Source organism: Clostridium sardiniense (assembly GCF_016907995.1).
Taxonomy (GTDB): domain Bacteria; phylum Bacillota; class Clostridia; order Clostridiales; family Clostridiaceae; genus Clostridium; species Clostridium sardiniense.
This window is the reverse complement of sequence record NZ_JAFBDA010000006.1, coordinates 1-57,671: the sequence shown is the minus strand read 5'-3', so window position 1 is coordinate 57,671 and position 57,671 is coordinate 1. Positions and strand designations below refer to the sequence as shown.

General features: G+C 28.3%; 54 protein-coding genes and 1 pseudogene (1 of these 55 running past the window's edge). 10 read left to right on the top strand and 45 right to left on the bottom strand.

The window, feature by feature from the left end; genetic code table 11:
* The 5 genes from JOC62_RS06825 to JOC62_RS06805 form a co-directional block, all read right to left on the bottom strand.
* Nucleotides 1-78: the 5' end (the start) of a discoidin domain-containing protein gene (locus tag JOC62_RS06825; RefSeq protein ID WP_204594482.1), read on the bottom strand. The gene continues 4,713 nt to the left of window position 1, outside the view; 78 of the gene's 4,791 nt are visible here — the first part of the coding sequence; its start codon is at nt 76-78; the stop codon falls past the left edge of the window.
* Between the two features lie 503 nt (nt 79-581).
* Nucleotides 582-1,154 (bottom strand): hypothetical protein, encoded by a 573-nt coding sequence (locus JOC62_RS06820; protein ID WP_204594481.1) that lies wholly within the window; start codon nt 1,152-1,154, stop codon nt 582-584.
* Nucleotides 1,155-1,270: 116 nt separating this feature from the next.
* Nucleotides 1,271-2,434: a class I SAM-dependent methyltransferase gene (locus tag JOC62_RS06815; protein WP_204594480.1), complete on the bottom strand. Its 1,164-nt coding sequence runs from the start codon at nt 2,432-2,434 to the stop codon at nt 1,271-1,273.
* A gap of 198 nt (nt 2,435-2,632) precedes the next feature.
* Nucleotides 2,633-3,058, bottom strand: coding sequence for a hypothetical protein (locus JOC62_RS06810; protein WP_204594479.1), 426 nt, complete (start codon nt 3,056-3,058; stop codon nt 2,633-2,635).
* Between the two features lie 440 nt (nt 3,059-3,498).
* Nucleotides 3,499-4,137, bottom strand: a complete 639-nt coding sequence (locus tag JOC62_RS06805) for an Rv1352/Rv1906c domain-containing protein (RefSeq protein ID WP_204594478.1) — start codon at nt 4,135-4,137, stop codon at nt 3,499-3,501.
* 482 nt (nt 4,138-4,619) lie between these two features.
* Between JOC62_RS06805 and JOC62_RS06800 the strand changes: the two genes are divergently transcribed.
* Entirely contained in the window at nt 4,620-5,759 is a 1,140-nt protein-coding gene (locus JOC62_RS06800; protein ID WP_204594477.1) for an NAD/NADP octopine/nopaline dehydrogenase family protein, read from the top strand.
* 97 nt (nt 5,760-5,856) lie between these two features.
* Here JOC62_RS06800 and tlp read toward each other — a convergent pair whose 3' ends face one another.
* The 12 genes from tlp to JOC62_RS06740 all read right to left on the bottom strand — a co-directional run bounded on the left by tlp (nt 5,857) and on the right by JOC62_RS06740 (nt 24,057).
* Nucleotides 5,857-6,084, bottom strand: coding sequence for a small acid-soluble spore protein Tlp (gene tlp, locus JOC62_RS06795; protein ID WP_204594476.1), 228 nt, complete (start codon nt 6,082-6,084; stop codon nt 5,857-5,859).
* Nucleotides 6,085-6,253: 169 nt separating this feature from the next.
* Nucleotides 6,254-7,690 carry a glycosyltransferase family 39 protein gene (locus JOC62_RS06790; protein ID WP_204594475.1) on the bottom strand — a complete coding sequence of 479 codons (1,437 nt, stop codon included), beginning with the start codon at nt 7,688-7,690 and terminating at the stop codon, nt 6,254-6,256.
* 198 nt (nt 7,691-7,888) lie between these two features.
* Nucleotides 7,889-9,139 (bottom strand): phosphoribosylamine--glycine ligase, encoded by a 1,251-nt coding sequence (gene purD / locus JOC62_RS06785; protein ID WP_204594474.1) that lies wholly within the window; start codon nt 9,137-9,139, stop codon nt 7,889-7,891.
* Between the two features lie 166 nt (nt 9,140-9,305).
* The gene (purH, locus tag JOC62_RS06780) at nt 9,306-10,808 is read right to left on the bottom strand and encodes a bifunctional phosphoribosylaminoimidazolecarboxamide formyltransferase/IMP cyclohydrolase (protein ID WP_204594473.1); all 1,503 of its coding nucleotides are present in this window, start codon (nt 10,806-10,808) and stop codon (nt 9,306-9,308) included.
* A gap of 13 nt (nt 10,809-10,821) precedes the next feature.
* Nucleotides 10,822-11,436 (bottom strand): phosphoribosylglycinamide formyltransferase, encoded by a 615-nt coding sequence (gene purN / locus JOC62_RS06775; RefSeq protein WP_204594472.1) that lies wholly within the window; start codon nt 11,434-11,436, stop codon nt 10,822-10,824.
* Nucleotides 11,424-12,425 carry a phosphoribosylformylglycinamidine cyclo-ligase gene (purM, locus tag JOC62_RS06770; RefSeq protein WP_204594471.1) on the bottom strand — a complete coding sequence of 334 codons (1,002 nt, stop codon included), beginning with the start codon at nt 12,423-12,425 and terminating at the stop codon, nt 11,424-11,426. Before purM ends, purN begins: the two co-directional genes overlap by 13 nt.
* 10 nt (nt 12,426-12,435) lie before the next feature.
* Nucleotides 12,436-13,875 (bottom strand): amidophosphoribosyltransferase, encoded by a 1,440-nt coding sequence (gene purF / locus JOC62_RS06765; RefSeq protein WP_204594470.1) that lies wholly within the window; start codon nt 13,873-13,875, stop codon nt 12,436-12,438.
* Between the two features lie 31 nt (nt 13,876-13,906).
* Complete coding sequence (gene purC / locus JOC62_RS06760; RefSeq protein WP_204594469.1) at nt 13,907-14,617, bottom strand: phosphoribosylaminoimidazolesuccinocarboxamide synthase; 711 nt, start codon at nt 14,615-14,617, stop codon at nt 13,907-13,909.
* Complete coding sequence (purE, locus tag JOC62_RS06755; protein ID WP_204594468.1) at nt 14,617-15,096, bottom strand: 5-(carboxyamino)imidazole ribonucleotide mutase; 480 nt, start codon at nt 15,094-15,096, stop codon at nt 14,617-14,619. The genes purC and purE overlap by 1 nt, the downstream gene beginning before the upstream one ends.
* Nucleotides 15,097-15,108: 12 nt before the next feature.
* Nucleotides 15,109-18,858: a phosphoribosylformylglycinamidine synthase gene (locus tag JOC62_RS06750; RefSeq protein ID WP_204594467.1), complete on the bottom strand. Its 3,750-nt coding sequence runs from the start codon at nt 18,856-18,858 to the stop codon at nt 15,109-15,111.
* Nucleotides 18,859-19,353: 495 nt separating this feature from the next.
* Nucleotides 19,354-21,966: a hypothetical protein gene (locus JOC62_RS06745; RefSeq protein WP_204594466.1), complete on the bottom strand. Its 2,613-nt coding sequence runs from the start codon at nt 21,964-21,966 to the stop codon at nt 19,354-19,356.
* A 27-nt stretch (nt 21,967-21,993) separates the two neighbouring features.
* Entirely contained in the window at nt 21,994-24,057 is a 2,064-nt protein-coding gene (locus JOC62_RS06740) for an MMPL family transporter (RefSeq protein ID WP_204594465.1), read from the bottom strand.
* 365 nt (nt 24,058-24,422) lie between these two features.
* Here JOC62_RS06740 and JOC62_RS06735 point away from each other — a divergent pair, with 365 nt between their 5' ends.
* Genes JOC62_RS06735 through JOC62_RS06725 form a run of 3 tightly spaced genes read left to right on the top strand, consistent with a single transcriptional unit; the run spans nt 24,423 to nt 26,453 of the window.
* On the top strand, nt 24,423-25,322 hold the full coding sequence (locus JOC62_RS06735; protein ID WP_204594464.1) for a DUF5685 family protein: 900 nt from the start codon (nt 24,423-24,425) through the stop codon (nt 25,320-25,322).
* A 1-nt stretch (nt 25,323) separates the two neighbouring features.
* Complete coding sequence (locus JOC62_RS06730; RefSeq protein ID WP_204594463.1) at nt 25,324-25,929, top strand: J domain-containing protein; 606 nt, start codon at nt 25,324-25,326, stop codon at nt 25,927-25,929.
* Between the two features lie 23 nt (nt 25,930-25,952).
* The gene (locus JOC62_RS06725; protein WP_204594462.1) at nt 25,953-26,453 is read left to right on the top strand and encodes a hypothetical protein; all 501 of its coding nucleotides are present in this window, start codon (nt 25,953-25,955) and stop codon (nt 26,451-26,453) included.
* A gap of 95 nt (nt 26,454-26,548) precedes the next feature.
* Here the strand turns inward: JOC62_RS06725 and JOC62_RS06720 are convergent, their stop codons facing one another.
* The 3 genes from JOC62_RS06720 to JOC62_RS06710 form a co-directional block, all read right to left on the bottom strand.
* Complete coding sequence (locus JOC62_RS06720) at nt 26,549-27,376, bottom strand: pyridoxamine kinase (protein ID WP_204594461.1); 828 nt, start codon at nt 27,374-27,376, stop codon at nt 26,549-26,551.
* Between the two features lie 30 nt (nt 27,377-27,406).
* Nucleotides 27,407-27,934 carry an ECF transporter S component gene (locus tag JOC62_RS06715; RefSeq protein ID WP_204594460.1) on the bottom strand — a complete coding sequence of 176 codons (528 nt, stop codon included), beginning with the start codon at nt 27,932-27,934 and terminating at the stop codon, nt 27,407-27,409.
* 168 nt (nt 27,935-28,102) lie between these two features.
* Nucleotides 28,103-29,473, bottom strand: coding sequence for a peptide MFS transporter (locus tag JOC62_RS06710; RefSeq protein ID WP_204594459.1), 1,371 nt, complete (start codon nt 29,471-29,473; stop codon nt 28,103-28,105).
* A 649-nt stretch (nt 29,474-30,122) separates the two neighbouring features.
* On the opposite strand from JOC62_RS06710, the gene JOC62_RS06705 reads away from it, so the two are divergent.
* Nucleotides 30,123-30,488, top strand: coding sequence for a single-stranded DNA-binding protein (locus JOC62_RS06705; RefSeq protein ID WP_204594458.1), 366 nt, complete (start codon nt 30,123-30,125; stop codon nt 30,486-30,488).
* A 115-nt stretch (nt 30,489-30,603) separates the two neighbouring features.
* Here JOC62_RS06705 and JOC62_RS06700 read toward each other — a convergent pair whose 3' ends face one another.
* On the bottom strand, nt 30,604-31,284 hold the full coding sequence (locus tag JOC62_RS06700; RefSeq protein ID WP_204594457.1) for a Crp/Fnr family transcriptional regulator: 681 nt from the start codon (nt 31,282-31,284) through the stop codon (nt 30,604-30,606).
* Between the two features lie 135 nt (nt 31,285-31,419).
* On the opposite strand from JOC62_RS06700, the gene JOC62_RS06695 reads away from it, so the two are divergent.
* Entirely contained in the window at nt 31,420-31,785 is a 366-nt protein-coding gene (locus JOC62_RS06695; protein WP_204594456.1) for a C-GCAxxG-C-C family (seleno)protein, read from the top strand.
* Between the two features lie 41 nt (nt 31,786-31,826).
* On the opposite strand, the gene JOC62_RS06690 is transcribed toward JOC62_RS06695, so the two are convergent.
* The 11 genes from JOC62_RS06690 to JOC62_RS06640 form a co-directional block, all read right to left on the bottom strand.
* Nucleotides 31,827-32,609: a nuclease-related domain-containing protein gene (locus tag JOC62_RS06690; RefSeq protein ID WP_204594455.1), complete on the bottom strand. Its 783-nt coding sequence runs from the start codon at nt 32,607-32,609 to the stop codon at nt 31,827-31,829.
* Between the two features lie 83 nt (nt 32,610-32,692).
* A complete protein-coding gene (locus JOC62_RS06685) occupies nt 32,693-34,291 on the bottom strand; it encodes a ClC family H(+)/Cl(-) exchange transporter (protein WP_204594596.1) in 1,599 nt (532 codons plus the stop codon).
* A gap of 249 nt (nt 34,292-34,540) precedes the next feature.
* On the bottom strand, nt 34,541-35,170 hold the full coding sequence (locus JOC62_RS06680; RefSeq protein WP_204594454.1) for a DUF3793 family protein: 630 nt from the start codon (nt 35,168-35,170) through the stop codon (nt 34,541-34,543).
* 16 nt (nt 35,171-35,186) lie between these two features.
* A complete protein-coding gene (locus JOC62_RS06675; protein ID WP_204594453.1) occupies nt 35,187-35,612 on the bottom strand; it encodes a flavodoxin in 426 nt (141 codons plus the stop codon).
* A 181-nt stretch (nt 35,613-35,793) separates the two neighbouring features.
* Nucleotides 35,794-36,216 (bottom strand): flavodoxin, encoded by a 423-nt coding sequence (locus tag JOC62_RS06670; RefSeq protein WP_204594452.1) that lies wholly within the window; start codon nt 36,214-36,216, stop codon nt 35,794-35,796.
* A gap of 141 nt (nt 36,217-36,357) precedes the next feature.
* A complete protein-coding gene (locus JOC62_RS06665) occupies nt 36,358-37,020 on the bottom strand; it encodes an amino acid ABC transporter ATP-binding protein (protein WP_204594451.1) in 663 nt (220 codons plus the stop codon).
* 11 nt (nt 37,021-37,031) lie between these two features.
* A complete protein-coding gene (locus JOC62_RS06660) occupies nt 37,032-37,670 on the bottom strand; it encodes an amino acid ABC transporter permease (protein WP_204594595.1) in 639 nt (212 codons plus the stop codon).
* Nucleotides 37,660-38,481: an amino acid ABC transporter substrate-binding protein gene (locus tag JOC62_RS06655; protein WP_204594450.1), complete on the bottom strand. Its 822-nt coding sequence runs from the start codon at nt 38,479-38,481 to the stop codon at nt 37,660-37,662. Before JOC62_RS06655 ends, JOC62_RS06660 begins: the two co-directional genes overlap by 11 nt.
* Nucleotides 38,482-38,581: 100 nt before the next feature.
* The gene (locus JOC62_RS06650) at nt 38,582-38,941 is read right to left on the bottom strand and encodes a hypothetical protein (RefSeq protein WP_204594449.1); all 360 of its coding nucleotides are present in this window, start codon (nt 38,939-38,941) and stop codon (nt 38,582-38,584) included.
* A 169-nt stretch (nt 38,942-39,110) separates the two neighbouring features.
* Nucleotides 39,111-40,055 (bottom strand): SPFH domain-containing protein, encoded by a 945-nt coding sequence (locus JOC62_RS06645; protein ID WP_204594448.1) that lies wholly within the window; start codon nt 40,053-40,055, stop codon nt 39,111-39,113.
* Nucleotides 40,056-40,057: 2 nt separating this feature from the next.
* Complete coding sequence (locus JOC62_RS06640; protein WP_204594447.1) at nt 40,058-40,492, bottom strand: NfeD family protein; 435 nt, start codon at nt 40,490-40,492, stop codon at nt 40,058-40,060.
* A gap of 276 nt (nt 40,493-40,768) precedes the next feature.
* On the opposite strand from JOC62_RS06640, the gene JOC62_RS06635 reads away from it, so the two are divergent.
* Nucleotides 40,769-42,676 carry an NAD(+) synthase gene (locus JOC62_RS06635; RefSeq protein ID WP_204594446.1) on the top strand — a complete coding sequence of 636 codons (1,908 nt, stop codon included), beginning with the start codon at nt 40,769-40,771 and terminating at the stop codon, nt 42,674-42,676.
* 38 nt (nt 42,677-42,714) lie between these two features.
* Here the strand turns inward: JOC62_RS06635 and JOC62_RS06630 are convergent, their stop codons facing one another.
* On the bottom strand, nt 42,715-43,092 hold the full coding sequence (locus JOC62_RS06630; RefSeq protein WP_204594445.1) for a PH domain-containing protein: 378 nt from the start codon (nt 43,090-43,092) through the stop codon (nt 42,715-42,717).
* Between the two features lie 89 nt (nt 43,093-43,181).
* A complete protein-coding gene (locus tag JOC62_RS06625) occupies nt 43,182-43,847 on the bottom strand; it encodes a deoxynucleoside kinase (protein WP_204594444.1) in 666 nt (221 codons plus the stop codon).
* Between the two features lie 333 nt (nt 43,848-44,180).
* On the opposite strand from JOC62_RS06625, the gene JOC62_RS06620 reads away from it, so the two are divergent.
* Entirely contained in the window at nt 44,181-45,752 is a 1,572-nt protein-coding gene (locus tag JOC62_RS06620; protein WP_204594443.1) for a DEAD/DEAH box helicase, read from the top strand.
* A gap of 201 nt (nt 45,753-45,953) precedes the next feature.
* Here the strand turns inward: JOC62_RS06620 and JOC62_RS19310 are convergent, their stop codons facing one another.
* The 7 genes from JOC62_RS19310 to JOC62_RS06590 form a co-directional block, all read right to left on the bottom strand.
* Nucleotides 45,954-46,085 (bottom strand): hypothetical protein, encoded by a 132-nt coding sequence (locus JOC62_RS19310; protein WP_279381509.1) that lies wholly within the window; start codon nt 46,083-46,085, stop codon nt 45,954-45,956.
* Between the two features lie 92 nt (nt 46,086-46,177).
* Nucleotides 46,178-47,032 carry an NAD(P)/FAD-dependent oxidoreductase gene (locus tag JOC62_RS06615; protein WP_204594442.1) on the bottom strand — a complete coding sequence of 285 codons (855 nt, stop codon included), beginning with the start codon at nt 47,030-47,032 and terminating at the stop codon, nt 46,178-46,180.
* A gap of 10 nt (nt 47,033-47,042) precedes the next feature.
* Nucleotides 47,043-47,357, bottom strand: a complete 315-nt coding sequence (gene trxA, locus JOC62_RS06610; protein WP_204594441.1) for a thioredoxin — start codon at nt 47,355-47,357, stop codon at nt 47,043-47,045.
* 234 nt (nt 47,358-47,591) lie between these two features.
* Nucleotides 47,592-49,304, bottom strand: coding sequence for an ABC transporter ATP-binding protein (locus JOC62_RS06605; RefSeq protein WP_204594440.1), 1,713 nt, complete (start codon nt 49,302-49,304; stop codon nt 47,592-47,594).
* 9 nt (nt 49,305-49,313) lie between these two features.
* The gene (locus tag JOC62_RS06600; RefSeq protein WP_204594439.1) at nt 49,314-49,985 is read right to left on the bottom strand and encodes an ABC transporter ATP-binding protein; all 672 of its coding nucleotides are present in this window, start codon (nt 49,983-49,985) and stop codon (nt 49,314-49,316) included.
* Nucleotides 49,978-50,742, bottom strand: coding sequence for an ABC transporter permease (locus JOC62_RS06595; protein ID WP_204594438.1), 765 nt, complete (start codon nt 50,740-50,742; stop codon nt 49,978-49,980). Before JOC62_RS06595 ends, JOC62_RS06600 begins: the two co-directional genes overlap by 8 nt.
* A complete protein-coding gene (locus JOC62_RS06590) occupies nt 50,717-51,700 on the bottom strand; it encodes an ABC transporter substrate-binding protein (protein WP_204594437.1) in 984 nt (327 codons plus the stop codon). Before JOC62_RS06590 ends, JOC62_RS06595 begins: the two co-directional genes overlap by 26 nt.
* 245 nt (nt 51,701-51,945) lie before the next feature.
* Between JOC62_RS06590 and JOC62_RS06585 the strand changes: the two genes are divergently transcribed.
* A complete protein-coding gene (locus JOC62_RS06585; protein ID WP_204594436.1) occupies nt 51,946-54,561 on the top strand; it encodes a calcium-translocating P-type ATPase, PMCA-type in 2,616 nt (871 codons plus the stop codon).
* A 61-nt stretch (nt 54,562-54,622) separates the two neighbouring features.
* Here JOC62_RS06585 and JOC62_RS06580 read toward each other — a convergent pair whose 3' ends face one another.
* Both JOC62_RS06580 and JOC62_RS06575 read right to left on the bottom strand, forming a co-directional pair.
* Nucleotides 54,623-55,453, bottom strand: a complete 831-nt coding sequence (locus JOC62_RS06580; protein WP_204594435.1) for a CvfB family protein — start codon at nt 55,451-55,453, stop codon at nt 54,623-54,625.
* Nucleotides 55,454-55,466: 13 nt separating this feature from the next.
* On the bottom strand, nt 55,467-55,967 hold the full coding sequence (locus JOC62_RS06575; protein ID WP_204594434.1) for a gamma carbonic anhydrase family protein: 501 nt from the start codon (nt 55,965-55,967) through the stop codon (nt 55,467-55,469).
* A gap of 116 nt (nt 55,968-56,083) precedes the next feature.
* On the opposite strand from JOC62_RS06575, the gene JOC62_RS06570 reads away from it, so the two are divergent.
* On the top strand, nt 56,084-57,091 hold the full coding sequence (locus tag JOC62_RS06570; protein ID WP_204594433.1) for a CehA/McbA family metallohydrolase domain-containing protein: 1,008 nt from the start codon (nt 56,084-56,086) through the stop codon (nt 57,089-57,091).
* A 39-nt stretch (nt 57,092-57,130) separates the two neighbouring features.
* Here the strand turns inward: JOC62_RS06570 and JOC62_RS06565 are convergent, their stop codons facing one another.
* Complete coding sequence (locus JOC62_RS06565; protein WP_204594432.1) at nt 57,131-57,454, bottom strand: hypothetical protein; 324 nt, start codon at nt 57,452-57,454, stop codon at nt 57,131-57,133.
* Nucleotides 57,455-57,572: 118 nt separating this feature from the next.
* Nucleotides 57,573-57,671: pseudogene (locus tag JOC62_RS06560) on the bottom strand (winged helix-turn-helix transcriptional regulator); the annotation flags it as partial.

The window sequence follows — 57,671 nt, the reverse complement described above, 5'->3', positions numbered from 1 at the left end:
TATTTTTGGCTTAACAGTAATAAAGTTCGCAGCCATTGCAACTGTTAATACAATACTAATCAGTCTTTTTCTTTTCATATAGTTTCCCCCCTATTTCTAATTTAAAATTTAGTATTATTTCTATCCTCCCTTGTGCTTTTAGATTTGTTTGCATTATTATTTATGAAGATGTCATAAGAAATATAAAAAAAAGCTCTCTTACAAACCTTGTAAGAAAGCTAATGCCCTATTGGTAGCACGCAATACAAATTAATATATTCATATATTTATATTTTATGACTTCTACTATATTATAAATTTATTTATAATATTTGTAAACTTTTTACATGTATATATCACTACTATTTCCACTATATTACTGACCATTAGACTATAATATGCGAAAGTACTTTTTATAAATTTTCAAATGTTTCAAACCTATCTCTTACTTTTAAAAGGCCGTCTATTTTAATTAATAATAGTATCATATTTTTTTGTAACAGATTTCTTTTAAATAAAGGTGTATTTATTTGCAAAAAAAGAGCTGCACACTAATTATTTAGTGCGACAGCCTTTTTATTTTAAAATATAATATTCTTTTATTATCCTAAAGTATTTAATACATATTCTTTATAAGTGTTAAAGCTCGCCTTTTCTATAGTAGCACCTTTATTAATCTTTCCGCTAACAAAGTTATACTCTGCTGATCCATAATTAAATGCAGGGCTCGCAACTGTAATACTTGTTTCTGAAGTTCTGTAAGTAACCTTATATTCTAGTACTTCTTTACAGAAATCTAATATTTCTAAATAGTCCTTAATATATCCATCTTCAACCATTCTAACAACAAATGAGAATAAGTGATATCCTCCAAGTAATTGTTGCATTTGTCCATTCTTCATATTAAACACTTTACCTGTTCTATAGAAATACTTCATATTTTCAAAAGTTAAAGTTTGATATTCACTATTTATTTCTAATCTTGAATCTTTTATATCTTCTAAATCTTTCATCATATCTTCCCAAGGTGTTGCTTTTATTATTTCATTATCAGTTATTACCTGAGTAAATCTTTCAATTGCATTATCCATATGCTTATTTATGCTTATTAATTTATCATTTATAGATACAGTGTATTCACCGTTTTCATATACTAAAGTTATTTTATCCTTCATTAAATTCTCCCTCACTTTATTTATTAATAATAATTATGATATCATAATTATTATTACTTATTCAATACCTTTAAAATATCCATATAAATTTATTACATTTTTTCTTAAATTAATCATTAAATAAACTTATCTTCCTTTAATAAATTATATAATGTTGGATTAAAGTTAAACTGATTCATTAAATCCTTAACTTCATTTAAAGCTTTTTCTTTCTTGCCTTTAGATATATTAGATTTTGATGCTCTAATTAATATATTCTTAGGGGAATGTGCTATATCTATAAATTCTAAAAGTTGTGTTTTATACCCTACACATTCTAAAAGATTAGCTCTAACTGAATCTGTCATAAGTGCTGCAACTCTCTCTTGTACTATTCCATACTTAGTAAGTATTGATAGTGATTCAGCCTTCATTTGATGATTAAATTCATGTTGGCAACAAGGAACAGAGAATATCATTTTACTATTCCACTTTATTGCATTATATAAAGCATAATCAGTAGCTGTATCACAGGCATGTAATGTAATTACCATATCAACTTTATTATTATATTTAAATCCATTAATATCTCCAAGTTCAAAATGTAAATTTTCATAATTGTATCTTTTAGCTATCTCATTACACTTCTTTATTACATCTTCTTTAAGATCTAATCCTATCATTTTTACATTAATGTTCTTAATCTTGACAAAGTAATAGTATAAAACAAATGTTAGATAAGATTTACCACAGCCAAAATCTAGGATTGTAAGTTCTTTATAATCATTTTTCTTAATTTCATCATCAATTATTTCTACAAATCTGTTTATCTGTTTATACTTATCATATTTTGAATTAACTACTTTACCTTCCTTTGTAAAAACTCCTAAATCTATAAGAGGCTCTATAATCATTCCCTCTTTAAGTATGTAATTTTTTTCTTTATTATGTCCTTTTTTAGCTAGCTTTGCATTATCACTTTTTTTCTTACTTAAAAATACTTTTCCCTTTTTAGAAATTTTCAAATCAAATGTGCACTCATTTGCCCAGGCAGATAATTGCTTATAATTTCCGCCTACAAATTCTAATAATTTTTCTTCTAATGCATCTATATTAATATTTTCATGAAATACTTGCTTATCAGTATATTTCTCTACTTGATAATATTGTTTTTCATTATTTTCTTTTAATACAAATGATATTTTATTATATTGAACATCCTTGTTCATTTTATTGCTAACAACTACCTTTATTATATCTTCTTTTGTAATTTCACTAATTACTCTCTTTAAATCTTCCATATCTCCACACCTTATTATTTATTTAAAAAATTAATATTCTACACAATAATACAATACTAGTATTACATATATCAAATTAATATATTTCTATTTTATCACAAAGATAAAATTATATTTATTTTTATATACTAAAAAAGCCTTAACATCTCTGTTAAGGGCTTTCTCTACAGATATTATATTTAATATCTTGTATATGTATTAAGCTTTATAAACATTTCTTAAAGCGTCGCATAATTCAATAAAGCTTGGTTCGTCTTGTATAGATACATAAACTTCTTCTATATTCTTGTTGCCTATTAAATCTTCTACTAATAATGTTCTTGTTTCACTATCTGCTGTTAATGTTTTGAATATTCTTTCTTGGCTTACAGTGAAAGTACGGAATAATTTATTCATGCATTCAAATACCTTAATTGCTGGTATTTCAAGCTTCTTACTTACTAATTCAGATATAGTAACATATTCAGATAATCTAAACATTTCCTTATCTCTTGGATTATCGATTGATTTTCTTACATCATCATAATCTTCTCCAAATTTACTTATCTTCTTTACAACATTAAGCTCTTCCATTAATGCAGTAAGGTCTTTAGCAAATAAATCAGTATTTATTTCATTATTCATATTTGTTCCCTCTTTTCATTTATCATGACGTTGATATTATTTATTAAATAAGTCCAAATTAAAATTTCTATGTAGATACTTATAACTTATTTTATTTAATTTTACAACAAATTTTTATCATATAAAAGACTTTTATTAAATCATAATAACAAATGTTTTAAAACTTTTTACAATATAAGTAAAATGGTATTTTATCCGGTATTATCTTTAATGTTAATCTATTTATAGATATTATATTTTTAACTCTTCATATATTCTTCAACGTAAATATTACTATATTTTTATGAACTAATTTATAACATAAAATAAATTTTAGATCTCTTTTATTTATAAAATTCTTAAAATTATTATGTAAAATATGATATTAATCTTTCTAATAATATAAAGCAGTTATCTATTATACTAGTATAATAGATAACTGCTTTTAAATTTATAATAAATTATTTAACAGTAATTTCTGCATCATCTAATATTATATATTCACCATCTTTTAATGTTACCTTTTCAGTATCCTTAAATTCTTTCTTTGATATTACACTCTTATCACTATGGCTGCTATCTTTAGTAATTTCTATAGATCCATCATCAGATCCATTATTTTTTATAGCTTTAACATCATATGTTCCAGCTTTTATATCTTTTCCAACCTTATACATACCATCTTTATAAACTTTATCTTCTGGAGTATTTGATGGTGCTTTATCCACTGGATAAATATCTCCATTCTTTACTTCAAGATATTGTCCGTTTTGTAAAATTACATAAATATTTCCCATCATACTTTCATCAAATATCTCATCTTCTTTTTTGCTATCTTTTGTTACTGCAACTGAGGTTTCTGCTTGCTTATTTAATTTATCTCTCATTATTAAATATTCACCAGCTGGTAGATCCTTACCTACTTCATAAAAACCACTCTTATATACTTCCTTATATTCTGGAGTATTATTTTCTTTTGCCTGCTCTGTTTGGCTATTATTATTTTGATTGTTTGCTGTTTCTTTTTTATCGCCACCACAACCAACTAATAATGCTGACCCAATTAATCCTATTACTAATACTAACATCGCTTTTTTCATAATATATTCCTCCTATTTTAAACGTTAAAATTTATTACAATATTTAAAATCAGTATACTATTAAATTTAATTTTTAAACTTTTACTCTTTTATTACTTTCTCTAATTAACTTACTTAAGTAATTAAATTACTAAAATAAATTCAAAACCTATTATAAATTGCTAAAATAAATTTCTAATATCTTAAACTTAGATAAAAACAACTAAAATTTCTAAACTTTCTGTTTCATATTAACTATTTACTAATTATATATATACTTATCTATTCTTTTTTCATTCTTCTCTTTCATAATAGTCTTTCCTTAAAAAAAAATATTATATTAAAATACTAAAGTTTAATATTTATAAGTAAATATGATATAATATCTAATCATATTGTTAATTTTTTTTAAACTTTTAGTTTATATTGTGTTAACAAACTGTATTAATTAAAATTTCATATACTTAATAAAATTTATAATTTAAGACTAGGGGGATTAGAATATGAATATTGGAATAATAGGTGCAGGTAATATAGGTACTTATCTTGCTGCATATGCATCAACAAAAGAAAACTGTAAAATTTGGATACATACATCCAAGCCTGAATCATTTAAAGAAACTTTAGTTTTAATTGAGGAAGAAAAAAATTTATCTCATAATGTAAAATTGCACTGTATTACTTCTAGTTTAGAAGAAGTTGTTTGTAATTCTGACTACATTTTAATAACTCACCCATCTTTCATGATGGAAAAAACACTAAAGGAAGTAAGTAAATACGTGAGTCAAGGAACTGTAATAGGGGCTATACCTGGATTTGGTGGAAAAGAATTCTTTATAGACGAACTGTTAGAAAAGGGTTGTATATTCTTTGGAAGTCAAAGAGTGCCTTCTATAACAAGATTAGAATCTTACGGTGAATGTATTCACTTAAAGCAAAAAAATAAATTTATGAAACTTAGCGTAATACCACATAAGTATTCAGATAGTGTTTGCAAGACAATGACTAATTTAATAGACATTAATTGTTATCCATTAGACAACTATTTATCAATAACATTGTCTCCTTCAAACCCTACTATGCATCCATCAAGGCTTTATGAACTTTTTAAAGATTATAAATCTGGCGTAACTTACGACAGAAATCCGTACTTTTATGAAGAATGGGGAAATTTAGCTTCTGATACTTTATTAAAACTTGATGATGAATTAGGAACAATAGTAGATTCATTAAATGAATTTAATGATTTTAATAGAGATGATTTTGAAAAGATAAAATTAAGATATAAAATATCAATTCCTGAAGAATTAACTAATGAAATTAGAACTGCACCTGGATTTAAAGGAATTAGAACTCCAATGGCAAATGCTTCTTCTGAAAATTATATACCTGATTTAAGCTCCAGATACTTTATAGAAGATATTCAATTTGGATTATGTATAATAAAAGCTTTTGCTGAGATTTGTGTAGTGGATACACCTACTGTAGATAATGTAATCTATTGGGCTCAAAATTTATTAAATAAAGAATATTTAATAGATTCTAAGCTTATTGGCAAAAATGTAGACGAGCTTATGATTCCTCAAAATAAAGGAATTATAACGAAATCTGATTTAGTTAAATACTATAAAAACTTTAAATAATTTATCTTATCGTATATACTACCTATTATGAAATTCTATAATAGGTAGTATTTTTTAACCATATTATTTATATACTTATGTAATCTAGATCATTAATTTATTTGTAGTTAATTTCTGCATTAATTGCTTCGTCTTTAATTTCTTGTCTTAAACCTTTAAGCGCTTGTTCTCTTCTATCATTTTTTTCACTTAATTCTCTTTTTGTATTTTCATCATCTGTCTTTTCAATCATTTCTTCAGCACGATGAATATTTCTTATAGTATCACTTATGTTACATTGTATTTTATCTACATTGTCTCTTCTATCATCTGGCTTATTTTTCATATTTTAATTCCTCCTTTATTTAAACTTAGCTATTATAAAATTAAAGTTTATAGTTTTGTAGACAACCAAAACTTCTTTTATATTTTCTGTATAAATAAAGTTCTTATACATTCCATCTTTTATTAAAATTTGTATATATAAGAATATTAAAATACGAAAAAGAAACATCTTAATGATGCTTCTTTTTTAATCTCATATCTATATATGAAAATATCTCTATAGATAATATAACCATAGTTGGTATTATAAAATATCTATATCTTGTCTGAACTTCAACTATTAAATGTGCGAGTATATATCCAATCAAAAGTATCATAAAAAGATGATAATAACTAAACTTAACCTTCCTTATTATGCTTAATAGTACTGATAAAAATGCCAAAACAATTATTCCAACAAACTGTATCTTTTCTATTTTTAAAAGTGAGTTTCCAAGTTCTTCTGATGCCCCTTCATAATTTAATGAAAACGCAATGCTTCCCCAATCATTCTTTGCCCACATATAACTAAATTTTTGTTTAAATAAGTTAAGCATACTGTCTTTATCTTTAAGTCTATCTAATATAAGTTCCTTCTCGTAATTATCTCTCTCTTCTCCTAATGGATACCTATTTACTAAATCTCCATCTTCTGAATTCCAAAGTCCACCATGGTTTGGATTTAATCCAACTACAAATTTCCAATAAGGCTCTCTATTAGACAATGAATAATCAGTATATCCAAGTTCTTTAAATCCTATAGACACCATAGTACTAGTTAATAAATAGACAATTACTATTATTAACGGTCTTCCTATATTATTAATCATAAATATCTTAGGTGTTTTTATATTTTCAAAATCCTTAAACAGTAAAAATAATACTATTGCAATAATAACAATTATTCCTTCTGGCCTTATAATATTTCCTATTGATATTATTATTCCTGAAAGTATTAGACTTAAAATCTTCTTTTCTTTACTTATTAATATGTAGAGACCAAAATAAATTAACAGTGTTGATAGATGCTGATTAGTTAAAACTGAAGTCATAGTTATACTTGTAATATAAAAACAATATATTAAAGCAGGTATTCTAGCAGTCTTAGAATCTCTTAGTGATTTACAAATTAAATAAATTACAAGTGGAATACATGCTGATATTATGGCACTTGTAATTTTTAAAACAATAATAGAATCACCAAATAATTTAATTATATTAAATTGAAAAAATGTAAATCCTAATTGGTATACCCAAGTATTAAAATAATCACTATTTTTTATAATTTCCGTCTGTCCATTCAACATATTCTGAGCACCCTTATACATTTCAGTGAAATCTGATACTGGCTCACTATTAATATTTAAAATCCATACCATTCTTATAATTAAAGCTACTATAAATAATCCTATCAAAAAATACTTTTTATCTTTAATCCTATATAGCAAATATCCTATAATTAATGCTGAAACTATATATATTATCACTGATATATGTGCTGACATATTTGATAGTATATGTGACTTTATTAAATCCTTTATACTTAAAAAAGTCATTAAAAATAATATTATACTTGTTATTAGTGTTACAACTAACCAAGAAGACCTTTTTATAAACTTTACAAACATTTTTAAACCCTTCATCCCTTATAAAATTTTTAAGTATTATTTTCCTAATAATACTTAATACCCAAATACCTTAAATGATTATATCATAAATATAAAATTAAAAACTATATATTAATATTACTTTAATAGCTAATAAGAGCCTTTAGCTAAAAACTAAAGACTCCTTATAATTTATATATATTTTTTATATTTTGTAATTTACTTAGCTTTTCCAATATCTTTTCTAAAATATGCACCTTCAAAGTTAACTTTTTCAATATTCTTATAAACATTTTCTCTAGCTTCTTCTATAGTTTTTCCTCTTCCGATAACAGATAAAACTCTTCCACCACTAGTTATAAGATTATCCTCTTTAAATTTTGCACCTGCTATAAATACATCTTCTTTAATATCATCAGAGATACTTATTTTATATCCTGTTTCTGGAACTCCTGGATACCCCCTAGAAGACATTACAACATTTAAGCAAACTTCATCCTTCCACTTAACTGCCATTTCATTTAATCTTTCATCTATAGAAGCTTCTATTAAATCTAAAAGATCTGTTTCCATAAGTGATAACACTGATTGCGTTTCAGGATCTCCCATTCTAACATTATATTCAAGTAATTTAGCTCCATCTTCTGTAATCATAATTCCAAAGAAAATAATTCCTTTAAAATCAAATCCTTCTTCTCTAATTCCAATTAAAGTCTTATCCATTATATTTACTCTAAAATCCTCTAAAACTTCTTCTGTGACATATGGGTTTGGACACACGACTCCCATTCCCCCTGTATTTGGCCCTTTGTTATCATCAAATATTTGCTTATGATCCTTTGCTGAAAGAAATGGTATTATAGTATGTCCATCTGTAATAGATAAAATTGACGCTTCAACACCCTTTAAGAATTCTTCAATTACGACTTTCTTACCTGCTCCCTTAAATATATCAGATACCATAAATAAATCTATAGTTTCTAATCCTTCTTCTAAAGATTCACATATTACAACACCTTTACCTGCTGCAAGTCCATCTGCTTTTATAACTACTGGATATTTACAAGTTTTAAGATATTCCTTAGCTTTATTCTCTTCATAAAAAACTTCATACTCAGCAGTTTTAACTCCATATTTTTTCATGAAATCTTTAGAAAAGCTCTTACTTCCTTCAAGTTCTGCTCCATCTTTTGCTGGTCCAAATATTCTAAGTTCCTCTTCTTTAAATCTATTAACTATTCCTTTTATAAGTGGCTCTTCAGGTCCTACTATTGTTAAGTCTATATTATTCCCCTTTGCAAATTTTATTAATTCTTCAATATCAGTTATATTTATATTAGTGCACTTTTTTTCCTTTGCTGTTCCACCATTTCCTGGTGCCACATATATTTTATTAACTCTTTTACTCTTAGCTAATTTCCACGCTAAAGCATGTTCTCTTCCACCTGATCCAATTAAAAGTATATCCATTTATCTCAAAACTCCTTTTAAAACTATTAAAACTTATATATCAATATATAAATAACTAAAATTTCTATATTAAAACAATAAGGAATATATCGAAAAGTCACTTTAGAGGCTTACCCTTTAAGTTACAAGATATATTCCTTATGCTTTTATTTATTTCCTAAGTATCCTAGTGCTTAAAATGTCTAAGTCCTGTAAATACCATAGCTATTCCATGTTCATTACAAGCATCTATTGATTCTTGATCTCTCATAGATCCACCTGGCTGAATTATTGCTTTAATTCCAGCCTCAGCTGCTTTATCAACAACATCTCTAAATGGGAAGAAAGCATCTGACGCAAGTATTGTAGCTCCTGTCCCTCTTTTTAGCGCATCTTCAGTTGGCCATATTCTATTAACTTGACCCCCACCAATTCCAAGTGCTACTCCATCATTTGCTACAACTATAGCATTTGACTTTACATATTTAACTACCTTCATACCAAATAGTAAATCTTGCATTTCCTTTTCTGTAGGAGCTTTTTCTGTTACAACTTTTATATCATCAATTAGCTTTTTATCTTCTTCTTGAACTAATATTCCACCGTCTACTGTAACCATATATTTCTCATCCTTAGGAGCATTATGACATTTAAGAACTCTTAAATTCTTCTTAGTCTTTAATACTTCTAATGCATCCTCATCATAATCTGGTGCTGCAACTACTTCTAAGAATATCTTAACCATTTCTTCTGCTGTTTTCTTATCAACTTTTCTATTGAATGCAACAATTCCACCAAATATTGAAGTCGGATCTACCTCATAAGCTTTCATATATGCTTCATAAGCATCTTTGCCTGATGCAACTCCACATGGTGTATTATGCTTTAATGCACAACAAACTGGTTCTTCAAATTCATTGACGCATTTCCATGCAATATCCATATCCTTAAAGTTGTTATATGATAATTCTTTACCATTTAATACATCAAAAGTATTCATCGCCCCATCTACCATAGTTGATTCATAGAAAGCTGCACTTTGATGTGAGTTTTCTCCATATCTTAATCCTTGTTTCTTTCTGTATGAAACTGAAAGATATTCTGGATATTCTTCATCATCTAATAGGTAGTTTGAAATTGCAGCATCGTAAGCACTCATTAAATTAAATACTTTACCAGCTAATTTCTTTCTAAACTTAATTGATACCTCTCCTGACTCTTCGATTTCATTTATTACATTTTTATAATCATTTTTATCTGATATAACTACAACATCATTAAAGTTCTTAGCTGCAGCTCTAAGCATTGTTGGTCCACCAATATCAATAAATTCTACCTTTTCATCAAAACTTAAATCTTCACGAACCTTTTGGAAGAATGGATATAAATTAACTACAACATAATCAATTGTATTAATTTCTCTTGAATTTAATGTATTCATATGTTCAGTGTTATCTCTAATAGCAAGTATACCTGCATGGATAATTGGATGAAGAGTCTTAACTCTTCCATCTAACATCTCTGGAAAATTTGTTATTTCATTTACTTCAATTACAGGCACACCATTTTCTTTTAAATGTCTATATGTTCCCCCTGTTGATATAATTTCAACGTCTCTATCATTTAAGAATTTTGCAAATTCTAATACTCCCTCTTTATCAAATACACTAATTAAAGCTCTCTTTTTCATGAAAAGGTCCTCCTTATTTTAAAATATTTACTCTACCACTTTTAATTTTTATTTTTCCTTCGCTTATATACTTAATAGCTAATGGAAGTAATTTATGTTCTTTTACTAATACTCTTTTTTGAAGCTCTTCTGGAGTATCTTCAAAATGTACTGGAACTGATTCTTGAAGAATTATCTCTCCTCCATCTACCTCATCATTTACAAAATGAACAGTACACCCAGATACCTTTACTCCCTTATTAATTGCTGCTTTATGAACATTCAGTCCATACATCTTCTCTCCACAAAAAGATGGAATTAAAGATGGATGAATATTTATAATTCTATCTTTATATTCTTTTAAAAGCTCTCCGTCTAATATAGATAAATATCCAGCAAGAACAATTAAATCAATTTCTTTTTCTCTTGCAAGTTCTAATATCTTATCTGATGTATCTTGTCCATACTCTTTTCTTGATATTACAAAGGTATCTATATTATGCTTTTTACCTCTCTCAAGTGCATATATTCCTTCTTTGCTTCCTACAATCATTTCTATTTTGCAATTTAAAAAACCATTTTCTATATTATCTATTATTGATTGCAAGTTACTACCACTTCCCGATGCAAGGACTGCTATTTTAAACAAACGCCCTCACCTCCTGAGATAACACTTCCTATTTCATAAGCAGCTTCTCCCATTTCTAATAAATCTCTAAGTATACTATCTACATCTTTTTCATTTACACATAGTATAAACCCAATTCCCATGTTAAAAGTATTGTACATATGATCTTTATCTACTCCAAGTTCAATCATCTTTTCAAATATTTCTGGTAATGGATAGCTACCTTTATTTATAACAGCAGTTATTCCATCTTCACTAAACATTCTTGGAACATTTTCAATAAATCCTCCACCAGTTATATGAGACATACCCTTTATCTCATACTTTTCTATTAATTTAAGAACTGGTTTAACATATATCTTTGTAGGTACAAGTAATGTTTCCCATAATGGTTTACCTAAAAATTCTTCATCTAAATCTTCAAATAGTTTTCTAACTAAAGAATATCCATTTGAATGAATTCCTGATGATTTAATTCCTATCAATTTATCTCCTGGTTTTATATTCTTACCATTTATAATTTTATCTTTATCAACTATTCCTACTGCAAATCCAGCTACGTCATAATCTCCATCTTTATAAAAGCCTGGCATTTCAGCAGTTTCTCCACCAATTAAAGAACAATCTGATTGAATACATCCATCTGATACACCCTTTACTAAATCTGATGAAACCTCTGCTTCAAGCTTTCCACATGCTATATAATCTAAGAAAAATAATGGCTTAGCACCATGACATAAAATATCATTTACACACATTGCAACACAATCAATACCAACTGTATCGTATTTTCTCTTCTTGCATGCTATATCAATTTTAGTACCAACTCCGTCCGTACCTGAAACTAAAACTGGTTTTTCATATCCTGATGGAAGTTCTACCATCCCAGCAAAAGAACCAAGGCCATTTAAAACATACTCTCCCATAGTTTTCTTTGCATACTCTTGTATAAGCTTAACTGATCTATATCCTTCTTCAATATTTACTCCACTATCTTTGTAAGTTATCATATCTTAAATCCTACCTTTCAAGATTATCATCTAATGCTTCCATCGGTGCTGATACTGGATATATTCCATTAAAGCATCCAACACAGAAATTGCGTCTTCCATTACAACTTGCATATACACCTTCAAGACTTAAATATCCTAAAGAATCACAACCTATTGTTTCTCTTATTTCTTCTACACTTTTATTTGCACCAATTAATTCACTTCTATATGGCGTATCTATTCCAAAGTAGCATGGATATTTAACTATAGGTGACGCAACTAAGAAGTGTACTTCTAATGCTCCAGCTTTTCTTAATGAGTCAATTAAATGTTTTGAAGTTGTTCCCCTAACTATTGAATCATCTATTAAGATTACTCTTTTGCCTTTTACATTAATCTTTAATGGATTAAGTTTAACTGCAACTGCTCTCTCTCTCATTTCTTGAGATGGAGTTATAAATGTCCTTGCTATATATCTATTTTTAACAAAGCCAATATCATAAGGTATTCCAGATGCTTTAGCATACCCCATAGCAGCTGGTATTCCAGAGTCTGGTACTGCAACTACTAAATCTGCATCTATTGGATGTTCTTTAAATAACTCTTCACCTTGTTTAACTCTAGTTGTATGAACATCTAAGCCATCTATAGTAGAATCTGGTCTTGCAAAATATATATACTCAAAAGAACAAGTTTGACATGATGTATTCTCTGAATATCTATAGCTCTTAATTCCATTTTCATCTATAACAACTATTTCACCTGCTGCAATATCTCTTACAAATTCTGCTCCAACTGCATCTAATGCACAACTTTCAGATGCTAATACATATCCCTCTTCATATCTACCAAGACATAATGGTCTTATTCCATTTGGATCCCTTACCCCAATAAGTTTATCTTTTGTCATAATTACCATAGCGAAAGATCCTCTAACTGCAGATATTGCATCGATTACCGCTCTCTCAATTCCCTTTTTTGATCCTCTTGCTATAAGGCTAGTTATAACTTCTGAATCTACTGATGTATGGAATACATGTCCACCATCTTCTAATAGCTCTCTTATAACATCTCCATTCACTAAATTCCCATTATGAGCTGTTGCTATAGGACCAAGTTTTGTACTACTTAAAAGCGGTTGTGAATTCTCAATCGTCTTAGATCCTGCTGTAGAATATCTAACATGACCAATTGAAATATTTCCATTTGCATTTCTTAGTTTTTCTAAATCTTCTTTATTAAAAGCTTCTGTTATAATTCCAAGTCCCTTATGAGCTTTTATTTCTTCTCCATTAGCTACTGCAATTCCAGTGCTTTCTTGTCCTCTATGTTGAAGTGCATATAATCCATAATACGTTACAGATGCAACATCCATTGGTCTACTTGAATAAACCCCAAAAACACCACATTCATCTTTAAACTTATCATTTTGTGGATCCATAATATCAAAATTATGCGGATTAATCATAAGCCACTACCTCTCTTTTTTAAATTACTTTTTACCCTTTAATTCTCTTTAATATTTCTTGATATGCCTCTTCTACATTTCCCATATCTCTTCTAAATCTATCTTTATCTAGCTTTTCTCCAGTTGTAGCATCCCAGAATCTACAAGTATCTGGTGATATTTCATCAGCTAATAAAACTTCCCCATTTTCATCTCTTCCAAATTCTATCTTAAAATCTATTAGATTTATATTTTGCTTCTTAAAGAATTCTTTTAATAGATCATTTATTTTAGCTGTCATTTTATAAATTTTATTAAGCTCTTCAAAAGTTGTAGCTCCAATTCCTACAGCATGATAATCATTTATAAGTGGATCACCTAATTCATCATCTTTATATGATAATTCAAATACTGTAGTCTTAAGTTCAAATCCTTCTTCAAGTCCAAGTCTCTTTGCCATGCTTCCTGCTGCTACATTTCTAACTATTACTTCAAGAGGAACTATCTCTACCTTCTTACATAACTGATCTCTATCATTTAACTTCTTTATAAAGTGAGTCTTTATTCCAGCCTCATTTAACATTTCAAATATATTAGATGTTATTGCATTGTTTAAAACTCCCTTATTATCTATTGAAGCTTTCTTTTCTCCATTAAATGCTGTTGCATCATCTTTATAATGAACTATAACCTCATTTTCCTTATCAGTTCTAAATATTTGCTTTGCTTTTCCTTCATATAACATTTCTAATTTATTAGTCATTATAATTCCACTCCTTCAGCATTTTCTTCTATAAATCTTTTCTTCATTCTAATTCTAAAGTTAATTAAATCTTTTTTAATCTCTGGATATTTTAATGAAAGCATTTGAACTGCTAACATTCCTGCATTATAACTATTATTTATTCCAACTGTTGCAACTGGTATTGATTTTGGCATTTGAACTATTGAAAGTAATGCATCCATTCCTTCAACTGCTGCCTTTACTGGAACACCTATAACAGGCATTGTTGTATGGCTTGCAATTACTCCTGGAAGGTGCGCTGCAAGTCCCGCTCCTGCAATGATAACTTCGCATCCTTCATCTTCTATAGTCTTTAAAGTTTCCATAAGTTTTTCTGGTACTCTATGTGCTGATAGTACAAATGCTTTGTATTCAATGTTGAACTCTTTTAAAGCATTTGCGGCTCCCTTCATAACATCTGTATCAGATTTGCTTCCAAAAAATATTGCTACTTTCATTTAAAACACTCCTTATTTAAAATAATTTACTCCTGATTTAAATATCTTCTGATCAAAGTTTCCTACTATATTTTTATAAAGATTTTCTCCAATTCTTTCGCTGTGAGCCATTTTACCAAGTATTCTTCCATCTCTACTTGTAATTCCTTCGATTCCTAGTAATGAACCATTTGGATTATATGGCATATCCATTGTTACTTCACCATTTAGATCAACATATTGTGTAGCTATTTGTCCATTTTCTTTAAGTTCATTTAATAGACTATCTGGCGCAACGAATCTTCCTTCACCATGTGATATTGGAACTGTATGGATTTCTCCAAGTTCTACTTCACTAAACCAAGGTGACTTCTTTGAAACAACCTTTGTATTTATCATACTTGACATGTGTCTATTTATATCATTGTAAGTTAGTGTTGCCATATCTTCTTCTATATCTCTAATTTCTCCATATGGAAGTAACCCTAATTTCACAAGCGCTTGGAAGCCATTGCATATTCCAAGAATTAATCCATCTCTATTGTTTAGAAGATTCATAACACTTTCTTTTATTTTTTCATTTCTAAATATTGTCGCTATAAACTTAGCTGATCCATCTGGCTCATCTCCTGCTGAGAAACCTCCTGGAATCATTATTATTTGTGATCTATCAATCTCTCTTTTTAAATTATCTATTGATTCTAAAAGAGCTTCTTTATTTAAGTTTCTTAAAAGAACTTCTGAAACTTCAGCACCTTCATTTCTAAATGCTCTTGCACAATCATATTCACAGTTTGTTCCTGGGAATACTGGAATTACAACTCTAGGCTTTGATACTTTAACCTTTGATGATGTAGCTCCTCTCTCTTCTTTTAAATCTACTTCTATCTTTTTATTAATTTCCTTTGTCTTTGATTTAAATACTGGCTCTAACTTTTCTTCATAAGCCTTTTCTAAATCTTCTATATTAAAATCTAAGTCATATTGATTACATCTAACATGTGAACGTCCTAAAGTTTTACCTATAACTTTATACCTTGTTCCTTCAAATTCTTTTTCTATATTTATATCCTCTGGTACTTCTAAAATTAAGCTTCCATAATTAAATCCAAATAGCTCTTCTTCTGAAAGGTTATTTATTGAAGCTCCTATTCTATTTCCTAGTGTCATCTTTGTAATACCTTCTGCTACGCCTCCAAATTTAAGTGAATAAGCTGATATTACTTTTTCTTCAGAAATAAGATCATATAATCTTTCTAAATTTCTCTTAAATCCTTCCATTTCTATTGTTCCATCTTCTAATTTTCTTGGCTCTAAAAGTACTACAGTTGAGTTTGCTTTCTTAAATTCTGGTGATATAATCTTACTTGCCTTCTCTACTACTACTGCAAATGATACCAAGCTTGGCGGCACATCTATATCTCCAAAGCTTCCTGACATTGAGTCTTTTCCTCCAATTGCAGGAATTCCAAGATCTATTTGAGCTTTATATGCTCCAAGTAATGCACTAAATGGCTTACCCCATCTCTCTTCGTCGCATCCAAGCTTTTCAAAATATTCTTGAAGAGTTAATCTTATCTTTCTATAATCTCCACCCATAGCAGCTATTTTAGTAACTGATTCTATAACTGAGTAAAATGCCATGTGGAATGGACTCCATGTTCCAAGGTATGGATTAAATCCATATGCCATAAGTGAAGCATCCTTGCTTTCACCATTTAATACTGGTATCTTAGCTGCCATTCCTTCTGCTGGAGTCTTTTGATATTTTCCTCCAAGAGGCATAAGTACTGTATTACTTCCTATAGTTGAATCAAATCTTTCTATTAATCCTTGTTTACCTGAAACATTTAACTCCTTTAAGGTATTTACCCATCTTTCTTTTACATCACACTCTTTAACTTCATATGGATATTCACTTGGAGCTTTAACCTTAATATTTGTAGTTTGAGTTGCTCCATTTGTATCTAAGAAGCTTCTCTTTATATCAACTATTAATTTATCTCTCCACTTCATTTGTAATCTTTCATTAGATGTAACTTCTGCAACTACTACAGCTTCTAAGTTTTCTTCTTCTGAAAGCTTTATAAACTGTTCTGCATTTTCCTTAGTTACAACTACAGCCATTCTTTCTTGTGATTCTGATACTGCAAGTTCAGTTCCATCTAAACCATCGTATTTCTTTAATACCTTATCCAAATCTATACTAAGACCTCTACATAACTCTCCAATTGCTACAGATACTCCACCCGCTCCAAAATCATTACATCTCTTTATCATTGTAGAAACTTCTTTGTTTCTAAATAATCTTTGTATCTTTCTTTCAACTACTGGATTACCCTTTTGAACTTCTGCTCCACAATTTTCTATTGAATCTTCAGTATGCTCTTTAGATGAACCTGTTGCTCCTCCAACTCCATCTCTTCCAGTTCTACCTCCAAGTAAAATTACTAAATCACCTTCACTTGGTTCTTCTCTTACTACATTTTCTTTTGGTGCTGCTGCAATAACTGCTCCAATTTCCATTCTCTTTGCTACATAATTTGGATGATAAACTTCATCAACTTGTCCGGTTGCAAGTCCTATTTGATTTCCATATGAGCTATATCCATGAGCTGCTCCAAGTGTTATTGTTCTTTGAGGAAGTTTTCCCTTTAAAGTTTCCTCTATTTTTACTGTTGGATCAGAAGCTCCCGTTACTCTCATTGCTTGGTACACATAAGTTCTTCCTGAAAGTGGATCTCTTATAGCACCGCCTAAGCATGTTGCTGCTCCTCCAAATGGTTCAATTTCTGTTGGATGATTATGAGTTTCATTTTTAAACATTAAAAGGTATTCTTCTATTCCCTTATCAGTTTCTAAATTAACTTTTATTGAACATGCATTTATTTCATCTGAAAGGTCTAAATCATTAAGCATTCCTTTAAGTTTCATTTCTTTCATAGTTATAACTGCTATATCCATAAGACTTACTTTTCTATTTGTATCTTCCCCATATACAAAATCTCTTGATTTTATATAAGCTTCATAAGCTTTCTTTATTGGATTTGTGTATTTATTTTCTTCAATTTGGATTTCTTTTATAGATGTTTCGAATGTAGTATGTCTACAGTGATCTGACCAGTAAGTATCTATTACCTTAATTTCTGTTATACTTGGATCACGTTTTTCTTCTTTAAAGTAATCTCTTATCATTTCTAAGTCTTCTAAACTCATTGCAAGTCCTTGCTTCTTATGAAATGCTTCTAATTCTTCTTTTTCTTTATTTATAAATCCGTTTAATATTTCTACATCCTTTGGTACATTGAATTCTTTAGATAATTCATTTGAGTATATATCTACTTCTCTTGAATCTACAGGATTGATATAGTAGTTTTTTATTTTATCTACTACTTCTTTAGATAGGTTACCTTTTAAGATAATAACCTTTGATGATTTTACTTCTACTCTATTTTCAGCTGTTAGTAGCATTATACATTCTTCTGCTGAATCTGCTCTTTGATCATACTGCCCTGGTAAATATTCAACTCCAAAAGCAATTTCATCATCTTCTATGTTAATTTTGTCTTCATATACATTATCTACTGGTGGTTCTCTAAAAATTGTATGTAATGCTTGTTTATAATAATTTTCTTCAAGTTCCCCTATTATATATTTATTTAAAACCCTTACTCTTTCTAGATTGTCAATTCCTAAGTTCTCTCTAAAGTCATTTAATAAAAGCTTTCCTTCTACATTAAATCCTTCTTTTTTCTCAACGAAAATTGTTCTATTATTAACCATTTCTTCCCCTCCACCAATTCTAAAACACGAATATTATTACTTATTTTCTAACATTTGTTTTGGTAATTTTAGAATAGCACCACCGCCACTCCATGTCAACATTATTATTATATTTTTTATTATCATTCGTATTTATACGAATGATATATTATAATATCAGCCACTTATTACGTATTATCGATTATTTTTAACATTTTATTGAAAACTAGTTTTTTTATCTTTTTCCATTTTTCTATCTATAAGCAACTCAATAAACTTATAAATATTCAGTATAATATAAGTCTAATCCCTCCCTATAGAATTTATTGAAAATAATAAACCTTTCCAAATTTGCTTTTAAATAAAAAAAAGCTGGTGATTTTCACCAGCAACTTCAAACCTACGTAACCCTTCTTTTCTCTGAAAGGTCTTTATTATTATAATCAAATTTCAAAATATTTATGCCAAAACTTATAATTTACATATTTTATTCTATTCGTATCTTATTTGTTATAGTTAATTAAATATATCGCTTATCAAATTCTTAATCCAATTAATAAATCCGCCACTTTCCTCTTGCTTTTCTTCTTGATTATTTTCTGGCTCTTGAACTTTTATTTCATTTGTCTTCATAATAAACTTTACAGTTCCATCCATCTTACTGTCTTTTCCTGTAAATGTATCATAATCCTTTGACATTTTTACAACTTCATCTTTAACTTGTACTAAATCATCAACTTTTTCTGTAGCCTCTTCACCCTTATCATTTAATTTCTCTATGCCTTCTTTATTGAATTCTTCCATTCCTTTATTTAGTTTAGTACTTCCTTCTGCAAGATTATTTATCCCTTCTTCTAATTCAGGTAAGCTACTTATTAATTCTCTTGCTCTTTGAACATTATTTTTTTCTAGTGAACCTTTAGTTATTCTTAAAATATCTCCACTATCTTTTAAGTCTTGTTGCATTGAAATTAACTTTTCCCCTAATGCTTTAATTTCTTTAACATTTAAACTTCCATTTCCTTTTGAAAGAACCTTTTGAATATCATCTATTATACTTTGTGAATTTTTTAAATCACTAGAAAACTTATTAATCTTTTGTAGTAGTTCTGGATTTCCTTTTATGCCATCCATCATTTTATTTATTGAGTCTATATTGATTTTATTTGCTTCTATATCTGCTGCTATATCATTTAAATTTAACTTTAATCCTTCTATAGCTTTTAAATCATTAGAGTTTAAACTTAATATTCCATCTTCGAGCCCTTTTATTAATTTTTGATTGCTATCACTTTTATAATTTGAATAGAACTTAGATATTACTCCTCTAGAATTAGAATTTGATAATACATTATCAGTTGCACTTATTATAGGTTCTAATCCTTGAAGCTCTTTAATATTGCCCATAATATCTTTCATACGCTCTCCATATCCAGCTATCTTTTGAGCATCTAAATTCATTTGATTTTGAGTAAAATCATTTGCTGTAAGATTGTTTATAACAACTTTTAGGCTCGCTCCTTTTTCACCATATACTGCATCAATATATTTATTTGCTTTAGCCTTTGCCTCTTCTAGTGATATCTTATTTTGCTGCATATCACTAGCAATCATCGCCTTTAATATCAAGTAACTTGAACCGTAAGTTTTCATATCTTTAGCCATTATATTCATATTATTTATATTTTCATTACTTAAAAGATTCTGAGTTTTCTTAAGCTTAGAATCTATACCAAGTAAGAAATTATTTGTTTTTTGATCTAATGTCCCACCTGGTGATGAGCTAATTGCACCTGATAAAACATTCTCTATAGGTTTTGCAGCATTTTTTGCTTCTTTAGCTCCCTTTATCAAACTTTGCCCATTTATTAAATTTTGTCCACTCAATAGTGATACCATTCCATTCAATTTCTTTAAAGTTTCAGGATTTATATTTTCATAACCTTCTTTTAATTTCAATGTATCTTGTAATAATTTATTAAAGTTATTATCATTTGAAAGACCTTTAAATGTGTTGACTGATGACTCTATTAATTCTTTATTTTCTAAAATACCTTCTCCATCTTTTATTAAAGTATTAATTTTATTTACATTCTCATTTGTAACCAAAGATAATACTTTCTTAAAATTATCTGTATTTATATTTTTTGCAAAATAAGCATCATCAATTAATTTATTTGCCTTTTCTATTTGCTTATCTGATTTTATTATTCCTAATGCTTCTTTTAAACTATTATTATTTAATCCACCCTTACCTTCATCTAATTTCTTTTTCGCAGTAAGTATTCCTTCATTTAATGCCCCTGTTCCTTTAAGAAGCTCATCTGAAGCATCATTTAGTTTATTTAATGAACTCTTTATCTCCGCTAGTGAATCTGCCTTTTCTAAACTACTTAAATCTGGTACTTCTGTTGTTGCAGTTATCATTATAGGACCAAGTTCAAAATTATCTGTGTAACATTCTATAACAAGCTTATCTTCAAGATTTATATCTAAATCTTTTGTTTCTATATCTAGACTATCTCTTAATCCTGGGAATGCAGCAAATGCTATAACGTTATTATTACCTTCTGAAATCATAGTCCCTTCATTTATTGTTACATCTTTAAATTTATCAACTGGAAGTGTAACAACAGTAGCTGTTGTAAGTGGCGTATATATTTTTCTATTTTTACCCTTAATATTTACATCTTTAAAACTATTATTTTTAAGCTCTATTTCTATTTTTATTTTACCTGATTTACCTACAAGTTCATTTTCTTTAATTTTCTCATCATTTAAGTAGTAATTTATATTCACATCAAGAGGAAGCTTTTTGTCCGTATCCCCCTTATAATAAAGATTACTATCATCTATTTTCCACTTTAATTTATTTCCGTCTTGAACTGGTGTCTCATCACCTTTTATATTTTCTATATTTTTAAGATTAGATTCATCTTCTATATCTATATTCCCCTCATCTGTGTGTATCCAATTAGTTACTGTCTGTTTTTCTACCTTCCCACTAGAATCTAGATTTACATAGACACTTTCATCTTTTTTAATCTCTGCTGCTCCTGCAACTGTACTTGCTCCCATTGATCCTATTATAACTAAGGCTATTACCTTTTTAGACATTGCTTTATACATAATATATCCCCCTTACCTCTATTCTCCTTAACCTTCTCTCCATTTAATTGACGTTTTATTTATTAATCCCTCAGAGACTAATAAAAATGATGGAAGTATTAAAAGTATTACTGCCATACTGATAAGTGCTCCTCTAGAAATTAAGAAACAAAGACTTCTAATTAAAGCCATATCTGAAACCATAGCTACTGCAGCAGTTGCTCCAAAGAATGTAAGTCCTGATGTAACTATAGATTTAGCTGATCCCTTTACTGCAATTAGTATTGCTTCTTGCTTTGTATGCCCTTTTCTAATCTCTTCTCTAAATCTAGATGTCATTAATATTGCATAATCAACAGTAGCTCCAAGCTGAATAGTACCAATTACTATACTTGCTACAAAAGGTATCTCATTTCCTGTATAATAAGGAATTCCCATATTTATAAATATTGCAAATTCTATTGCTGCAACTAATAATATAGGTACTGATATTGACCTAAATACTATTAAGATTATTAAGAATATAGCTATTATTGAATACACTGATACCATTTTAAAATCTCTATCAGAAGTTGTTATTAAGTCTTTTGTAAGAGGACCTTCCCCTGCAACTAATGCATTTTCATCATATCCTTTTACTAGACTTATAATCTCATCAATTTGCTGATTTTCTTCGTCTTTAGCAGCCTTATACTCTGAATTTGCAAGTATAAGATTATATCCACCCTTTTTAAATATTTCTCTTATATCTTTTGGTATGAACTCTTCTGGAATAGCTGGACCTATTAATTTATCATAAGAAATTACAGATGTAATTCCTTCTATATCCTCTATTTTATTTGTCATTTCTTTTATCTTATAGGGCTTAACATCATCATTTACCAAAATAAAATGTGTTGTCATCATATTAAACTTATCTTTTAGTTTGTTTGTTGCAACTATAGATGGCATATCCTTAGGTAATGTTTCATCTAAGTTATAATAGACTTTAGCATTTCTAGAGCCAAATATAGCAGGTACTAAAAGAACTAAAAATACACCTATAAAGACTTTATAATGAGTAGTTACAATCTTTGATAACTTATCAAAATTTGGAATTATAGTCTTATGTTTATATCTATGAATCAATTTATCAAATGTTAGTATTATAGCCGGAAGCACTGTTACAGAACAAATAACACCTAGCACAACTCCCTTTGCCATAACCATACCAATGTCTTTTCCAAGTGTTAAATCCATAGCACATAGCGCTAAAAATCCTGCAATTGTCGTTAAAGAAGAACCTGAAATAGATAGCATTGTTGTAGATATAGCTTCTGACATAGCATCTTTCTTATTTTCAAACCTTGTAAGTTCTTCCTCATATCTATGCATTAAGAATATAGAGTAATCCATAGTAACTCCTAGTTGTAATACTGCGGCCAAAGCTTTTGTTATATAAGATATTTCACCAAATATAATGTTTGTTCCAAGGTTAAACAATATTCCAATCCCTATAGAAACTAAAAATATTATAGGTACAAATGTAGACTCCATGGAGATTAATAAAACTATTAAAGAAATAATTACTGCTAATATTACATAAAATGGAGTTTCTTTATCTGCCAAGTCCTTTGTATCTTTAAGTATTGCAGACATCCCACTTAGGAAGCATTGCTTATTTGTCATAGATTTTATTTCACCAATTGCATTTAACGTACTTTCTGATGCTGAAGAATTATTATACTTAATAATTACCATAGTTGTATCTTCGTTAAACAATTGATTTTTCACAGCATCTGGAAGCATGTCCTTTGGTACAGAAATATCTAATGCATCATCTACCCAAATGGCATTTTCTACACCTTTAACGTTTTTAATTTTGTCTTTAAGTTCCACAACATCTTTATCTTTCATCCCCTCTATTATAAGCATTGATGTTGCGGCATCTGAATAGACATCATCTAAAACCTTTTGACCTTTAGTAGAATCCAAATCCTGTGGTAAGTAGCTTAAAATATCGTAATTAATTCTTGTATTTATAACTCCAAAAATCGCTGGAATTATTAATATAACAGTTAATATTAATACTATTTTAGTATTATTAGAGATCCACTTACCAAACTTATTCACTTATCATCACCCCTTTATATGACTAATAGTCATTTATTATTATACCAATATATGTATTAAAATCAAATATTTTACCACATTCTTTACAAATAGTTTAAAATTCACTTTTCAATAAATGTAATCGTATATATTTTTCAACAATAATTTTTAAGCTTTGAATTCTAAATAATTCTTAATAGCTAAAATCAATAATTAAATTTTTTATAGCCTAATATTTTCATTAACAACTTATATAAATATATTTTTGTCTTATGTATTACCTATAGAATTATTAATACTATTTTCTTTCTATTCATAAATACTGTTTTAAATATTAAACTTATTGTATAATAGCTTTATAACAATTTTTAAAGGAGTGTTTTTTATTGTTTGGTTACGTAACTCCTCTAAAACCTGAACTAAAAATCAGAGAATATAATCAATTTAAGAGCTATTACTGTGGGGTTTGCTTTGCTATAAAAGAGCTATATGGTAATCTTCCAAGAATGACATTAAATTATGATATGACATTTTTAGCATTGCTTTTAGATGGACTAATTAAAGAAGATTTAAATATTGAACTAAAAAGATGTATGGCTCACCCTGCAAAAAAGAAACCTGTATTATTAAATAATACAGCTATAAACTATGCAGCTAGTATGAATGTATCACTTGTTTACTATAAGCTATTAGATGATGTTAATGATGATAATTCATTAAAGAGTAAATTCTCTTTAACATGTATGAAGCCTTATTATAAGAATTTCCCCTCTTCTATAGTTGATATAAACTCAGTAATTGAGGATAATTTAAAGGAACTTACAAGACTAGAAAATACTAAAGATTTTAAGTATATAGATGAGATATGTGATCCTTTTAGTATTATAGTTGGTGTTATATTAGAGAAATTCCCTTATGAATTTAAAGATGATTCTAAAGAACTTAGATCAGAACTTTATCGTTTTGGTTATTCTCTTGGAAAATGGATATATCTAATGGATGCTTTAGATGATTTAGAACAAGATATGAAGGATAATAAATTTAATCCTATTAATTTTCTATATAATAAGGATAGCTTACCTTATGAAAAATTTTTGGAAGGAATTAAACAACGGCTAGAATTTAGTATATTTAGCTGTGCATCTACATGCAAAGAAATTCTTGATAAACTTCCGCTTAATAGAAACAAAGAAATTTTAGAAAATATCATCAATCTTGGAATGATGGATAAATACATAAATACTACGAATAAATGTAAGTGTAAAAAGAAAGGCAGTGAATTATAAAATGAACCCATATGAAGTACTTGGCGTAAAAGAAGGCGCATCTCAAGAAGAAATCAAAAGTGCATATAGAAAGCTTGTTAAGCAATATCATCCTGATCAATACGGTGATAATCCACTTAAGGATTTAGCTCAAGAAAAACTTGCTGAAATAAATCAAGCTTATGATATGCTAACAAAAGGAAAAACCAATTCAAATAATAATAGTGGAGCTAATAATAGTTATAATAATTCAAATTCTAGTGATGCTTATGCATTCCAAGAAATTAGAAGACTTATTCAAACTAGAAATATAGGCGCTGCTGAGACTAAATTAAATTCTATTTCTAATAGAAATGCAGAATGGAACTTTTTAATGGGTATATGTCATGTTCAAAAAGGTTGGTTTGATTCAGGACTTCAACATCTTCAAACAGCTGTTAACATGGATCCAAACAACTTTGAATATAGACAGGCGTTAAACCAAATAAATTCAAGAGCAAATAATTATGGAAATCCATATAGAACTTCTAGTGCAGGTGGTGCCAATGCATGCAGCTGCTGTTTAGACCTTTGGTGTTTAGATAGTCTTTGCGAATGTTTTGGTGGCGATTTAATCGGCTGCTGCTAATAAATATTGGGAGATTGTGATTTATGAATAATTTAAAAACTAAAGATATAACTCTAGGTGGAATATTAGTTACATTAACTGTTATTACTTTATCTATTAATTTGATTATACCAATAAATACTTTTGCTATACTTACAATTTCATCATGCTATGTGCCTATTGCAATTATGAGAAGTAATATTAAATTAGGTATATTTGTATATATAGCATCTTCTATTATAGGATTTTTAATTATTCCTCTAGATATAATGATTCCTTTTATTTTATATTTTGGAATCTTTGGTTTAGTTAAATTCTACATTGAGAAGCTTAGGAATATTCCTTTAGAGATACTTTTAAAATTAGTATTTTCTAACATAATGTTATTCATAGGATACTTTATATTTATTTCTTTTGCTGGACCTATTCCTTCAGCACTTCCATTATGGATATTATTAATTGTAGCTCAAGTTGCATTTATCATTTTTGATTATGCATTAACGCTAATAATAACATTTTATATATCAAAATTTAATAAAAGATAATAATAGAGATGCTTTTATTATATTATTTCCCTTATAAAGATTACTATTAAAATCATAAAAAGACTATGTGTAAATTCTAATTTACACATAGTCTTTTATAATAATTTATATAATTGCTTTTCTAAAAGTACACCTTCTTTTGTAGGATAATCATATTCCATACTATATTTTATGCATTCTTTAACAAATTCTGCTGATTTATCAATTCCATCTAATAAATTATTTCCTTTTAAAATCTCAGTTGAAAGTACTGCTGTAAAGATATCTCCTGTTCCCGGATATGATTTAGATAATTTTTCATGACATAAAATCCTTATATTTTCACCATCACAAACTGCTACCCCTATTCCAATATTATTACATGGTACAGAAGTTATAACTATATTTTTCGCTCCAATTTTTCTTAAGTCATAAATTACATCTTTTATATTTTCCTCATTAAAATTATCTATATCAGAAACATCTCTTCCTGTTAGGTATAATGCTTCAGTAAAATTTGGTGTAATTATATCACTAAGCTTTAAAAGTTCTCTCATATACTCTACGTATTCTTCTGTAAATCCATTGTAAAGCTTGCCATTATCCCCAAATATAGTATCTAATACAACTATTCCTTCTCTATTTTCCTTTAGATAGCTTATAGTTTCTTGTATCTTATCTACTCCCCCTAAATATCCTATAAGGGTTAAATCAAAGTTTATTCTATTATCTCTTATACAATCCGTTGCTTCTTTTATAAAATTTTGACTATCAAGTCTAGCAATTGGATTAAATCCACCTGTATGAGTTGATAATATAATGGATGGTATAGGACATGCCTCAACACCTCTAATACTCATTACAGGAATAATATTTGTAAGTGATGCTTTCCCTACGCTACATAAACTGTGTATTATAAGAGCTCTTTTTATAGGCTTTTTCAAAATTTTTCTCTCCATTTCTTATCTTCTATATTAGTTAATTCTTTCAATAAATCCTCTTGTTGCTGCTTTTACAGCCATTGATAAAGGAACTGCTATAACTATACCAATTACAGTTGTTGTAATTGAAGTTAAAAGGGATGTTACAGCACCTTCCCATCCTTTAAAGATTACCCAATTTACAATAAAATATCCAACTAATGATACTAACCCACCTAATATAAACCCTATTATATTTTGAATTGTACTTCTACCTTCTTTTCCATTCATAAATGCAACCTTCCCAGCTACATATCCTGTTGCTCCTTTAATTATAAAGGTTGGAATTACCCATAATACAAAAGCTGGAGTTAAGGCATCCATAAGAGCACTTCCTATAGCAGCTGGAATAACAGCCTTCTCTCCTATTAATACTGCAACTATAAATATTACGGTTGTTCCTAAGTGAATCATTGAAACTCCTCCACCTATTGGAATTTCGATGTGTATATAAGTTCCTAAAAAAACTAATGCTGAAAGCATTGCTATCATAACAAGCATATTTGTACTCATTTTTTTCATTACATTTCCCTCCAAAACACTAAATTATATTCTTTAATTATGGTATTCTTAGCTATTATACTTGTCAAATGTATCGGTATATTATTTACAATATAAAGAAAGATTGTTTTTAAATTATAAAAATAAAAAAAGGCTATCTTCAATATTGAAGATAGCCAAAATTTCATTCTATTCCATTAATTTCGTAATTTTTTTACTGCATAGTAATAATACTAATCCTAATGCTATACATACAGCTGATATTGAACCGAATATTTCCATAGGTCCAAGTGCTTCCATTCTTGATGCAACAACCCCTGCTAATAGATTAGCTATTCCTGATGCTGCAAGCCACATACCCATTAATAATGATGCATATTTAATAGGTGCAAGTTTTGATACCATTGATAATCCTATTGGTGATAAACATAATTCTCCAACTGTGTTACAGAAGTATGTTAATACTACCCACCACATGCTAGCCTTAGCTACTGGATTTTCTGCTCCTCCAATTGATATACATGCTCCTACCATAAATAAGAATCCAATACCTAGGATAATCATACCCATTGCCATTTTAACTGGCACTGGTAAATCTCCTTTTTTTCTATTTGCTAATCTAAACCATAATTTAGCTAATATTGGTGAAAGAAGAAGTACAAATACTGGATTAACTGATTGGAACCATGCAACTGGAATTGTCATTCCAAATAAATCTCTATTAGTTAACTTTTGAGTAAACATTGTTAATGAACTTCCTGCTTGTTCAAATCCTGTCCAGAAGAAAATAACAAAGAATGCTAATATGAATATAGAAGCTACTCTTCTCTTTTCTTGATTAGTTAAAGGTTCATTACTAACTTGCTTTTGTTCTTTTGTTCTTTCCTTTGGTGCTTCACCTACATGTGCTAAATACTTAGGTGAGAATATCATAAATATTATTTGTCCAAGTATCATTCCTATAGCAGCTGCTAAGAAACCATATTTAAATCCATATTCTATAATTGCGCCATTTGCTGTCTTTGCAAAGATGTCTTCTGCTAATAACCCACATATTAAAGGTGCTATTAATGATCCTACATTTATACCCATATAGAATATTGTAAAGGCTGAATCCTTACGCTTATCCTCTTTATCATAAAGTTGACCAACTACTGTTGATATATTTGGTTTAAAGAAACCATTACCTATTATTAATAATGCTAGTCCTATGTAAAGTCCTATTCTACTGCTATCTATAAATAACATAAAGTTACCTATTGCCATTATAGATGCACCGATTATTATTGATTTCTTTTGACCTAAGAAATTATCTGCAATCCATCCTCCAATTATTGGAGTAAAATATGTAAAACCTGTATATACCGCATATATAAGTGCTCCTGAACTTACACTAAATCCTAAACCACCTTGTACAAAGCTCACTGTTAAATAAAGCATTAAAAGTGATCTTAATCCGTAGTAACTAAATCTCTCCCACATTTCTGTTAAAAATAATAGATATAGACCTGGTGGGTGCTTTAATCTACTCTTGTTAACAGATGTATTTGATGTTGTCATAGTAAATTCCCCTTTTCATTTGTTATGTCATTTAGTGAATTTTGCAATTTAAATCTTGCAAAAATTCTTTAAAATATCTTTTGCTTATGTAAAGACTATACCATTTTATGAAAGTGAATTCAAGTCATTTATAGATTTTTTTTAATCTAATTAATATTTTGATAAAATTTATCTATTAAAATCATTATTTAATTATCAATTTATCAAAAAACTATTACTTTTTTATTCATTTTTTATTAATTTGCAAATATTTTTAATGTATTTCCTTATGATACATTTGATTTTTACAAGAATACAATTGCAAGTTTTACTAATTCAATATTTATTTTTCTTATTTTATCAAATTTTATACTTTTATTTTGATTTTTTTGAACATATATTCACTATATTTTCAACACAATATAAGTACCTTCATAAAAATTTTATTATCCCCTTATTTGCTTTCTGATAAAATAGAAAAAATAAAATTAAGTATACTGCTATATTCTTTTTAGCTAGGTACTTTAATGCTCATAAAAATATTAATATCGATAAAACAACATATATAAATATAAAAAATAATTTTAAATATACAAACATTAGTTCGTATATTTATTATAAAAAGTGATAATACTCCTTAATGAATTAAAACACTAAGGAGTGATTTTTTATGAACAAAGTTTTATTGGTTGGAAATTTAATAAGAGATCCTGAAATTAATTATTCTAAAGATAAAGGACTCCCATATTCTCGTTGTATTTTAGCTGTAGATGATAGAATAGGTAAAACTACTCATTTTATACCTTTTATAATATTTGATAAAGGTGCTGAAGTTCTTTGTGAATATGGCAAAAAAGGTAGTAAAATTGGAATTACTGGATATATTAAAAGAAATGCTTTTAATAAGGATGAATCAAATACAATTTACAATACAGATATAATTGCAGAGAGCTTTGAATTTATAGGATTTAATACTAAGAAAGATTCTAAAGAAGATGATTTAGAGCTGGCTTCAAATTCAGATATACCATTTTAAACTAAACTAGTATATCTAATCTTCACTCACTCTGTAGATAAAAGGACTTTTTCACGCAAGAAAAAGTCCTTTTAATATTTTATACACTTAATTTTGAGATTGAATACTCTAAAATTTATTTAGATAGATCATATAACTTAAGTCTATCTATTATCTCTATTTTACCTCTATGAATTTTAATTATGTTATCCGACTCAAATTTTTTCAACATACGACTAACTACTTCTCTTGCAGATCCTAAGTTGTTAGCAATAGTATCATGAGTTATAGTTATAGTAGTATTATTTTGAAGAAATGATTCATTCATTAAAAATTTACTAAGTCTTTTATCAAACCTTAGAAAAACTATATCTTCAATTAAGCACATTACTTCTGAGAACTTATCCTGTGTTAAATCAAGCAAGAATTTTTGAACAGCTGTATTAGAATCAGATAATTTTTTAAAATAAGTTCCATTTATAATTAACGCTAATGAATCTTTTTCTACTTCAATACTTACATCACAAGATATATCTTTAAATGCACACGCTGCAGACAGTAGACAAAAATCTCTGCTTAATAATCTAAAAATAGTAATTTCTTTACCAGAAGTTGAATGTATAAAACTTCTAAGTTGTCCATCTAAAACAAGTATAATACCAGAACAACTTGCTGAATACTTAGAGTTTATTAAATCTCCTTTAGAATAGCTTTGCACCTTACTTATTGATAGTAGCTTATTTAATTCATCTTTAGATAATTCATTGAAAAATGGTAAAAATTCTTTTAAGTAAGATAATTTTTCTTTATTTATCATTAAAATAACTCCATAATTTATTATAATTAAATATTAACATTTATATGTGACAATGTCACAGAAAAAAATGTATTTATTGGATATTATATATATTAAGTTAATGAAGCAAAAGAACTATTAAGGGAGAGATGTATAATGACAAAACCATCAGAATATCATAGCCAAGGATACACTTGCGCTGAATCTATAATAAAATCCTATAATGAGGAACACAATACAGATATCCCCATTTCTTTAGGTAGCGGAATGGGAACAGGAATAACAGTTGGTAGCCTTTGTGGTGCTGTTAATGCTGCTGTATTAATTATAGGATATCTAAAGGGAAGAAATGATACTTCAGAAAAAAATGATGCTAGGTTATATTCTAGAAGCCTTATGAATAGAGTAAGAGAAAAATATAATTCAGAAATATGTGTAGACTTAAAAAGAAGTAAAGTTGGCTGTGGTGAAATAATAGATTTTTCATATGATGCTTTAAATGATTTATTAAAAAATAAATAGAAAAATACTCTGAATATGCATACCATATTCAGAGTATTTTTCTATTTTATTTTAAGAATTATATCTATTAAATCTTCAGAACTCATTTTTATTTCACCTTTATAGGACTCTATATACTCTATAAGATTATCTTTAAATATCTTATTAAATATGTAAACATCTGATAGACTATATCTTACATTCAACTCTAAATCATTATCTGCATAATATATTATTGATTTTATATCTATATTGCATCCTAATTCTCTTAAATATCCCTTTAATCTGTCCCTTTGCCTATTTACTACGGTTATTGGATTATTTATCTTTTTATCCTCGTTATCATTAGATAATATCCATTTATTTTCCTTTGCATTTCCATTAATTCTTCCTTTATCGTACCTTATATATATTACAAAAACACCTGATTTATTTACCACAAGTGTATCAATATGATTTATCCCCTTTTTACTATTAAAGCTAAAATTTTTTAATATATAATTGTTATTATCTAAATTACTTAGCACTTCAGGTACTACTTCACTTAAATTTTTATCACTATTTTTATTTAAATTAATGAATTCTTTATCGTCATGCTTTTTACTTATGTATTTTCTCCTCAAATAAATGTATGTTAGTAATAATGCTAATAATATTGTTACTAGATCATAAAACTCACCAAAAAAACCAGATATATCAATAATAGTATCTATAATTTCAAGAATCAAATTTACAATAAATATACTTATTATAAATGCTATAACAGATACGAATTTATTTAATTCAAATTTATTGTTCTCTTTATTTTTATCTTTGATATTATTCACATCTATTAAAATAGCCATTTAATCACACCTTTTTTATTAGATTCATACTAAAAGGGCTAGGAAAACTCTCCTAGCCCTTTTAGTATATCCAAAATATTATATTATAATTCTTGCTTTATCTCTATTTTTGAAGATAATGTTTGTAACTTTGATAATGCATCTGCCGCTTTATCCTCATCTACAAGAACTACCAACAAATCTCCTGATATTATTTCTGTACCTCCTTTTGGAATTATCTCTTTTCCACCTCTTTTAATAGCAACTAAAAGACACTCTTTTGGCCAATTTATATTCTTGATTAACTTTCCTTCAACTTTACTGCCCATAAATACAGATAATTCTAAAAGTGTTTTCTTAACATATGCTGTACAATCACTTTCACACTCTGAACCATCACAATTTTTAAGTCTCTTCTCTAATAAACTTTCATATATTGGTTCTGATTTTAGAATGTCTGATGTAACGTATGAAACAATTACTACTATAGTAAGCGCAAGTAAATGTTCAAAAGACCCTGACATTTCAGTAATTAAAATAATTCCTGTAATAGGTGCCTTTACTATTGATGCAAAGTGACCTGCCATTGCAAATATTATAAAATTAATTACATATATCATAGGAATATTAGCTGTTTTACAAACAATAACTCCAAAGATATTTCCAACTATAGCTCCTAATACAAGTAATGGAAAGAATATACCTCCTGGTGCATTTGATCCAAAACTTATAAATGTAAATAAATATTTAACTATTAAAAATACTAATAATACCTTTATTGTAAATCCACCATCAACTAAACTCATAATAAGAGAGTGTCCTCCCCCTAATAGAATAGGTGCTGTAAGTCCAACTAATCCTGCACACAAAAATGGTATCATAACCTTAACTTGTACTGGAACCTTTGTAAATTTTGCATATATATCTTGAGTCTTTAATATCCCCTTGCTAAAAGCTACTCCAGTAATACCTACTAAAACTCCAAGAAGTATTAAGGCCCAATAATATTTAAGTGGAAATACATCAACATTTGAAAATCCAAGTGCTGGTTTAATCCCTAAAAAATTCTTACACATAAAATCTGCTGCAATTGAAGCTGACATAGCAGATAAAAGCACTAGCGGAGAAAAGTTTTTATGAACTTCTTCTAATGCAAAAATAACACCTGATAAAGGTGCATTAAATGCCGCTGCAAGACCTGCGCTAGCACCACTTGTCATTAAGAATTTATCTTCAATATTTAATCTTTTACATACCTTTGAGAAACCTTGCCCTACAGAAGCCCCCATCTGTACTGATGGACCTTCACGTCCTACAGATAACCCTGCAACTAGCGCCATAGTTCCACCTACAAATTTGTATACTAAAACTCTTAACCAGTTAGCATCAAGCCTTTTCATAAGTATGCCTTCAACTTGAGGTATACCACTACCTGAAATCATAGGATCACTTTTTACCAAACATCCAACAAAAAATCCCATTATTCCAAGTATCACAAAAACTAATAATATTGTTAATGGATGACCTTTTGAATAAGTGTAAAAATTACTAAGCAAAGGTGATAATTTTTCAACTAACACTCTATTTGCAACAACAACTAATCCTGTTATTAATCCTATAAGTGCTGATTCCCATATTAATCTAATTTTTAAATTATTTCTATGGGGAAAAATATCACTAACGCCTTCTTTTCTTTCTTCCATCATACTTCCCCCTTAATTAAAGTCTACCTCTTATTATATATCTTATTTAATTTATTAGAAACTAACCCTTAAGCTATAATCTTTGTATATAAGCCATTTTTTCAACTTAAATTTAACTATATTAAAAATACTATCGTTAGTTATAGAATACTTTAAATAACTTATTTATTCACCATTATTATTTTTAATTTTTTATTAACTTACTAATAATATTGTGTTAATAAAAAAAAGAGCTGTATTATAGCTCCTTTAACTTACTACTTTAAATTCATTCTGTAGTGATAAAATGATTTCTTCTGACTTCGCATCAAAAATCACACTATCTAAAACCAATTCCTTAGATCTATTATAATTATTAAATATCTCTAATGCATTATCAGAATTATTGAATACCTTCCAGTAACCACATAATAAACATTTTTTAGTAGTACACTCCATAAAATCTATAACATCTTCTAGAGGAATTCCTAAAAATACTCCAAGTTCATGAGGACAATGGAATCTATTATATCTTTGTACTAATTTATCTAAAATACTATCTAAATTATCTTGAAGATTATATTCAAGCTTTAATAAAAATTCTTTTGTTTCTTTATTATTTATAAATTTCTCTAAATTTTTCTCTGAATATATTAGTAAAATTATTGCTTTGTCATCTTCCCTTAGTACGACATGTTTTAATCCTATCTTATTTAAAAATGTTTTTTTATAATTATTCCATACAAGATATTCTTTACTATCCTTTTTTAAAGTTATTGTTGAAGATGGCTTTAAGCCACCAACTACTGGTGCTAATAAAAATAACATATATTTATCAAAATATTCAATATTATTCATATCCTTTAATTTACTCATAAACTGCTTAATTTTTATCTCCATCTTCAACACTCCTTAATTATCTTTTAGCTATATTTTTACCAATCTCAATTAATTTATTCGCAGTTTCTCCTTCTGGGAATTCATTAGCTATTACTTCTCTTTCTAAAAGATCAGCTCCTGCATCTAACATTCTATCTTCCCATGCTGTCATCCATTCTCCAGTTCCCCATCCATAGGATCCAAATAAAACCATGCTCTTTCCTGAGACTTCCCCTGCTATTGATTCAACGAATGGTTCCATTTCACATTCTTCTATAACTTCCGCTCCCATAGCTGGTGATCCAAGCATAACAACATCGCAATTTTTCACATCATCAATTGATGCCCCATCGACAGTTTTTATGTTTACTTCCGCTCCTTCTTCCCTTGCTCCCTTTGCAATTAAGTTTGCCATTTCTTCAGTATTTCCTGATCCTGTCCAATAAATAATATTAATTTTCATAAATATCATCCTCTCTCATTCAATTGATATTGATTATCATTACTTATTGATAGTATATTATTATTTCAAAAACTTGTCAAGGTCATATTTAGAAATTTATTAATTATATATCTAATAAAATACAAAAGACACCCTTATATTAACTATAAAGGTGTCTTAGTTATGTGCTACTATTTTATTATTATTTTGCGATTCTCTTACCTAAATCAACTAGTTTGTCCGCATCTTCGCCTTCTGGTAACTCTTTAACTACAACTTCTCTTTCTAAAAGTTCTGCTCCCGCATCTAACATTCTATCTTCCCATTCTGTCATGAAGGCTCCACCGCCCCATCCAAATGATCCAAATAAAATCATCTTCTTTCCTGAAACATCTCCTTCTATTGATTCAACAAATGGTTCTACTTCTGTTTCTTCTAAATTTTCAGCTCCCATTGCTGGTGATCCAAGTAGTACAACATCACAGTTTTTAACATCATCTATTGATGCTCCGTCCATTGTAATTAAGTTTACTTCTGCCCCTTCTTCTCTTGCACCCTTTGCAATTAAGTTTGCCATTTCTTCTGTGTTTCCTGTTGATGAATGATATATTATATTAATTTTCATAATTTCTCTCCTCTTTCCAATCGATAATCTTTATTTGTTAATAATATACCTCATTTAATAATCGAAGTCAATAGATTTTAGATAAATTCTTATCATTTTACTCTGATTTATTTTTTACTCAAAAAAGCTCCAATAGAATTACTATTGAAGCTTACCATCTTCCATCTTTAACACTCTTTTTGCAACCATATTTGCAAAACTAATATCATGGGTTATTATCATTATTGTTATTCCTTCTTCATTTAGTTTTTTTATAATTTCTCCAACCTCTATTGTTGTTTTAGGGTCAAGTGCTGATGTTGGTTCATCAAAACATAGAACTTTTGGTTCCATAGCAAGAGCTCTTGCTATAGCAACTCTTTGTTTTTGTCCACCTGATAATTCGAAAGGATAATTATTTTCTTTATCTTCCATTGAAAGACTTTTTAATATTTCTCTTGCCTTTTTTATCGCACTCTCCTTACTCTCCTTTAAAACTCTTATAGGTGCTTCAATTATATTTTCTAAAACAGTCATGTGAGGGAATAAATTAAAATTTTGAAATACAACCCCTATATCTTTTCTAACTTCCTTTAATTCTTTACCATCTACATATACACCATTTTTGCAAAATACCTTATTATCTATCTTTATAAGTCCATCATCACATTTTTCAAGACTTGTTATACATCTTAATAATGTAGTCTTACCTTCTCCAGATCTTCCAACAACTACAACAGTTTCCCCTTTATCTATTACTAAATCTAAATCTTTAAATACATCATTTTTCCCAAAACTCTTTTTAATTCCTTTAACCTCTAACATATAATTTCCTCCTATTTATAGTAATTATATTTCTTTTCTAATTTTTTAAATACGTTAGTTAATACTATAACTAATATAAGATATAAAATTCCAACTATAACTAGTGGAAATAATGACGCTTCTCTATTAGTAGCTATTTTACCGACCATTAATATATCTTGTAATCCTACTATATACACAAGAGCTGTATCTTTAATTAAGCTTATTACTTCATTTCCAACTGGAGGAATTACCTTCTTAAAAGCTTGTGGAAGAATTATTCTAATATAAACATCAAATTCTGAAAGACCAAGCATTTCACAGGCTTCTAATTGTCCATCATCAACACCTTCAATACCAGCTCTAAATATTTCTGCAAAATATGCACCATAATTTAATACAAATGCCACTATCGCAGCAGTAAATCTTCCAAATCTAACTCCAACTAAAGGAAGTCCAAAGAATATAAATATTATTTGTAATAATAATGGTGTTCCCCTCATAATTAAAATATACAAATCTACAATTCTCTTAGTTAATCTATTTCCTTTAACCCTTAATATTGCAACTATAATTCCAATAGGTATAGAAAGTATTAAGGTTAATATAAATACTGAAAGAGTAATCTTAAGCCCACTCATTAATTGATCTATTAATATTTCAAAATTCATCATTAGTCTCCCCCTTAATTACGATATCTTTTCCAAACCACTTCTCTGATATTTTCTTTGCTGTTCCATTACTTATTACTTCTTTTAACCCTAAATTTATCTCATCTTTTAATTTTTCATTTCCTTTTTTAATCCCTACTGCAAAGTATTCGCTACCAAAATTATCATTTAAAACTTTATACTTATCAGTACCACGTGCGTTCATATAATACCTTGCAAGAACTTCATCTGCTACTACCCCATCTATTCTTCCTGCATCTAAATCCATTAATGCATCATTATTAGATTGATATGATATAAAGTTACCTCCACTTAGAGATTTTACAAATTCTGAATCCTTCATTACTGCATCTGAAGCACTTGATGCTGCTTGAACTCCTATTTTTTTATTCTTAAAATCCTTTTTATCTTTTATATTTGAATTAGATCTAACTATTATTACTTGACGATCACTAATATAAGGATTTGAAAAATCCACTTGTTCTTCTCTTTCCTTTGTAACTGAGTATCCATTCCAAATTAAATCTATATCTCCATTTCTAAGTTCTGTTTCTTTCATTGTCCAATCTATTGGCTGAAATTTTATCTCTTTATGTATCTTTTTTCCTACTGCTTTTGCTAAATCTATATCAAAACCCACTACCTGTCCATCATTATTTATAAATCCCATAGGTACAAATGTATCATCATAACCTACTATAAGTACATTTTCATCTTTCTTTTTATTATTCTGATTTAGAATATGTACTAATCCAAAACCAATAATAATAACTAAAATCCAAATTAATAAATTAAGTACTGTCTTTCTCATTTATATCCCTCCTCACTTCATTACTTTATCACGTTAAAGTAATGAAGTCAATAAATAAAAAAGAAAACTTCAAGAAAATAAAAACTTGAAGTTTTCTTTTTTATTTATTAAGCAATTCTTTTAATGTTCCTGTAACTTTATCTTCATGTCCAAGAACAGTATTATTCTTTACAGATTTATTATTATTCTTTAATTTATCTTCTATATTTTCTTTATTTTTATTTAAACCACTTTCAATGTTTTTATATCCTTCTATTAACTCATCCATTCCACTTGCACTTTTCTTAACATCATCTATACCAGATAGATCTATATTTAAAGAAACATTCTTACCTGAATCTTTTATTTCATTACTATTCTCAGAAGAACTTTTTGATTCTACCTTATTATCTCCTGTGCAACCAGTAAACATCATAGCTAATACTACCACAAATAGACTGAAAACTATTTTCTTCCTCATATAACCTCCTTACGATAAGATATCCTTATATTATTATAAAACATACTTATATTTGATAATATATACTTATATTATTATTTTATTTCCCAAGTTTTCAACCATATTTAGAAACTTTTACACAATGTTAATATAAAAAACCTCTAGAGAATTAATTCTCTAGAGGTTTTTTCTAATTTTTGCTATCTTTTAACATTTCCCCAATTGCTGCAATACTTCCAAGTGATGATAATGTTTCATTTGGTAATATTAATTTATTTGCAGGATTTGTAGCCATTTCTTTTAAAGCTTCAACTTGCTTTAATGCAATAACTCTCTCATCAGTACCTGATTCTATAATTGCTGCATTTATCATTCTTACAGCTTCTGATTCAGCAATTGCTATAGCTTCTATTGCTTTAGCTTTACCTTCTGCTTCTAGAAGTTGAGATTCTTTTAAACCTTCCGCTTTTCTAATTTGTGCTTCCTTTTGCGCCTCTGCATCTAATATTCTAGCTTGCTTTTCTCCTTCAGCTTTTTCAATTTGAGATTGTCTTCCCCCTTCAGCTTGAAGGATCATAGCTCTCTTATCTCTTTCTGCTTTCATTTGCTTTTCCATTGCATTTTGTATTTCAGCTGGTGGGATTATATTTTTAATTTCTACTGAAAGTATCTTTATTCCATATGCATCTGTTATTTCATCAATTATAATAAGCAATTCTTGATTTATCTTATCTCTTCCTGATAAAACCTCATCTAAAGTCATATTACCTATTATATTTCTTATGTTAGTTGTTGCTGAATATACTATACCTGATCTAAAGTCTTCGATATTGTACACTGCATCTTGAGCCTTTAAAAGCTTGTAGAATATAACGTTATCTACTGATATATTAACATTATCCTTAGTTATAACAGTTTGTGGTGGTACATCAATTATTTGTTGTTTTGTAGAAACCTTTCTTCTTACAAAATCAGCAAATGGAATTGTTACATGCCATCCTGGTTCTAATACCCTATGGAATTGTCCAAACCTTTCTACTACATACAGATATCCTGTATTAACGATTTTTATTGATGATAAAATAATAATCAATATTAGTACTATTAGTACTATTGCAATTATAAGTCCTACCATTATTATTCCTCCCCTTTATATTTATTTATTGTAAATTTATTACCTTGTATTCCTGTGATAATAAATTTATCACCTTTTCTAATTATTTCACCTTCATTAACCGCAGCCCAATATATTCCAGAAACTTTTATTCTTGCTACATCTTCTATTCTTTCCTCTGCATCAAATATCATACCTATATAAGTTTCTTCCATTAATGGAGTTGTTCTTATACTAGCTTTAAACTTTTTCCTTGCCCAAGGATACCCTATTCCAATTGCAATTAAACTTACAATACCGAATATTATAACTTGTACTAAAAAACTTAATGCAAATAAATTTGCAAACATAGCTACTATTGCTCCAAGTCCAATCCAAGAAAATAAGAATGCACTAGTAGCCAAATCAATACCTACCATTACTATAGCAACTATAATCCAAAGTACTGTTAAAAGCATTTCTTTACCCTCCTTTTCCTTTACTACATATTACCATTATATCATTAAAATGTGTAATGATACTTAAACTTTATAATTTAATTATATCTTTATAATTATCTTTTTACAATTTCTTATTAACCTCTTTAAAGGTTATTATATAACTTTTAAAGAGGCTTTTATAATCTTTTCTCTTGTTTTCATTGATTTTCTAATATTTTCATCTTATTATTGTTATATATAGGATATAAACTAGTAATACTAATTACGACATACTATTTAATGGAGATGATAAATATGGATTTTATAAAAGTTGCATCAGCCTGTCCCAAAACGAAAGTGGCTGATATTGAATATAATGTAAGTGAAATTCTAAAATGTATTAAAGAAGCTAAAGATAAAGATGCTAAAGCTATCGTTTTCCCTGAGTTATGTATAACTTCATATACTTGTGGTGATCTTTTTCTTCAAGATAGGTTAATAAATGAGTCCTTAAAAGGTTTAGTATCAATAATGCTTGAAACATCAAGTACGGATATTATAATTGCTGTTGGAGCGCCTCTTTTAAAAGGATGCACTTTATATAACTGCGCTTTCATTCTATTTAAAGGAAAAATTCTTGGAATAGTTCCAAAATCATATATACCTAATTATAGTGAATTCTATGAAAAAAGATGGTTTTCTGAAGGTATAAGAATTGTTAATCAAAAGGTTGACCTTCCATTCCAAAGAGATATTCCATTTGGAACAGATTTAATCTTCTCATCTGATAACTTCACATTTGGAGCTGAGATTTGTGAAGATCTTTGGGTAACTATACCCCCAAGTTCTTACCTGTCACTTCTTGGAGCAAATATTATATTTAATCTATCTGCATCAAATGAACTTGTTTCAAAAGCAGATTACAGAAAAAATTTAATATCTAATCAAAGTGCTCGTTCAATTTGTGCATATATATATTCATCTGCTGGAGTTCATGAATCCTCAACAGATCTTTTATTTAGTGGACATTTATTAATTAGTGAGAATGGAACTATATTAAAAGAAAATGAAAGATTCCAAAGAGAAAATGAAGTCATATATGCAGACATTGATACTTTTAGATTAAGAGCTGAAAGAATAAAAAACTTAAGTTTTAGAGATGCATCAAAATTTGCACCTTTTAATGTGAGGGTAATAGATTTTGATTTTGATAATGTAGCAAATAATTCTTTTGATAGATACATAGATAAGCATCCTTTTGTACCTTCAAAAGAAAGTGAAATGGAAGCAAGATGTAAAGAGATATTTAATATACAAGCTTCAGCACTAGCTAAGAGACTTGAACATGTAAATCTTAATAAAACTGTTATAGGAATATCAGGTGGTCTTGACTCTACATTAGCTTTACTTGTAATAGTTAAGACTTATAAGCTTTTAAATATTGATAATAAAAATATAATTACAATCACTATGCCAGGATTTGGCACAACAGATAGAACATACAATAATGCATTAATCCTTTGCAAAGAACTTGGTTGTGATTTAAGAGAAATAAATATAGTAAATTCAGCTCTTCAACATTTTGAAGATATTGGCCATGATAAAGATATACATGATGTTACTTATGAAAATGTTCAAGCAAGAGAAAGAACGCAAATCCTTATGGATATAGCAAATAAAGAAGGCGGTATTTTAGTTGGTACTGGAGATTTATCTGAGCTTGCCCTTGGATGGTGTACTTATAATGGAGATCATATGTCTATGTACTCTGTTAACCCTTCAATACCAAAAACCCTTGTTAGATATCTAGTAAATTATGTAGCTCAACATGAATCTACTAAAATAGTAAAAGATACTTTACTTGATATATTAGATACTCCAGTAAGTCCTGAACTTCTTCCAAAGGACGAAACTACTGGTGAGATAACTCAAAAGACAGAAGATATAGTTGGTCCATATGAATTACACGATTTCTTCTTATATCACTTTATGAAACATGGTTCTTCAAAGGAAAGAATTCTCTTCCTAGCAGAACATGCATTTAAAGGTGATTATTCAAAAGAAACAATAGAAAAATGGTTAGATAAATTCTTATGGAGATTCTTCTCTCAACAATTTAAAAGAAGTGCCCTTCCTGATGGTCCTAAAGTTGGAACAATATCCTTAAGTCCTCGTGGTGATCTTAGAATGCCATCAGATGCATCTGTAAATTCTTTTAGATAAAATTAAAAGATGGTGATAAATATATCACCATCTTTTTTCTACCTACAAGCTGCTTGTGCTAAAATAGCTTGTATTTCATATATATCTACGCCTTTAGTAAATTGCTTTTGTATAGGCTGTGCTGTACCTGAAATCCATATTTTAAGTTCTGAATCTAAATCAAAATGTCCTGATGATTCTACTGAAAAATGAGTTATACTTTTATAAGGTATACTATGATATTCTACCTTCTTTCCTGTAGCACCTTGAACATCTACCATTATAAGCCTTTTATCTGTAAAGATAAATGTATCTCTTATAAGCTTGTATGCTTTTTCAATACTTTCTCCACTTGCAATTAATTTACCAAAATCCTTAATAACAGAATCTCTTGAAACTTCTGAAGCATTTCCCAATATTCCACCTAATAAACCCATATTCCACATCTCCCTTTATAAAATAATTTTACGTTATTATACCATTTTTTCTTCTTATTTAACTTCTTTTATTTTAGCTTGTACTAATATTATACAATCTCGCCTTTTTCTCTAACTTCTTTCACTTTAGCTTGTACTAATTTAACCAACTTTTCTTTATCAGATTCATTATTTACTACATCCATTTTATCCATATCGATTATTAGTACATCTGATGCTTTATAATGATTATCTACCCAAGCATCATAATCTTTCCATAAAAATTCGTAATACTCTCTTAGATTATCATCTATTTCAAACTCTCTACCTCTAAGTTTAATTCTTTCCAATACTGTTTCAAATGATCCTTTTAAATAAACCATTATATCTGGTGCCTTCTTTGGTAACTCCTCAAGTTCTTCCATCATATTATTTAATAAATTTTCATATATAGACATTTCAAGCTCTGATATTCTACCAAGTTCCATATTCTTTTTTGCAAAATACCAATCTTCATAAATTGATCTATCTAATACATTATTATTATGTACTAAAGCTTCCTTTATGCTTTTAAATCTTGTATTTAAAAAATATAATTGTAATAAGAATGGATATCTTTTCTTATTTATTTCTTCTTCTGTTTCACTATAGAATAAAGGTAATATTGGATTATCATCTACACTTTCATAAAAAACCTCTGAATTAAAATGTTCTCCAAGTATTTTTGCAACTGAGCTCTTTCCAAGTCCTATCATTCCGCCAACAACTATCAACATGTCTCACCTATCCTTTAAATTTACTTTTCCACAATATTTATTCATAATAACAAAATTGTCTATTTATAAGAATACAAATTTTATATTTCTTAGTCAATAGTCATTTATTTTTTCTATTAAATATTCATTTTTTCTATATTTTTAATTTATTCTACAAATATCCTCCATATGTAATAGATTACTTCACTAAATGTTTTAAACCGCCTTTACAATTACCTATTCTATAAGCTATAATTAATAAGTTGATAATTAATTATAGAATGTACGGTACAAATATATAAAAAAATATATAACAAATATATAATAAATATATATATATGAAGGGAAATTTGAATGAATAATATAAAATTTGAAGATTTAAACTTAAGAGAAAATATCCTAAAGGCGATAACTGATTTAGGATATGAAGCACCATCAGCGATACAAGCACAAAGTATACCACTAGCTACAGAGGGTTATGACCTAATCGGGCAAGCACAAACAGGAACTGGAAAAACTGCTGCTTTTGGTTGTTCAATACTTAATACTTTCGAAAGATCAAATAATGTTGGTGCATTAATACTTACTCCTACAAGAGAACTTGCAATCCAAGTTTATGAGGAGTTTAAAAAGCTTACTAAATATGAAAAATTACAAGTATTACCTGTATATGGCGGAGATTCAATCACTAAACAAATAAAGGCTTTAAACCAACATGTTGATATAGTTGTTGGAACACCTGGTAGAGTTCTTGACTTAATCAGAAGAAAAAAACTTAACCTAAACAAAGCTAACTATTTAGTATTAGATGAAGCTGATGAAATGCTAAATATGGGATTTATAGATGATATAGAGAGCGTTATAAATGAATTACCAGAGGATCGTCAAACACTTTTATTCTCTGCTACTATGCCACCTCAAATTAAAAAATTAGCTAACAAGTATATGAAAAAAGATGCTAAGCATATTGAAATTAAGAAAGTAGCTATGACAGTATCTAAAATTGAACAAAAATTCTTTGAAGTTAATAATAAAAATAAATTTGAAGCATTATGTAGAGTTCTAGATTTTGATAATCCAGAAATAGCTATAGTATTCTGTAGAACTAAAAAGGGCGTAGATGAATTAGTTCAAGACATGCAAAGTAAAAACTATGTTGTTGAAGGTATGCACGGTGATATGTCTCAAGTTCATAGAATGAAAACTTTAAAGAGATTTAAAGAAGGTGCATTAAACTTCTTAGTTGCAACTGATGTTGCTGCAAGAGGAATAGACGTTGAAGGGGTTACTCACGTTATAAACTACGATTTAACTCAAGACGTTGAAAGCTATGTTCACAGAATCGGAAGAACAGGAAGAGCTAACAGAGAAGGTACTGCTTACTCATTCGTTACTCCAAGAGAAAATGGAATGATGAGAGAAATTAAGAAAGTTACTAAGGGTAACATAGAAAAAGCTAAGATACCTACAGTAGATGAAATACTTGAAAAGAAACTTCAAGATAAATATTCAAGTATAGAAACTGTACTTGAAGAAAAAGCTTTCAAAAAGTACTTACCTCTTGCTGAAAGCATAGCTGAAAACTTTGATTCAGTTGATGCAATAGCTGCATTACTTAAGATGCAATTTGATAAAGAAATGTCATTTGAGTATAAGGAAAATGCTCTAACTGCTCCAAAATCTGAAGATGTTAGACTATTCTTCTCAATAGGTAAGAGAGATCAATTATCACCTAAGACTTTCGTAAAATTCATTGCTGATAGAGCTAAGATAAATGGATCAAAGATCAATAAGATTGATATACTTGAAAACTTCTCATTTGTTTCAGTAGACCCTGATATACAAAAGAAAGTTATTGAAAAATGTTCAGGTATTAAACTTAATGGTAGAAGAGTTAATGTTGAAGTAGCTACAAAAAGAAGATAATTTATATATTTAAAAGTAAGGTTATTTAACCTTGCTTTTTTTATCTATATTAATATCCTCTTTATTATAAGTCTATAAAAAATACATTTTCCTAACTCTTAAAAGTAAACCTTTTTTAATTTAAAAACAAAAAGAGTAGTTATATTTACAATCTAACTACTCTTTTCTACATCTGTTCTATAAACATGTGTTATCCCTTTCTTATTTTGAAGATAATTCTTCTGATAATTTTTTTAACTCTTCAAAATTTAATTCTGAAAGATCTCTTCTATTGTACTTATCACTAGCAGCTTGTTTAATTTTTGTGATAAATTCTTCTCTATAATCCATCATTACTTTCTCCCCCTTTCAAATAGCATTATAAAATAATATTATACTCCTTATTATATACTTGTCAATAAAAAAAGTGCCAGAAATTCTGACACTTATCCTAAGTATGATGCTGCACTAAGTGCTGCAACATTTCCTTCTCCAGCAGATTTTATATACTGATACGGCGTACCAATACAATCTCCTGCTGCAAAACATCCTTTAATATTTGTTTTCATTAATCTATCTACTTTTATATGCCCATCTTCAATCTCAAGTCCTGGTACTAATTGAGTTGGTGGAACAGCATTTTTTAATAAAAATACACCATCTGTTTCTAACTCTTCTCCATTTTTAAATAATACTTTAGAAACTTTAGAGTCACCTATAATTTCAGTCGGTGTCTCTTTTATTATATTTATACTGTCATTTAACTTATAATCACCTTTATACATCGGAACAAAGAATACTTCCCCTGCTAGCTCACTTACAAAGTTTGCTTCTTCTTCTCCTACCTCATTATAACTAATTATAGTTACTCTCTTACCTTTATAAAGAGGTGCATCGCATGTTGCGCAGTATCCTACACCTTTTCCGATAAACTCTTCTTCTCCTTTTAATGGTTTTGTATATTCTACTCCAGTTGCTAATATAACTGTTTTAGCTTCATACATCTTTTGGTTAACCATTAAAGTAAAATAATCTCCCATAGAATATATGGTATTTATTCTCTCATTTACAATTTCTATGCCCATCTTATTTATATGGTTTTGAAAGCTCTCTAGAAGACTTTTTCCTGTACCTGAAGTAAATCCTAAATAATTATTAACTTTGGGAGCCTTTTCTATTTTATCACTAAGATTATTATTCCCAAAAATTATAAATGATTTATTTCTAATTTTTGCATTTAATGCTGCTGATAATCCTGCAGGACCACTTCCTACTATAGCAATATCATATCTACTATCCATAGAAATTCTCTTATATATGCTTTTCTATTAAAGCTTTTATTTGATCTTTTGGTAAAAATCCTACAACCATATCAACATCTTTTCCGTCTTTAAATACTTTTAAAGTTGGTATACTTTGTATTTGATACTTATTAGCTACTTCTGGGCTTTCATCAACATCTATTTTAACAAATTTAACATCTTCCATTTCAGTTTCTAATTCTTCTAAAACAGGGGCTATCATTTTGCAAGGCCCACACCAAGTTGCAAAAAAGTCAACTAAAACTACTCCTTTTTGATCTAAAACTTCCGCACTAAAACTATTATCTCCTATGTGTTTTGGCATAATAAATTCCTCCTAATTCATACCCCTAAGGGGTATATTTCATATTTTCTTAATAATAACTCTTTTCAAACTAATAGTCAATACTATTTTTAACAATTACTCCTATAATATTCTTTAATATTATTTTAATAATATTAAAGAATATTATTAAATATAAAAATAGGTTAGAGTTTTTTTAATCTTATTGCTCTAACCTATTTTAAATTACAAAGTATTAGTTTAAATTAAATTAACTTAATTTAATTTAATAGCTGAATTATAAAGATTTGCATACACTCCTTCTTTTTCTAATAATTCCTTATGTGTGCCTTTTTCTTCAATACCATTATCAGTTAAAACTACTATTTCATCTGCATTTCTTATAGTTGATAATCTATGTGCTACAACTATAGTAGTTCTTCCAACGCAAAGTTTTTCTAATGATTTTTGTATCATATACTCAGTAGTATTATCAAGTGCTGATGTTGCTTCATCTAATATAAGAATTGGTGGATTCTTTAAAAATACTCTAGCTATTGATATTCTTTGTTTTTGACCACCTGAAAGTTTTACTCCTCTTTCTCCTATGTAAGTTTCATAACCATCTTTTTGTGCCATTATAAAGTCATGAATATTTGCAAGCTTACAAGCCTCTATAACTTCCTCTTCCGTTGCATTCATATTACCATATAGAATATTTTCTTTTATAGTTCCAGTAAATAAGAATACTTCTTGCTGAACTATACCTATATTCCTTCTTAATGAATCAACCTTAGTATCATAAATACTATTTCCATCAATTAAAATATCTCCACTTTCTATTTCATAGAATCTTGGAATTAAATTACAGAATGTAGTTTTACCTCCTCCTGAAGGACCAACCAATGCAACCATTTTTCCAGCCTCTATATCTAAAGATATTCCTTCAAGAATTTTTTTATCTTCATAGCTAAAATGAACATCTTTAAATTCTATATTGCCCTTAACATTAGATAAATTTTTAGAATCCTTTTTATCTTGCTCATCTTGGACATTTAATATATCAGTAAATCTCTTAAATCCAGTCATACCATTTTGATATTGTTCCATAAAGTTTATAAGCTTTTTAATAGGATCAGTAAATAATTTTATATATAAAACATATGCCATAAAATCACCTATGTTTATTTTCCCATATAAAGTGAATATACCACCAGCTATTAAAACAATATAATTTAATAAATCTACATAGAACCCAGCTCCTGAAAAATATTGAGCCATAACTTTATAAGCACTCTCTCTTGCATTTTTAAATCTTGAATTTCCTACTTCAAATTTTTTAACTTCATACTCTTCACTTACAAAAGCTTTTGAAACTTTTATACCTGATATACTATTTTCTAAAGTAGCATTTACGAATCCTGTTTCTTCTCTTGTTTTAAGAAATGCTTTATGCATTCTATTTCTTTGTATAAATGTGAAAATAACTATTATAGGGATAAAAGCAAATATTATAAGTGTAAGTAACACATTTATATTTATAAGTATTAAGAAAGATCCAACTAACATTATGATTGAAATAAATAAATCTTCTGGACCATGATGTGCAAGTTCTGAGATATCATTTAAATCATTAACTATTCTAGACATTATATCTCCAGTTTTGTTGTTGTCAAAATACTTGTTTGGAAGTCTTTGAAGGTGAGTAAATAACTCTCTTCTCATATCCCCCTGCATTCGTACTCCAACTACATGTCCCCAATATTGCATGAAATAAACACAAAGAGCCTTAACAATGAAAATCATAATCAATGCTATCGCAAAAGTAATTATCATTCTCAAGTTTTTATCTGGTATAGATATATTTATAAGTTCCTTTGTCATATATGGATATACCAAATCACATCCTGCAGCTATAAGTGCTGCAAGCATATCAAATAAAAATAGCCTTTTATAGGGCTTATAATAACTAATAAATTTTTTTAACATATTTTCTCCTTACAGTAAATTAATAATATTTTTTTTGTACTTTTGAAGTTCCTCTGTAAAAACTCCCTTTATCTTTAGTGGACTCTCTCCAAGGACTATTATTCTTCCTTGAAAATAAATACACTCATCTACATCATGGGTTACAAATACAACTATTCTCCCATCCTCTTTAAAAATTTTTTTAAATTCATCCATGATTATGTATTTTGTTTTATAATCTAAAGATTTAAAAGGCTCGTCCATAAGTATTACATCTGAAGGCTTACCAAGAGCTCTTGCAATATTAATTCTTTGCTTCATTCCTCCACTTAGCTTATCTGGATACCTATTGGCCCATTCTAAGCCTTGAACTTTTTCTAACACCTCTTTAATCTTCAGTTCTAAATCTTCCCCTTTATAATAATGTTTTAAGGCAAGATTTAGATTTTCTTTAACTGTAAGCCAAGGTATTAGTCTATCTTCTTGAAAGATATAACTAACACTTTTTAAATTACAGCCATCTATTTTTCCACTATCAATATCTAATAGTCCAGAAATAAGATTTAAGATTGTACTTTTACCTCTTCCTGATTCCCCTATTAGACAATTTATCTTTTGATTATCTAATACTAAGTTAAATTTATCTAGTATTTTCTTTTCTCCAAAGCTTTTGCTTACATCTTTTAATATTAGCTTACACATCTTCACTCTGCCACCTGTAATATTTCCCAGTTAAAATCTTATTTAATAATTCAAACAACAATGATATTATAGCAATAATTATTATCCATGCAAATATCCCTGGGGTATTAAAATTCATTTTTTCTAATTGAACTTCAGCTCCAATACCATATTTGGGTTGACCATGAACTTCTCCTGCAATTACAACTTTAAATGCTAATGATATAGTTGGAACAAGTATTCTAAGTATATAAAATATTATATTAGGTATATATACTTTCTTTATTCTCTCTCTCATTGGAACTTCATATATTAGCATCATTTCTTCTAATTTTTTATCATTTTTTATTAGCGTATTTATAATACCCTCATAAAGAATTGGAAATACAATTGCAATACCAACTACAAAAGGTGCACTATCTTTATCAAACCATATAAGTGCAAGTACTACTAATACAAGTGTAGGGATGGTTTTTCCTATAGAATTCAAAGGTTTTAATAAATTATTTATAAAGGGGTACATACTAGATAGTACCCCTATAATTATTGCTACTATAAGTGCAACTCCAAAACTGATAATTGTTCTATAAAAGCTCCAAAATACAGTTAATAAAAAGTCTTTCTCTCTAATTATTTCTAAGAGCGAAGTATACACTTCTTGAAGTTTTGGAAGATATATATCATTATTAATTTTAACTGCAACTATTTGCCAAATTACTAATAATATAACTGCTCCAAATAGTATCTCTAATTTATTTTTCCATGTAGATTCCTTCATCTGGAATCTTTCCTCCAATTGACTTTTTATCAAAGCCATCTAGCTTCTTAAAGTAAGTATTGTATTCTTTCTCTGAATCCTTTATTGGAACATATTTAAGGTTTGACTTTTCTATAGATTTAGTGATTATATCCTTATTAGCTGAAACTCCTATTGCTTCACAGATTGCTCCAAGCTCTTTTTTATCTTCTAATGCATAATTAACGCTATTTTCTAATTCTTTTAAGAATTTATCTACAAATTCTTTATTATTTTTTATTAAGTCTTCTTTAACTATTACAGTTGCTTGAGGGAATCCATATTTTGAATCATTTTGTTTTTTCCACTCATCGTTTAGATTCATTATAATATTAAGATCAGGTTTCTTTGCAAGAACTTGGCTTAATGCCGGTTCTGGTATAACTGCAAATTTAGCTTTTCCTGATAAAATTGTTGGTGCAAGCTCTGTAATTCCATTTAAATAACTAAATGTAATATCCTTATCAACATTAAATCCTAAATGAGTTAATACATCTCTTGTTACTATATCAGGTGTAAGTCCTTTACCTATATTAAATATATCTTTTCCTTTTAAATCTTTTATATCTTTAATCTTTTCTGTTGATACTAAGTAAAATGATCCCCAACCAGTTGTAGCTGCAATTTTATATCCAGCTCCTTTATTATATTGTGTTGCCGCAACATTTGATGGAACTATTGCAATATCAGGTTCACCTTTCATAACTGAAGTTACAATATTTTCTGGTGTTTTTTCTATTGAATAAGTAACATTATATCCCTTTTCTATTACTGGGTTATCTTTAATTAATTTAGCAGCACTTATTGCTGGTAGTCCATCTGGAATAGCTACTTTAATTTCTTTTGCAGATTCTTTTGCTTTTTCTTCACTATTTCCACATCCAACAAAAGCAAATATTGATAATACAATTAATAATAAAGCCGTAATCTTTTTCTTCATAATCTTCTCCTCCTCATATTTAATCTATAATATTGTATTTTAAAGCTAATATATTGCATATGATTTGTAAAATATACTTTCTTATTGCATATAAATTGATAAGCTTTTTACTTTATATTAAATTATATCAAAAAAAAGTATATATCTCTATAAATTTACCATGTATTTATTTTCATCAATCTGATTACCCTATATTTAGTAAATATTTTTTTATTTAATCATATTTTGTAAAGAGGTGATAATTTATGTATAACAAATCTATAGATGATGTTTTAAAAGAATTTTCTACTGATAAAAATAAAGGCTTGTCAGAAGCAGAAGCAAAAGCTAGACTTGAGAAAAATGGTTTAAATAAGCTATCATCTAAAAAACCAAAAACTCTTTTTAGCATTTTCCTTGCACAAATAAATGATGCAATGATTTATATACTAATTGGTGCTGCAATTATCTCTGCAATAATGGGTGAATATAGTGATTCTATTGTAATACTTATAGTTATCTTAATAAATGCAATTATTGGTGTCGTTCAGGAGTCTAAGGCTGAAAAGGCACTTTCTGCATTAAAAGAACTTTCAACACCTAAAGCATTAGTTAAAAGGAATGGTGAAGTTATAGAAATTCCATCAGAAGAAGTTGTTTTAGGTGATATTGTTGTTATAGATGCTGGTAGATATATTCCTTGTGATTTACGTTTAATCCAAACTGCTAACCTTAAGATTGAAGAGTCTGCATTCACTGGTGAATCAGTTCCAGCTGATAAGGATGCAACTAAAGTATTTGATTCTAAAGATATTCCAGTTGGAGATAGAGAAAACATGGCATATATGTCTACTCTAGCAACTTATGGTAGAGGTATTGGAGTATGTGTTGCAACAGCTATGGATACTGAAATAGGTAGGATAGCTAAAATGATTGAAAATGAAGAAGAGGATATGACACCTCTTCAAAAGAAATTATCTTCTCTTGGTAAAATTTTAGGAATAGCCGCGATAATTATCTGTGTGCTTATATTCGTAATTGGTCTATTCCAAGGGAGAGATACCTTTGAAATGGCTCTTACAGCTATTAGCTTAGCAGTTGCTGCAATTCCTGAAGGTCTTCCTGCTATAGTTGCTATAGTTCTTGCGCTTGGAGTCCAAAGAATGATAAAGCAAAATGCTATAGTAAAAAAGTTGCCTGCTGTTGAAACTCTAGGTTCTGTAAATATTATATGTTCTGATAAAACTGGAACTTTAACGTTAAACAAAATGACTGTTAGAAAAGTTTATGATACAAATTCCATTTTATCTGTAGATGACATTAATGATCTTAATGATAATTCTAAAATATTATTTGAGACCATGATTCTCTGTAATGATGCTACTTTATCAGATAAAGGTGATACAGGTGATCCTACAGAAATAGCACTTTTAGATATTGGTGTTAGATTTAATTATTACAAGGATGAATTAAACAATAAATATAATAGAATTGATGAAATACCTTTTGATTCTGATAGAAAACTTATGAGTACAGTAAATAAATATGATAATCACTACAGAGTTCATACAAAGGGAGCTATTGATTCATTGTTTAAAGTATGTACTAAAGTTCTTATAAATGGAGAAATAAAAGATTTAACTGATCCTATAAAGAAGGATCTTTTATCTAAATCAAATGAAATGTCCAATGAAGCTTTAAGAGTTTTAGGTGGCGCATATAAGGATTTAGAGTCAGAGAATACTTCTATACCTGATATTGAAAAAGATCTGATTTTCGTCGGATTAATGGGCATGATTGATCCTCCTAGAGAGGAAGTTAAGGGCTCCATAGACCTTTGTGATAAAGCTGGAATAAGAACAATCATGATAACTGGTGACCATAAAAATACAGCTTATGCTATTGGCCATGAACTTGGTATTTCAAGTGATTTTAATGAATGTATAGAAGGCAGCGAATTAGATACATTATCAGATGATGAAATTAAAAATAATATAAATAGATATAGAATATTTGCTCGTGTATCTCCTGAGCATAAAGTAAAGATAGTTAAAGCATTTAAATCTCATGGAAATATTGTTTCAATGACAGGCGATGGTGTAAATGATGCACCTTCACTTAAAGCTGCTGATATTGGTGTTGCTATGGGTATAACAGGTACTGATGTTGCAAAAGGTGCTGCTGATATGATACTTACAGATGATAACTTTACTACTATAGTTGGTGCTGTTGAGGAAGGTAGAAATATTTATTCAAATATAAAAAAATCTATAACCTTCTTACTTTCAGGTAACTTTGGTGAGGTAATAGCTTTATTTGTTGCCATTGTTTTAAATTGGGCTGCTCCACTTCAACCTATTCATATTTTATGGGTTAATCTTATAACTGATAGTTTTCCGGCCCTTGCGCTAGGTGTAGATCCTGGTGACGAAGGCGTTATGGAAGACCCGCCAAGAAACCCAAAAGAAAGTATATTTACAAAAGATACTATATTCACTTTAATAATAAATGGATTAACTGTTGGAATTACAACATTAATTGCTTTCAAAACTGGTCTTAAGTACTACTCTGATTCCATTGTTCATGCACAAACTATGGCATTTGTAGTTCTTAGTATCTCTCAATTATTTTTATCTTTTTCATTAAGAGATAGTAAAAAATCTATATTTAAAGTAGGTATATTTAAAAATAAAGCTTTACTTCTTTCACTTATTTTGGGTATAGTATTACAAATTTTAATAATTTCAGTTCCTTTCCTATCATCAGTATTTAAAACTTATCCATTATCATTTGGAGATTTTGAATTTGTATTTTTAATTTCATTAGTTCCTTTAGTAATTAATGAAATTAGTAAACTTATCCTTGGTATATTTAGAAAATAGTTTTAAATTAAAAATAGTCTATATCATAAATTTTATGATATAGACTATTTGAATTTTGAGATTATTTTAATTTAGTTCCTTCTTCATTCAGTTCTATTAGGCCTTCTTTCATTAATCCACCTAATGCCATTTTGAAGTAGTTCTTACTTGTTCCGAATATTTCTCTAATCTCTTCTGGATTTGACTTATCATTATATGCCATCATTCCACCATTTGATTTTAAATACTTAAGTATTGATTCCTTGATTTCATCTCTAGCATCTAATCTTTTCTTTCTTGTAGTAAGTCCAACTGTGCCGTCCTCATATATTTTTTTAACTCTAGCTTCTAATTCTTCACCTGGGTATATAGTTTCAATATGCTCATTTCCAAGTATTATTCCTCTATACTTGCCATCTATTGCAACTTTAATTGTTGTTGATGTACCCTTTCCATATGAAATAACTTTTACTATATCATCAACTTCATATCCTTCTCCTTGGTCTAAATAATCATCAACTTCTGTAGTAGCTGCAAGTCTACCACTCTTATCTAAATAAGCATAGAATAAATACTTTTTACCTACTAAAAGTTTAAATCTTTGTTCTCTCATTGGTACAAACAAATCTCTTTCAAGTCCCATATTACAGAATGCACCAAAATCATTTTGATGAACAACTTCTAAATATGCAACCTTACCAACTTCAATTAAAGGCTTCTTCATAGTTGCAACTGCTCTACCTTGTGAATCCATATATGTAAATACATTTACTTCATCACCAACTTCAATTTCATTTCCATCTAATAAAGCCTTTGGTAGTAATATCTCATTTTTCTTTTCATCTGCTAAAAAGAATCCAAAGTCCCTTTCTTTAACAACTTCTAGTTTATTATATTCACCTATTTTTATCATTTTTCCTCCTAAATTAAGCATACTCCTTACTCAGCTCTATATAATGTTTAGCTGACTCTCTTATGCTTTCTACTTCTTTTTCTGTTAGTTTTCTAACAGCTTTCGCTGGATTACCAAGTATTAAAACTCCCTCTTCAAATTCTTTATTTTGGGTAACTAAAGCTCCAGCTCCAACAATTGAATTTTTACCTATTTTTGCACCATTTAATATTATTGACCCCATACCTATTAAAACATTATCACAGATAGTACATCCATGAACAATAGCACCATGTCCTACTGTAACGTTTTCTCCGATTATAGTTTCAAAATCGGTATCTACATGTAAAACTGAATTTTCTTGAATATTACTTCCTTTTCCTACATGTATTTTATTCATATCTCCTCTTAATCTAGCACCAAACCAAATATTACAATTTTCTTCAATTGTAACATCTCCGATTATATCTACACTTTCAGATATATATGTATTGTTACTAACCATTGGTATTTTGTTCTTAAAACTCTTAATCATTCTTCTCATCTCCATGTAAAATTCTTATACTATTTTATCATTTAAATAAATTGTTGTCATTATTTTATACTATATACCACTATATATAATTATAATCAATTTTAAGGATAATATATATGGGTAAACATAATAAATATGATATAAATATTTTCAACTTAAAAGATATCAATGTATTCTATGGTATACCAAATTGCTATACCTCTTATTCATTAGGCTCTGCTTCACCTAATGATACACTAAACTATACTTATAGAAGTCATTTAGATTTCTTAATGGTTACAGACCAAAATAGCTTTTTAACTAAAAGTGTTTCTTATGATGGTCATAATATAACAAGATGGAATTCTTCATACAATATATGCAAAAAATTTTCAAGAAAAAAAAATAATTTTATTGCACTTCAAGGTTTTGAAGCAAAAACTATACCCTATGGAGATATAAATGTAATAAATTCAAATAATTTTTTTACTGGAGATATTAAAGATATTAACTTATTAATATTTTGGATGATTAATAATCCTGATGCTTTTATAATTATTAAAAGGCCTATTAAAAGCATTCTATCTCTTCCTTATAATAAAGTGTTAAATAACATGATAACTTCTGTAGAAGTATGTAGTGGAACTTTTGGAGAGCGCTATAATAGAAGAGAAAAATATTACTTTAAGCTTTTAGATATTGGTTGGAAACTTGGTGCTATAAATAGTCAAAGCACAGGGAGTTTAGACTTTGGAAATTATGATAATGCAACAGGAGTACTACTTCCAAAGCTTAGTAAAAGTACTTTGATAGAATGTTTTAGAAACCGTAACACATTCTCTTCTGAAAGTAGAAGCTTATCATTTTATTTTTTTGCTAATGATGTGTTAATGGGTGGAATAATTTCATCTAATTGCGATACTATAGATTTTTCTATTCTTCTAGAAGACAAATATTATTTAATAGAAAAAATAGAGATAATAACTAATGGCGGAGAAATTCTTCATTCTGTTCAAGATATAAAATTAAATAAAATTAAATACTTATACTCTCATAAACTAGAAGATAATCAAAGTTGGTTTGTAATAAAAGTTTATCAAGAAGGTGCTAGGATTGCTATAAGTTCTCCTATATTTGTAGATTAAAAAATCCAAAGTATATACTTTGGATTTTTGTTTAATTTACTATTTCTTTAAGTGTTTAGCTCTATTTGGTTTTGCTTTTGACTTTATAACAATTTTCTTATCAGCTTTCTTTGGTCCACCAGTTTGTTGAATATCCATAAACCATAAGAAACATACTACTATAATTGGAGTTATAATTATCGTAATCCATTGATTTTTAACTACTCCAGTCATTTGTACTATAAGTAATATAATCGCTACTGCAAGTGGTATATATTTATTTACACGTACTTTTGGAAATACATATTTTTTACAAAGCATATAAATACCAAATATAACAGCTAACATTATTATAAAATATAAAATTGACATTAGTATACTCATTATTTTACTTGTCCTCCTCATCAGCTTTATATATTTAATATTAATTTAAATTACTAATCTTTTCAAGTATAATAATTAAAAGATTAACTTTTTTAAAATTTTGTTTCTATTTAATTAATTTTATTTTGCCCATATCCTCCCTCTTTTTCATTCTATCGTGAATAGTACCACCACTTACATGGCATATTCTAGCTATTTCTATATATGGCGTTCTACC

Bases quoted from the DNA above. Each gene is read 5' to 3' on its own strand.
- trxA (WP_204594441.1), bottom strand. From the start codon at position 47,357: ATGCCAAAACACATAGGAGATAATAGTTTTAGTGCGGAAGTTTTAGAT.
- JOC62_RS06645 (WP_204594448.1), bottom strand. From the start codon at position 40,055: ATGGTAGGACTTATAATTGCAATAGTACTAATAGTACTAATATTGATT.
- JOC62_RS06700 (WP_204594457.1), bottom strand. From the start codon at position 31,284: ATGATAAATAAAGAAAAATTATCTTACTTAAAAGAATTTTTACCATTT.
- JOC62_RS06660 (WP_204594595.1), bottom strand. From the start codon at position 37,670: ATGAATTTTGAAATATTAATAGATCAATTAATGAGTGGGCTTAAGATT.
- JOC62_RS06630 (WP_204594445.1), bottom strand. From the start codon at position 43,092: ATGGGTTTATTAGGTGGAATATTGGGAAATGCTTCAGAAGTTTCAAGA.
- purD (WP_204594474.1), bottom strand. From the start codon at position 9,139: ATGGATATACTTTTAATTGGATCAGGTGGAAGAGAACATGCTTTAGCG.
- purH (WP_204594473.1), bottom strand. From the start codon at position 10,808: ATGAAAAAGAGAGCTTTAATTAGTGTATTTGATAAAGAGGGAGTATTA.
- JOC62_RS06635 (WP_204594446.1), top strand. From the start codon at position 40,769: ATGGATTTTATAAAAGTTGCATCAGCCTGTCCCAAAACGAAAGTGGCT.
- JOC62_RS06705 (WP_204594458.1), top strand. From the start codon at position 30,123: ATGAACAAAGTTTTATTGGTTGGAAATTTAATAAGAGATCCTGAAATT.
- JOC62_RS06650 (WP_204594449.1), bottom strand. From the start codon at position 38,941: ATGAGGAAGAAAATAGTTTTCAGTCTATTTGTGGTAGTATTAGCTATG.
- JOC62_RS06570 (WP_204594433.1), top strand. From the start codon at position 56,084: ATGGGTAAACATAATAAATATGATATAAATATTTTCAACTTAAAAGAT.
- JOC62_RS06685 (WP_204594596.1), bottom strand. From the start codon at position 34,291: ATGGAAGAAAGAAAAGAAGGCGTTAGTGATATTTTTCCCCATAGAAAT.
- JOC62_RS06710 (WP_204594459.1), bottom strand. From the start codon at position 29,473: ATGACAACATCAAATACATCTGTTAACAAGAGTAGATTAAAGCACCCA.
- tlp (WP_204594476.1), bottom strand. From the start codon at position 6,084: ATGAAAAATAAGCCAGATGATAGAAGAGACAATGTAGATAAAATACAA.
- JOC62_RS06805 (WP_204594478.1), bottom strand. From the start codon at position 4,137: ATGAAAAAAGCGATGTTAGTATTAGTAATAGGATTAATTGGGTCAGCA.
- JOC62_RS06580 (WP_204594435.1), bottom strand. From the start codon at position 55,453: ATGATAAAAATAGGTGAATATAATAAACTAGAAGTTGTTAAAGAAAGG.
- purM (WP_204594471.1), bottom strand. From the start codon at position 12,425: ATGATAACTTACAAAGATAGTGGAGTAAATATTGAAGAAGGATATAGA.
- JOC62_RS06810 (WP_204594479.1), bottom strand. From the start codon at position 3,058: ATGAATAATGAAATAAATACTGATTTATTTGCTAAAGACCTTACTGCA.
- JOC62_RS06790 (WP_204594475.1), bottom strand. From the start codon at position 7,690: ATGTTTGTAAAGTTTATAAAAAGGTCTTCTTGGTTAGTTGTAACACTA.
- JOC62_RS06565 (WP_204594432.1), bottom strand. From the start codon at position 57,454: ATGAGTATACTAATGTCAATTTTATATTTTATAATAATGTTAGCTGTT.
- purE (WP_204594468.1), bottom strand. From the start codon at position 15,096: ATGAAAGTAGCAATATTTTTTGGAAGCAAATCTGATACAGATGTTATG.
- purC (WP_204594469.1), bottom strand. From the start codon at position 14,617: ATGACTAATAAATTAGAAATGTTATATGAAGGAAAAGCAAAGCAAATA.
- JOC62_RS19310 (WP_279381509.1), bottom strand. From the start codon at position 46,085: ATGATGGATTATAGAGAAGAATTTATCACAAAAATTAAACAAGCTGCT.
- JOC62_RS06690 (WP_204594455.1), bottom strand. From the start codon at position 32,609: ATGGCTATTTTAATAGATGTGAATAATATCAAAGATAAAAATAAAGAG.
- JOC62_RS06600 (WP_204594439.1), bottom strand. From the start codon at position 49,985: ATGTGTAAGCTAATATTAAAAGATGTAAGCAAAAGCTTTGGAGAAAAG.
- JOC62_RS06815 (WP_204594480.1), bottom strand. From the start codon at position 2,434: ATGGAAGATTTAAAGAGAGTAATTAGTGAAATTACAAAAGAAGATATA.
- JOC62_RS06665 (WP_204594451.1), bottom strand. From the start codon at position 37,020: ATGTTAGAGGTTAAAGGAATTAAAAAGAGTTTTGGGAAAAATGATGTA.
- JOC62_RS06670 (WP_204594452.1), bottom strand. From the start codon at position 36,216: ATGAAAATTAATATAATATATCATTCATCAACAGGAAACACAGAAGAA.
- JOC62_RS06725 (WP_204594462.1), top strand. From the start codon at position 25,953: ATGAATAATTTAAAAACTAAAGATATAACTCTAGGTGGAATATTAGTT.
- JOC62_RS06745 (WP_204594466.1), bottom strand. From the start codon at position 21,966: ATGTATAAAGCAATGTCTAAAAAGGTAATAGCCTTAGTTATAATAGGA.
- JOC62_RS06680 (WP_204594454.1), bottom strand. From the start codon at position 35,170: ATGGAGATAAAAATTAAGCAGTTTATGAGTAAATTAAAGGATATGAAT.
- JOC62_RS06640 (WP_204594447.1), bottom strand. From the start codon at position 40,492: ATGCTTTTAACAGTACTTTGGATTATAGTTGCTATAGTAATGGTAGGT.
- JOC62_RS06655 (WP_204594450.1), bottom strand. From the start codon at position 38,481: ATGAGAAAGACAGTACTTAATTTATTAATTTGGATTTTAGTTATTATT.
- JOC62_RS06695 (WP_204594456.1), top strand. From the start codon at position 31,420: ATGACAAAACCATCAGAATATCATAGCCAAGGATACACTTGCGCTGAA.
- JOC62_RS06625 (WP_204594444.1), bottom strand. From the start codon at position 43,847: ATGTTGATAGTTGTTGGCGGAATGATAGGACTTGGAAAGAGCTCAGTT.
- JOC62_RS06605 (WP_204594440.1), bottom strand. From the start codon at position 49,304: ATGTTAAAAAAATTTATTAGTTATTATAAGCCCTATAAAAGGCTATTT.
- JOC62_RS06800 (WP_204594477.1), top strand. From the start codon at position 4,620: ATGAATATTGGAATAATAGGTGCAGGTAATATAGGTACTTATCTTGCT.
- JOC62_RS06820 (WP_204594481.1), bottom strand. From the start codon at position 1,154: ATGAAGGATAAAATAACTTTAGTATATGAAAACGGTGAATACACTGTA.
- JOC62_RS06715 (WP_204594460.1), bottom strand. From the start codon at position 27,934: ATGAAAAAAATGAGTACAAATATGCTTGTTATGATAGCAATGCTTTCA.
- JOC62_RS06730 (WP_204594463.1), top strand. From the start codon at position 25,324: ATGAACCCATATGAAGTACTTGGCGTAAAAGAAGGCGCATCTCAAGAA.
- JOC62_RS06575 (WP_204594434.1), bottom strand. From the start codon at position 55,967: ATGATTAAGAGTTTTAAGAACAAAATACCAATGGTTAGTAACAATACA.
- JOC62_RS06615 (WP_204594442.1), bottom strand. From the start codon at position 47,032: ATGGATAGTAGATATGATATTGCTATAGTAGGAAGTGGTCCTGCAGGA.
- JOC62_RS06585 (WP_204594436.1), top strand. From the start codon at position 51,946: ATGTATAACAAATCTATAGATGATGTTTTAAAAGAATTTTCTACTGAT.
- JOC62_RS06590 (WP_204594437.1), bottom strand. From the start codon at position 51,700: ATGAAGAAAAAGATTACGGCTTTATTATTAATTGTATTATCAATATTT.
- JOC62_RS06595 (WP_204594438.1), bottom strand. From the start codon at position 50,742: ATGAAGGAATCTACATGGAAAAATAAATTAGAGATACTATTTGGAGCA.
- purF (WP_204594470.1), bottom strand. From the start codon at position 13,875: ATGATTAATCCGCATAATTTTGATATTATGGATCCACAAAATGATAAG.
- JOC62_RS06675 (WP_204594453.1), bottom strand. From the start codon at position 35,612: ATGAAAATTAATATTATTTATTGGACAGGATCAGGAAATACTGAAGAA.
- JOC62_RS06750 (WP_204594467.1), bottom strand. From the start codon at position 18,858: ATGGTTAATAATAGAACAATTTTCGTTGAGAAAAAAGAAGGATTTAAT.
- JOC62_RS06620 (WP_204594443.1), top strand. From the start codon at position 44,181: ATGAATAATATAAAATTTGAAGATTTAAACTTAAGAGAAAATATCCTA.